The organism is Rhodopirellula halodulae, assembly GCF_020966775.1.
Classification (GTDB): Bacteria; Planctomycetota; Planctomycetia; order Pirellulales; family Pirellulaceae; genus Rhodopirellula; species Rhodopirellula halodulae.
Genome location: NZ_JAJKFV010000001.1, coordinates 1 through 57,671 on the forward strand (window position 1 = coordinate 1; position 57,671 = coordinate 57,671).

Annotated in this window: 41 protein-coding genes and 1 tRNA gene (1 of these 42 running past the window's edge); 18 read left to right on the forward strand and 24 right to left on the reverse strand. The window is 56.5% G+C overall.

The window, feature by feature from the left end; all coding sequences use genetic code 11:
- The first annotated feature begins 367 nt into the window (after positions 1-367).
- Entirely contained in the window at positions 368-973 is a 606-nt protein-coding gene (locus tag LOC70_RS00005) for a hypothetical protein (protein WP_230251174.1), read from the forward strand.
- A 1,050-nt stretch (positions 974-2,023) separates the two neighbouring features.
- Here the strand turns inward: LOC70_RS00005 and LOC70_RS00010 are convergent.
- Both LOC70_RS00010 and LOC70_RS00015 read right to left on the reverse strand, forming a co-directional pair.
- Entirely contained in the window at positions 2,024-3,364 is a 1,341-nt protein-coding gene (locus tag LOC70_RS00010) for an ATPase, T2SS/T4P/T4SS family (RefSeq protein ID WP_230251175.1), read from the reverse strand.
- Positions 3,365-4,567, reverse strand: coding sequence for a type IV pilus twitching motility protein PilT (locus tag LOC70_RS00015; RefSeq protein WP_230251176.1), 1,203 nt, complete (start codon positions 4,565-4,567; stop codon positions 3,365-3,367).
- A gap of 384 nt (positions 4,568-4,951) precedes the next feature.
- Between LOC70_RS00015 and LOC70_RS00020 the strand changes: the two genes are divergently transcribed.
- A complete protein-coding gene (locus tag LOC70_RS00020) occupies positions 4,952-6,208 on the forward strand; it encodes a thymidine phosphorylase (RefSeq protein ID WP_230251177.1) in 1,257 nt (418 codons plus the stop codon).
- 21 nt (positions 6,209-6,229) lie between these two features.
- Here the strand turns inward: LOC70_RS00020 and LOC70_RS00025 are convergent, their stop codons facing one another.
- Together LOC70_RS00025 and LOC70_RS00030 are read right to left on the reverse strand one after the other, a co-directional pair.
- Positions 6,230-7,534: a tetratricopeptide repeat protein gene (locus tag LOC70_RS00025; RefSeq protein WP_230251178.1), complete on the reverse strand. Its 1,305-nt coding sequence runs from the start codon at positions 7,532-7,534 to the stop codon at positions 6,230-6,232.
- A complete protein-coding gene (locus LOC70_RS00030; RefSeq protein ID WP_230251179.1) occupies positions 7,531-9,201 on the reverse strand; it encodes an FG-GAP repeat domain-containing protein in 1,671 nt (556 codons plus the stop codon). The genes LOC70_RS00025 and LOC70_RS00030 overlap by 4 nt, the downstream gene beginning before the upstream one ends.
- A gap of 246 nt (positions 9,202-9,447) precedes the next feature.
- Here LOC70_RS00030 and LOC70_RS00035 point away from each other — a divergent pair, with 246 nt between their 5' ends.
- The 4 genes from LOC70_RS00035 (at position 9,448) to LOC70_RS00050 (ending at position 14,901) form a co-directional block, all read left to right on the forward strand.
- Entirely contained in the window at positions 9,448-11,031 is a 1,584-nt protein-coding gene (locus LOC70_RS00035) for a sulfatase family protein (protein ID WP_230251180.1), read from the forward strand.
- Positions 11,032-11,111: 80 nt separating this feature from the next.
- Positions 11,112-11,645, forward strand: a complete 534-nt coding sequence (locus LOC70_RS00040; RefSeq protein WP_230251181.1) for a cysteine hydrolase family protein — start codon at positions 11,112-11,114, stop codon at positions 11,643-11,645.
- Between the two features lie 43 nt (positions 11,646-11,688).
- Positions 11,689-13,413: a DUF1559 domain-containing protein gene (locus LOC70_RS00045; protein ID WP_230251182.1), complete on the forward strand. Its 1,725-nt coding sequence runs from the start codon at positions 11,689-11,691 to the stop codon at positions 13,411-13,413.
- Positions 13,414-13,476: 63 nt separating this feature from the next.
- The gene (locus LOC70_RS00050; RefSeq protein ID WP_230251183.1) at positions 13,477-14,901 is read left to right on the forward strand and encodes a DUF1559 domain-containing protein; all 1,425 of its coding nucleotides are present in this window, start codon (positions 13,477-13,479) and stop codon (positions 14,899-14,901) included.
- A gap of 61 nt (positions 14,902-14,962) precedes the next feature.
- Here the strand turns inward: LOC70_RS00050 and LOC70_RS00055 are convergent, their stop codons facing one another.
- Positions 14,963-15,949: a DnaJ C-terminal domain-containing protein gene (locus tag LOC70_RS00055; RefSeq protein ID WP_230251185.1), complete on the reverse strand. Its 987-nt coding sequence runs from the start codon at positions 15,947-15,949 to the stop codon at positions 14,963-14,965.
- 130 nt (positions 15,950-16,079) lie between these two features.
- On the opposite strand from LOC70_RS00055, the gene LOC70_RS00060 reads away from it, so the two are divergent.
- From LOC70_RS00060 to LOC70_RS00070, 3 genes are all read left to right on the forward strand, one after another.
- On the forward strand, positions 16,080-17,717 hold the full coding sequence (locus LOC70_RS00060; RefSeq protein ID WP_230251187.1) for a hypothetical protein: 1,638 nt from the start codon (positions 16,080-16,082) through the stop codon (positions 17,715-17,717).
- 120 nt (positions 17,718-17,837) lie between these two features.
- Entirely contained in the window at positions 17,838-18,761 is a 924-nt protein-coding gene (locus tag LOC70_RS00065; protein WP_230251189.1) for an alpha/beta fold hydrolase, read from the forward strand.
- Positions 18,762-18,780: 19 nt separating this feature from the next.
- Entirely contained in the window at positions 18,781-19,671 is an 891-nt protein-coding gene (locus tag LOC70_RS00070) for a triphosphoribosyl-dephospho-CoA synthase (protein ID WP_230251191.1), read from the forward strand.
- Between the two features lie 64 nt (positions 19,672-19,735).
- Here the strand turns inward: LOC70_RS00070 and LOC70_RS00075 are convergent, their stop codons facing one another.
- On the reverse strand, positions 19,736-21,286 hold the full coding sequence (locus LOC70_RS00075) for a PDZ domain-containing protein (RefSeq protein ID WP_230251193.1): 1,551 nt from the start codon (positions 21,284-21,286) through the stop codon (positions 19,736-19,738).
- Positions 21,287-21,380: 94 nt separating this feature from the next.
- Here LOC70_RS00075 and LOC70_RS00080 point away from each other — a divergent pair, with 94 nt between their 5' ends.
- From LOC70_RS00080 to surE, 4 genes are all read left to right on the forward strand, one after another.
- Positions 21,381-22,610, forward strand: coding sequence for a GNAT family N-acetyltransferase (locus LOC70_RS00080; RefSeq protein WP_230251195.1), 1,230 nt, complete (start codon positions 21,381-21,383; stop codon positions 22,608-22,610).
- A 118-nt stretch (positions 22,611-22,728) separates the two neighbouring features.
- On the forward strand, positions 22,729-23,742 hold the full coding sequence (locus LOC70_RS00085) for a mechanosensitive ion channel family protein (protein WP_230251197.1): 1,014 nt from the start codon (positions 22,729-22,731) through the stop codon (positions 23,740-23,742).
- Between the two features lie 77 nt (positions 23,743-23,819).
- Entirely contained in the window at positions 23,820-24,617 is a 798-nt protein-coding gene (locus tag LOC70_RS00090) for a hypothetical protein (protein WP_230251199.1), read from the forward strand.
- A gap of 76 nt (positions 24,618-24,693) precedes the next feature.
- The gene (surE, locus tag LOC70_RS00095; protein ID WP_230251201.1) at positions 24,694-25,551 is read left to right on the forward strand and encodes a 5'/3'-nucleotidase SurE; all 858 of its coding nucleotides are present in this window, start codon (positions 24,694-24,696) and stop codon (positions 25,549-25,551) included.
- A gap of 375 nt (positions 25,552-25,926) precedes the next feature.
- Here surE and LOC70_RS00100 read toward each other — a convergent pair whose 3' ends face one another.
- The 8 genes from LOC70_RS00100 to LOC70_RS00135 all read right to left on the reverse strand — a co-directional run bounded on the left by LOC70_RS00100 (position 25,927) and on the right by LOC70_RS00135 (position 36,596).
- The gene (locus LOC70_RS00100) at positions 25,927-26,172 is read right to left on the reverse strand and encodes a carbon storage regulator (protein WP_230251204.1); all 246 of its coding nucleotides are present in this window, start codon (positions 26,170-26,172) and stop codon (positions 25,927-25,929) included.
- Between the two features lie 443 nt (positions 26,173-26,615).
- Positions 26,616-27,686, reverse strand: a complete 1,071-nt coding sequence (mtnA, locus tag LOC70_RS00105; RefSeq protein WP_230251205.1) for an S-methyl-5-thioribose-1-phosphate isomerase — start codon at positions 27,684-27,686, stop codon at positions 26,616-26,618.
- 30 nt (positions 27,687-27,716) lie between these two features.
- Positions 27,717-29,276 (reverse strand): Gfo/Idh/MocA family protein, encoded by a 1,560-nt coding sequence (locus LOC70_RS00110; RefSeq protein ID WP_230251207.1) that lies wholly within the window; start codon positions 29,274-29,276, stop codon positions 27,717-27,719.
- Positions 29,277-29,485: 209 nt separating this feature from the next.
- Positions 29,486-30,346 carry a phosphatidylinositol-specific phospholipase C/glycerophosphodiester phosphodiesterase family protein gene (locus LOC70_RS00115; protein ID WP_230251209.1) on the reverse strand — a complete coding sequence of 287 codons (861 nt, stop codon included), beginning with the start codon at positions 30,344-30,346 and terminating at the stop codon, positions 29,486-29,488.
- Between the two features lie 102 nt (positions 30,347-30,448).
- On the reverse strand, positions 30,449-31,618 hold the full coding sequence (locus LOC70_RS00120; protein WP_230251211.1) for a zinc-dependent alcohol dehydrogenase: 1,170 nt from the start codon (positions 31,616-31,618) through the stop codon (positions 30,449-30,451).
- Between the two features lie 230 nt (positions 31,619-31,848).
- Positions 31,849-32,235 (reverse strand): hypothetical protein, encoded by a 387-nt coding sequence (locus LOC70_RS00125; protein WP_315857178.1) that lies wholly within the window; start codon positions 32,233-32,235, stop codon positions 31,849-31,851.
- A gap of 55 nt (positions 32,236-32,290) precedes the next feature.
- Positions 32,291-33,121 carry a manganese catalase family protein gene (locus LOC70_RS00130; RefSeq protein ID WP_230251215.1) on the reverse strand — a complete coding sequence of 277 codons (831 nt, stop codon included), beginning with the start codon at positions 33,119-33,121 and terminating at the stop codon, positions 32,291-32,293.
- A 139-nt stretch (positions 33,122-33,260) separates the two neighbouring features.
- Positions 33,261-36,596: a mechanosensitive ion channel domain-containing protein gene (locus LOC70_RS00135; RefSeq protein WP_230251217.1), complete on the reverse strand. Its 3,336-nt coding sequence runs from the start codon at positions 36,594-36,596 to the stop codon at positions 33,261-33,263.
- 309 nt (positions 36,597-36,905) lie between these two features.
- On the opposite strand from LOC70_RS00135, the gene LOC70_RS00140 reads away from it, so the two are divergent.
- Both LOC70_RS00140 and ligA read left to right on the forward strand, forming a co-directional pair.
- Positions 36,906-37,157 (forward strand): hypothetical protein, encoded by a 252-nt coding sequence (locus tag LOC70_RS00140; protein ID WP_230251219.1) that lies wholly within the window; start codon positions 36,906-36,908, stop codon positions 37,155-37,157.
- 258 nt (positions 37,158-37,415) lie between these two features.
- The gene (gene ligA, locus LOC70_RS00145) at positions 37,416-39,515 is read left to right on the forward strand and encodes an NAD-dependent DNA ligase LigA (protein WP_390888970.1); all 2,100 of its coding nucleotides are present in this window, start codon (positions 37,416-37,418) and stop codon (positions 39,513-39,515) included.
- On the opposite strand, the gene LOC70_RS00150 is transcribed toward ligA, so the two are convergent.
- The 7 genes from LOC70_RS00150 to LOC70_RS00180 form a co-directional block, all read right to left on the reverse strand.
- Positions 39,516-41,285 carry a hypothetical protein gene (locus LOC70_RS00150; RefSeq protein WP_315857180.1) on the reverse strand — a complete coding sequence of 590 codons (1,770 nt, stop codon included), beginning with the start codon at positions 41,283-41,285 and terminating at the stop codon, positions 39,516-39,518. It lies immediately after the preceding gene.
- Positions 41,286-41,410: 125 nt separating this feature from the next.
- Positions 41,411-43,810 carry an ABC transporter substrate-binding protein gene (locus tag LOC70_RS00155; protein WP_390888971.1) on the reverse strand — a complete coding sequence of 800 codons (2,400 nt, stop codon included), beginning with the start codon at positions 43,808-43,810 and terminating at the stop codon, positions 41,411-41,413.
- A 3-nt stretch (positions 43,811-43,813) separates the two neighbouring features.
- The gene (locus LOC70_RS00160) at positions 43,814-47,179 is read right to left on the reverse strand and encodes an outer membrane protein assembly factor BamB family protein (protein ID WP_230251226.1); all 3,366 of its coding nucleotides are present in this window, start codon (positions 47,177-47,179) and stop codon (positions 43,814-43,816) included.
- Between the two features lie 201 nt (positions 47,180-47,380).
- Positions 47,381-48,145, reverse strand: a complete 765-nt coding sequence (locus tag LOC70_RS00165) for an ExbD/TolR family protein (RefSeq protein WP_230251319.1) — start codon at positions 48,143-48,145, stop codon at positions 47,381-47,383.
- Positions 48,146-48,216: 71 nt separating this feature from the next.
- Complete coding sequence (locus tag LOC70_RS00170) at positions 48,217-48,702, reverse strand: ExbD/TolR family protein (protein ID WP_230251228.1); 486 nt, start codon at positions 48,700-48,702, stop codon at positions 48,217-48,219.
- A 2-nt stretch (positions 48,703-48,704) separates the two neighbouring features.
- Positions 48,705-49,412: a MotA/TolQ/ExbB proton channel family protein gene (locus LOC70_RS00175; protein ID WP_306796893.1), complete on the reverse strand. Its 708-nt coding sequence runs from the start codon at positions 49,410-49,412 to the stop codon at positions 48,705-48,707.
- 244 nt (positions 49,413-49,656) lie between these two features.
- Positions 49,657-50,646 (reverse strand): hypothetical protein, encoded by a 990-nt coding sequence (locus tag LOC70_RS00180; RefSeq protein WP_230251231.1) that lies wholly within the window; start codon positions 50,644-50,646, stop codon positions 49,657-49,659.
- 173 nt (positions 50,647-50,819) lie between these two features.
- On the opposite strand from LOC70_RS00180, the gene LOC70_RS00185 reads away from it, so the two are divergent.
- Positions 50,820-50,892: transfer RNA gene (locus LOC70_RS00185), tRNA-Phe, on the forward strand.
- 256 nt (positions 50,893-51,148) lie between these two features.
- On the opposite strand, the gene LOC70_RS00190 is transcribed toward LOC70_RS00185, so the two are convergent.
- Positions 51,149-52,879 carry an alanine/glycine:cation symporter family protein gene (locus LOC70_RS00190; protein WP_230251233.1) on the reverse strand — a complete coding sequence of 577 codons (1,731 nt, stop codon included), beginning with the start codon at positions 52,877-52,879 and terminating at the stop codon, positions 51,149-51,151.
- 153 nt (positions 52,880-53,032) lie between these two features.
- Between LOC70_RS00190 and LOC70_RS00195 the strand changes: the two genes are divergently transcribed.
- Entirely contained in the window at positions 53,033-54,322 is a 1,290-nt protein-coding gene (locus tag LOC70_RS00195) for a nucleotide pyrophosphatase/phosphodiesterase family protein (RefSeq protein WP_230251235.1), read from the forward strand.
- A 33-nt stretch (positions 54,323-54,355) separates the two neighbouring features.
- Here LOC70_RS00195 and dusB read toward each other — a convergent pair whose 3' ends face one another.
- The gene (dusB, locus tag LOC70_RS00200; protein ID WP_230251236.1) at positions 54,356-55,435 is read right to left on the reverse strand and encodes a tRNA dihydrouridine synthase DusB; all 1,080 of its coding nucleotides are present in this window, start codon (positions 55,433-55,435) and stop codon (positions 54,356-54,358) included.
- A 78-nt stretch (positions 55,436-55,513) separates the two neighbouring features.
- On the opposite strand from dusB, the gene LOC70_RS00205 reads away from it, so the two are divergent.
- On the forward strand, positions 55,514-56,845 hold the full coding sequence (locus tag LOC70_RS00205; protein WP_230251239.1) for a glycosyltransferase family 4 protein: 1,332 nt from the start codon (positions 55,514-55,516) through the stop codon (positions 56,843-56,845).
- A gap of 61 nt (positions 56,846-56,906) precedes the next feature.
- Here the strand turns inward: LOC70_RS00205 and LOC70_RS00210 are convergent, their stop codons facing one another.
- Positions 56,907-57,671 carry the 3' end of a hypothetical protein gene (locus tag LOC70_RS00210; RefSeq protein WP_230251241.1) on the reverse strand. 912 nt of this gene lie beyond the right edge of the window, so the window shows 765 of its 1,677 coding nt (coding positions 913-1,677); its start codon lies beyond the right edge, outside the window; its stop codon occupies positions 56,907-56,909.

The following is a 57,671-nucleotide window of genomic DNA, read 5'->3' on the forward strand; positions in this document are numbered from 1 at the left end:
GCAACTTAGGCAGGTAAGACAGGAGCCGTATACGGACCCGTACGTACGGTTCTGTGAGAGGGCTGAGTCAGCGGTCGCTCCGCTGGCTCACCCTACTCGATTTTGCGCCGAGTTGGCCTGTTGAATCGTTGCGGCCCAATTTGGCTACTCTCATCGGATCTGGTTGGCACGGTTTGGCTCCGCCGACACGCAACGTTGCCGCAGCAACGCTCAGCAGGTAGCATTTTCAACACGGGAGCGAGTTGAGTGATATTGGTCAGGCACCTCAAGTCACGTGCCCCGTATCATGCAATTTCCCGAATACGACCCTACTGAGTAGGGGCGAATCTAGTGTGTATCCTACACAGTCTTTGCCCACTCGATACAAATGACACAGAGCTCCGCTGAATTTGGAACGATTGTCGACGAGCTCGGTCGTAGGAGGCTTGCAGACTGCATTGTCTGTGCAATTGAAGATCGCTTCGGGTATGACTACGTCACCAAAGATGAACGGTCGATCCCTCGACCGTTTCGCTTAGCACACATAGTTTTCCAGACAACGGGTTTTCTTGGCGGGGATGGCTTGCACGGTCTGCTTAGCCTGCCGTGCAAGACAACATATCCAAACTATCTTCGAGAGCTGGGATTCGAAGACCTGGCTCGTAAGTTGCGTCGCTATGTTCGCTGGAATTTTCTTTTCGGACAGAAAAGGATTAGGGATTTAGAAAAGGAACTGTTCCGAAACAGCAATAGAATTGCCGAATCAGTCGGAGACTTCATTGCTAACAACGCAACAGACTTTGAATCGTTGCTTCCAGAGGCTCGACAAACATTGGCTTATCTGGAGCATTTCGATCCTGCCGGTTATGAGAGAAAACTGAGCGAACCTGATCCAACCACTGAGTTGATGAAAGCTATTACAGCTGGTCTTAGGTCTGGTCAGCTGACTATCGAAGATGTGAGGAGAATATCGTCCGACCAATGTGGCGGATAACCATGACATGCACGTGCGGACTGGAAATGGTTTGAAGACAAGCGGGTGTGAATCCCGCCTGGGTAAGTGTTAGCCACATGCCTAGTATCGAGTTTTGCAGGCGACGTATAGACACCATGAGCTGAAGTCGTCACTTGAAGAGGATAATCGGATGGTGCCACCCACCAAACCTTGACTGTCGTTCGGCTCGACAAGACCTGGAGGGCTGCCTTATCAATGGCCGGGGTCAGGCCCTGGAATGATGAACCTCCCAGACCGTCTCCCCCGACGGCCCCGTCCGGGGCGGCCTGCTGGGGTCCTGCTTCGGTCTCGGGGCTTCCGCCCCGAGCTACGGACGATTGCCCCGTCCGGGGCGAAGGTGGGGAACGCGGTGAAGCTGGTTCCTTTTCCAATGCGGCTCTATCTCGTGGGCGGCAGTTTGCAACCAAGACCTCGGGTTGAAACACGAGGCTGGCAATTGACATTGCTCCTCGGTTGTTGGCTTCCGCCCCAAGGATAACCGGATGGTGCCACCCACCAAACCTTGACTATCGTTCGGCTTGATAGGACCTGAAGGGCTGGCTCGACCATGGCCGGAGGTGTCAGGCCCTGGAACGATGGACCTCCCAAACCGTCTCCACGACGGCCACGTCCGGGGCGGCCTGCTGGGTTGGGTTGTTTCATCAGTCTCGGGGCTTCCGCCCCGAGCTACGGACGATTGCCCCGGCCGGGGCGAAAACCGAGACCTTGGGTTGAAACCCGAGGCTGGCAATTGTCTCCGCTCCGCGGTTGTTGGCTCCCACTCCAAAACCCACTACCAGTCGCGGAGCGACGACAGTTGTTTGCCGTCTCGTCGCCGGGCGCTTCCCCATTTCAATTGCCGGTGCGATGGTTATCAAAGCCGAGCGATCACACCTGTTTACCTAGCCCGGTGGCGCTCCGATCGGTCCGCTCTCATGCCCTGACCGGTCGATAGAACAATCGATTCTGTCACCCCTTCGGGCCTCATTGAGTGCGAAGAAGGGCGGAGCTGCTTGTGTTTATGTGGGGCGCCGTGTCCGGAATGGAGGACTAGCGTTTCGCGAAGGCACGTTTGAGTTCGTCGAGGCTGGTCAGGCCGCGGGCGACCGTGAGGACGGCTTCGGATTGGACCGGACGGAAACCTTCGGACTTGGCAATCGCGGTCAATTGGCCGGCGTCCTGAGTCTTCTTCAAGGCTTCGCGGAACTGCGGTCTGGGCGTCAACATTTCGTAAATCCCGATGCGGCCGTGGTACCCGCGTGAGTTGCAAACGGGACAAGGCTCGATCGGGGCGGGGCGTCCGTTCTCGTCGACTTGCTGTTCAATCGGCGGCGGAATGAAAGGCTTGTAAAGCAACGGCACTCGTCCCGCGGGAATGCCCAACTGAGCAAGCAACTTCGGTGGCGGTTCGAAGCCGACTTTGCAGTTGTCGCACAGTCGCCGGACCAAGCGTTGGTGAATGACACAGCCAAGCTTTTCAGCGATCATGCTGCGACATTCGGGATAGCGTCCAACGAAGGCGACCAGAGCCGCGATGGCCCCGTCCGCCGCGATGCGGTGGATGACTTGTCGGTCTGCCGCGATCACCTGTTCCATGGCAACCTTGAGCGATTCCGGTTGCGGTGGATTCGGGAACATCAACACGTCCGGTTCTCGAAGAACCATTCGGTTGACCATGTCCAACTCGGTTTTGCCGGTGTCTCCGCCGAAGAAGTTGGGCGAGATGTTGATGATCTCGGGTTCCGGCGATTCTTCGGGTTCGAACGATTGGAAATCGCGAATCAGGCGGTCAGCGGCGCTGATGGCCACGTTCCAAAAGGTCGACACGCCTTCGCTCTTTTTCGCGGCGATCAAGACGACATTTCCCGAGCCATTCAGGTTCTCTTTGAACTGCTCGATCATCTTGTCTCGCATGCCGAGGTCGCCCAACTTTTTGAAGGGCATCTCTTCGGCTTCGAGACGGCAGATCACGCGTTCGCCCGTGGGGACGCCTTGTGACTGCATGTTGAATTGGTATTTGTCTTTGACCAGTTTGACCTGCATGCCGCCTTTTTGGCTGCCGCGTCGGTCGGCGGGATTCATCAGGCACAGTTGTTTCAGCGCGTACAGCATCGCGTCGCCGCTTTCGCGATCCAGCGGTGGCAACTGTTCCCACGCCCCGTCGATCTGATAGCGAATCGCGCAGGCCGATTTCGAAAAATCAAACAGGATGTGAGTCGCACGCGAACTGATCGCGTGGCTCAATTGCCCGCCGGCGATCGCGTAGCCGGCACCTTGCCGAGTGCTGATCAGCAGGGCTTGTTGATCATTCTTGTCTTTGACTCGCGGGACGAATTCGACCGGGGCGACGGTTTGCCAAAGTTGTACTTCTTCGTTGCTTTGCTTTGCCACTTACAGAATCCCTGGTGCTTTCACATCGATGCCTTTGAGCGCCATCTTGAGCGCGTCTTTGTTTGGTGCCACGGCGAACGCGGTGGGGCGATCGATCAACTCGTCGTCGATCAATTGCTTGAGACTCATGGTGAAGTCTTGCATGCCGTCTTCGGAGCCAATTCGGATCGCGTCGGGCAGTTTGTTGTCGTGTCCCTCGAGAACCAATTTTCGAATCATCGGTGAGAACGTCATGACTTCACAGGTGGGGACCCGCGAGACGCCTGGCTTGATGCTCTTGAGCAGTTTCTGAGCCACGATGCCTTTCATGTTGAACGCGATGGCACTGCGAATGGCACCGTGCATTTCTTCGGGGAACAAGTCCAGAATACGACCGATGCAGGTGGAGGCGCTCGCGGCGTGGATCGTTCCGAACACCAGGTGACCTGTTTCGGCCGCGTGGATCGCCGTCATGAAGGTCTCTTCGTCCCGAAGCTCACCGACCAGGATGATGTCGGGGTCTTCCCGCACCGCGTGTTTCATTCCGACGGAGAAGTCGACCACGTCTTGGCCGATTTCCCGTTGGTTGATCAGTGATTTGTCTTCCGTGAAGATGAATTCGATCGGGTCTTCGAGTGTCAGAATGTGTTTGCGATAGATGCTGTTGATGTAGTTCAGCATCGAGCCGATCGTTGTACTTTTTCCGGAACCCGTGACCCCGGCCAGCAGCACCATGCCCTGTTCGTAATGGCAAAGTTGCTCGATCGAATCGGGCAGGAAGAGACCGCGAAAATCCGGGATGAAGTTGCTGATCCGGCGGGCGACCAAACCGATGTTGCCCAGCGATTTCAGCATGTTGATCCGGAAACGCCAGCGAACGCCGTCGACTTCGCACTGGTACGAAAAGTCAGCCCCGCCTTCTTCTTCAAAGATGATTAGGTTGCGGTCGTCCATCATCGGCAGCAGCAGACGAACCATTTCCTCGGCTTCGATGGGACCGCGGTTCAGTGGCTTCAGCTCACCGCCGACACGAACCATGGGAGGCTGGCCGACTTTCATGTGAAGGTCGGAACCCTCCAGTTTGACCAGAGCGCGGAAGATCTTGTCGACTTCCAGTTCCTTCTTTTCCTGAAGCAAACTGCTCTTCAAACGCGATGCCACCGCGTCCGGTGACATGTCGCGTGGTGGGCCTGCGGGAACGGTTTTCGCTGCGCCGTGTGCCATACGTTTTGCTCTCGCCAGACCGGGCTAGCCTCGCCCGAAATGCGAAATCTCCTGTGAAGCGGAGGAAGAGGAAAAGAATGTTCAGGTTGAAACCGGCTCCTAGCTTAGTCGATCTCGCCCAATTGTCGAAAGACAAGCCCAATGTTTGTAGGATGTCGGACCCGGCGGTTTGCCGACAGAAGGCGGCATCGACCGCGGGTTCGGGGGAACTGGCCCACCACTGGGTCGGCCCCGCCTTCGCTTTGGTCTGAATTACGTTGGCCAGCGGCTCGTTTCGACCATCCCGTGACATGGCCGGACGACCAAAGATCGGGGTGGGGACAAGCATTTTTCCGTGCAGGTGTCGTTTTCTTTTCTTCTCGCTTTCTACTTCAGGCCGCTGGCATGCTGACCGCAAATTTGATTCGGACCAAGCGGGACGGCGGGGTCTTGAGCGAGGAGCAGTGGCGGTTCCTGATCGAGGGTTTCTGCAGCGGCGAGGTCGCGGATTACCAGATGTCGGCGATGGCGATGGCGGTCTTTTTCAAAGGCCTGACGCGGACTGAAACGGCGGATTTGACTCGGTGCATGGTCGACAGCGGTGAACGTCTGCCTCGCGTGACCGACCGTCCTCGCGTGGACAAACACAGCACCGGAGGTTTGGGTGACAAGGTGTCGCTGATTCTGGCTTCGTTGCTGGCATGTTGCGGCGTCGATGTTCCGATGATTAGCGGTCGAGGCTTGGGCCGAACCGGCGGGACCCTGGACAAATTGGAGGCGATCCCGGGTTACCAGACACAAATCACCACCGATCAGTCCAGCCGCGTGCTGCGGGAGGTGGGATGCTTCATCGTGGGAGCAACGGAGACCATCGCTCCGGCCGATCGACGCCTGTACGGATTGCGGGACGTCACGGGGACCGTCGAATCCGTCGGTCTGATCACGGCCAGTATTCTGAGCAAGAAGTTGGCGGCGAGTTTGGACGCTTTGGTCATGGACGTGAAAGTCGGTTCAGCGGGCTTCATGCCGAATCTTGAATCGGCGACGGAGTTGGCGGAGTCATTGAAAGAAGTGGGCGCGGAGGCTGGTTTGCCAACGATCCCCGTTTTAACGGACATGGATCAACCCCTGGGGCGAGCCATTGGGAATGCCATCGAGGTCAACGAGTCGTTGGACGTGTTGGCAGGAGGTGGACCAAAAGAGGTGCGTGACCTGACTCTGCGTTTATCCGCTGAAGTGTTGGTCGAAACACGAATGGCGACGGACATCGCAAACGCGGAAGCAACGCTCGCCGACGCGCTCGATTCCGGGGGCGCGAAAGAGCGGTTTGAGAAGATGGTTCACGAACAAGGCGGCACCCTGTCCGGGCATTTGCCACTCGGGAAACAAAAAGACTATGTTGCGGATCAAGACGGATGGGTGCAGTCAATCGATTGCCCCGCCATCGGAGACGCGATCATCACGATGGGAGGCGGTCGTCGGACCGTTGCCGATGTCGTGGATCCATGTGTGGGGATTGATCTGCACGTTCGAATTGGGGACCGGGTCGAGCGGGGGCAACCGTTGTGGACGGTTTACGAGTCACAGACAAAATGCCCGCCGATTGATCCGGTCGTGTTGTCGGAAACGGAAGTCAGCCCACGTCCGTTGATCCTGGAATGAGTGTTCCATTGACCGGTTGATTCACTGGCGATAACGAGCGGCTTGTTCCCAGTTGCCTGAGTTCTCGTAGAAGATTTGGTAACCGCGGCGAATGCGTGGTGACTGTGGTTGCAACGAGGCCGCCAAATCGATCCAGGGTTTGGCGTCGTCCCATTTGTACTTCAGATAGGCTTCCGCCAACTGCATGTAGAACTCAGGGTTGGGCGGTTGGCCGGCGCGTTGGCGTTCGGCTTCGATCAACTGGTTCAATTGCCGTCTGGCATTTAGATATTGCCCGATCCATCCATCGGCAAGCTCAAAGTTGCCACGCAAAGCCTCGGCGGTGGCCATTAAATAGTTCAGCGAGATGTCATCGGGGAACTGATCCAAGATCGGACGCAGTGCGGAGATGATCTCGTCGCCTTTCCCATTCAAGGCATACATGTTGGCCAGCGAGTAGCGAATGGCGAAATCATTTGGGTACAGTGCCAGCAGTTCTTGAAACTGGGTTTCGGCATCCTCGATGCGGTTTTGCTCCTGCAAAATCAACGCCCGAATGAAACGAGACGCGTGCAATTGTTCACCATTGATCGACACGCGATCTCCGTCGGGCACGGACGATTCCAGCGAATGGATCACCGATTCGAAACCCGCCAGTGCCGCATCAAAATTCCTCATGGCGTATTGATGTTGTGCCAATTGAAACCGGGCGCCCACGTGACGGGGGTTCTTTTGAACCGCTTGCCTCAGCAAGTCACCCGCCCGTTGAAGATCTTCGTCCTCTTGTGCAATCAATGCCGCCGTGACATCAGCCGCGGCATCCTGCGGGTATTGCTCACGCCAAACCTTGAGGACCTTTTCTGCGGTATCCAGTTCGCCACGAACGAGATGTCCCATTGAAACGGCAGCGAAATCATCGGAGGTGAAGTTTCCTGATCGGAATTGTTGGGCTCGTTGATCGAGACGACCGCTTTGCCATTGCAGCCGCGCTTTCGCCGCGGCGGTCGTGGATGAGTCCGCACCGAAGTTTTCAGCGACGACGATGGCTGACAAGGCTTCCTCGTCGTAACCTTGCTGGCCCAGAATTTCCGCTTTGCCCAACATGACGTCGTCGGTTGACGCCCACCATTTCTCGGCGGCTTCGATGGACTGTGTAGCAGCGGCGAAGTTCGTGTTGCGAAGCTGAGTTTCGTACCGCTGCCAGTGAACACGCTGTGGGACAGTGCCCAGCAATAACAAGCCACCCGCCAACGCAAGCAACACCCAAGTGATCGGGCGTCGTAACCAAGATGGTCTATTGGGAGTGGTTGGTTCCTGGCGTTGCCGCTTGCGTTTCTTGACGCTCATGGGGCCAGTTCCTCGGACTCTTCGTCGAGGTTCAGCCACAGCACCATGGGGTCGACGGCATCGAACGCCATCACGGACTGGGGCACTAGTAAATCATCACGCCCGTCCTCGTTCCAATCGATGACCTCGAGGGTTGCAGCTTGGCAGCGATTCATTTCCATCGTGTGTCGTTGGAAGTCAAAGTTTGATTCACCGCTTTGGCGACCCAAGTTTTCGAACCAGACCAATCCGTCAAACGAGTCAGCCGGATAGCGAGCGATCTCCTTTTTGCTCAGCCAAGCAGTCGCGGCAATGTCCAAATCGCCATCGCCGTCGAAGTCGCCGGTTGCCGCGTGATAACAACCGGGCATGTTGCCGATCGAGTGACGTTGAAAGGGTTCGACATGGTTTTGTTGAAGCTTGTCGTTGCCTGGATTTTCGATCCACCAAATGCCATGGAACGGTTTGGCAAGTGAGTCGTCGAAGGTGTCGCCGTTGGTTGCCAAGACGTCCAGGTCGCCGTCTTGGTCCAAGTCGACAATTTCCATGCTGCTGGAACCGTAGGCAGGATTGTCGGCTTGATGCAAAACGATGGTTTCATAGGTCCCGTCTCCAACGTTGCGATGCCACTGAATCGCTTCGTAGTGCTGAGTCAAAAGGGTCAGGAAGTCTTCTTTTCCGTCGCCATCAAAATCCAACACCTCAATCGAGATGATGCCGGGGCGCTCGTCCAGCATTTCCCACTCGAAAGCGGGAACGCCGGTTTCGGGCTGAATGCCTTGGTTCAATCCCAGATGCAAGCCTCCTTCGAAATGCAGGCCGAAGTCTCCCACCAAGATGTCTTGATCACCATCGCCGTCGTAGTCGATCGGTCGAACATCCGCGACTCGCGACATGGCGAGCTTCAAGGGGATGCGGTCAAAGCGAACGGTTTCGCCTGAGTCTTTCTGTGACCGAGGACGCAACCACCAAACGTTGCCCTCATGTTCCGTTTGTGGATTGTGGGTTCCCAAATCGGCAACCAAATAATCGGTCGTGCCGTCGCCATCCAAGTCGGATGTTGCGATGTGAGAAGCATGTGCAACCGGAGCCATCAATTGAACTTGTATGTCCGTGGATTGAGTCGCTTGATCGCCCGAACTGCCCTTCGGTGTTGTTTGCGTCGGTGAAAAGGTCGCGACCGTTCCGGTCCACATATCGGTCAGTGCGACCACCGGTTTGCCGTTTGCATCGGGAAGACGAACCAAGCTGGAGACTGCGCTGATGGCGGGACGTTGGGGCCATTCCAGGACGCTGCGTTGAAAGCGTGTGTCTTGCGATCGCTTGGGGACCCGGATGTCGTATTCCTTGGGCGATGGATCCCGATAGTAGGCGAGTGTGGCTTCGCGGTCGGGCACGATCAGATCGTCTCGCAATGATTCTCGGTAGAGCCGAAAACCCTGGTCGACTTCTTCTTCCCAGCGGTCCCATTCAAAGATGCCTGGATCGGGGGAAGCATGGCAGTCGCCGCAGAAAGCTCGAATGGATTCTTCGTCCTTCGGCGGTGCTGCTGAAGTGGTCCTTACCAAACGATCGATGAGTTGCGGATCGACTGGAGCGGACGCGTCACAACCAAGAAAAGGCAAGATGCCGCCTAACAGCAACGAATAGCAACTCGCTGTCGAAGCGGACTTTGGTCTGAGGAGCATTCGGTCGAGGGAGGTCAGTGTCAAATGATGACGGGTCTGTTCTCGAAAATAGGGCGAGTCACAGAACGCGAATGAATATCAAAGCATTCATCTTAGCGATCGCTTTGCTTGCTCGGATGTGGATTGTTGAACGTATTGGAGGAACTGTTTTGGCGGGGAGTTCCGTGATCAGCTAGATTGGGGAAAGCGGCCCATGACGAGGCCGGCTTGCTTTTCGGTTTGTTGGGGATGACGGACGATAGAAAAATGAAGCGTGCTTTCAGATTTCACTTCACCCGATCGCTCCAAAATGCGTCGCGGCAAGACGCGGCGGGAGTTGAAAGTCGAATCATTTTCGGTGAATGGATTCGCGGGGTGATCTGCGTCACGCTGAGTGTGGTTCTTGGTGGTTTCGCGTTGGCGACGGAGACGACTCCGCGAAATGTGTTGATCATTCAAACTGACGAACACAATTTTCGAACGCTGGGCTGCTACCGACAAACGCTTTCGCCGGAATTGGCCGCCGTGTGGGGGAAAGAGGCGATTGTCGAAACACCTCACATTGATTCCATCGCCGCGCGGGGTGCGATCTGCACGTCGTTCTATGCAACCTCGCCCGTTTGTACGCCGTCCCGAGCGGCTTTCTTCACCGGACGTTATCCGCAGAACACTGGGGCCTATCAAAACGATCGCCCATTGAGCAGCGACATGGTGACGTTCGCGGAAGTGTTGCGGCGGAACGGCTACGCCACCGGGTACGCAGGGAAGTGGCATTTGGATGGAAGTGGCAAGCCACAGTGGGAACCCAAGCGAAAGTTCGGGTTCTCTGACAATCGGTTCATGTTCAATCGAGGCCACTGGAAGAAGTTTGGCTTCGATACCGGCCAACCAATCATTGCTGCGACCAACAAGAAGGGAGCACCAAGCTACAGCTTGGACGACGCCGATGAGACTTCCTTCAGCACCGATTGGTTGTGCGATCGAGCGATGGACTTCATTCGAGAACACGCCGGGCAACCGTTTTGTTACCACCTGTCGTTGCCGGATCCGCACGGACCCAACACGGTGCGGGCGCCTTACGACACCCTGTATGAAGACATGGCCATTCGACCGCCATTGACTTTTCAAATGGATGCAGACCAACCGGGGTGGCTGCCGGCCAACGGTCGCAACACCAGCTCGAAATTCAACGCTCGGTTGATGACGTTGTACTTTGGCATGGTCCGCTGCATCGATGACAACGTTGGGCAAATCTTGGCTTTGCTCGACGAGTTGCAGTTGACCGATCAGACCATCGTCGTCTTCACCGCCGATCATGGTGACCTTTGTTACGAACACGGTCGATTGAACAAAGGCAATCCGTACGAGGGAAGTGCGAAGGTGCCAATGATCGTCGCGGGCGAAGGCGTGGTCACCAAAGGTTTGCAAATCGATGAGACGCTTGGCACCGTCGACTTTGCACCCACCTTGCTCGGCTTGCTGGGCCACCGTGTTCCCGATTCGATGCAGGGTTTGGACGCATCGAAGTGGTTTCAGCGTGTGAGTGGTGATCCAAACTCGACGGTCGAGGAACAAGTGACCTTTTTGCGGGCAGCGTCGAACAAGCCAACTTGGGTCGCCGCGGTAACGGATCGATACAAGCTGATTGTTTCGGCCGATGATTCACCTTGGTTGTTTGATTTGGAGACGGACCCGCATGAAATGTTCAACCACTTTGCGAAACCTGAAAACCGAAGCGTGAACGCGCGGTTGGCAGCGGCCCTGTTGCGATATGGCGACCAGATGAAAGATCCTCAGTTGACCGAAGGAAAGCTAAGGAGTGAGTTGCAATCAATGCTGACCAATCGATGAGACGTTGATAGCAGAAACCAGGTGACAGAATCGTCTTGTTCACCATTTGCCTAATTGTGAGAACCTCAATGAAACGTGCCTTGTTAGTTGTTGATGTCCAGATGGAATACTTTGATGGAGCGTTGCCGATCCGGCACCCCGTTGGTCATCTGGAATCCATTTTGGAGGTGATGGATCGGGCGCAAGAGGCCAAAGTGCCGACGGTGGTGATTCGGCACCATCAGCCCGATCCCGACTCGCCGGTCTTCCGCAAAGACAGCGACATGTGGCAATTGCATTCCGAAGTGGAATCGCGACCGCGAGATGTGTTGATCGACAAAACCTTGCCGGGGTCGTTCACCAATACGGATCTCGACAAGTTTCTCAAGGACAACGAAGTCGACACCGTGACGATCGCGGGTTACATGACTCAGGTGTGTTGTGACACGACCGCACGGCAAGCCATGCATCGCGGTTATCAGGTTGAATTCCTGAATGACGCGACTGGCACCTTGGATGTGTCCAACAAAGCCGGATCCGTCACGGCCGAACAGTTGCACGAATCGATTCTGGTGGCTCAGCAGATGTTCATCAGCGATGTCATCGATCGCAAAGAGTGGTACCAGCGTTTGTAGCGTCTTTCGAGTTTGCTTCTCCTTTCCCCACAGGAATGAAGTCATGAGTTCACAACGTCCGACGAGTTGGATGGATGGGATCACGTTGTATGTCGCATGCATCGTCGGTCTGTCGTTGCTCGCGACAGCTCTGCCGCGATGGCGCCAGTCCGCTCGGTCGGCGGCTTGCGAGATGAATCTCAAACAGCTCGGCTTGGCATTCCACAATTACCATTCCGCCTATCGACAATTGCCGATGGGCAGTGGTGGGACGTCACCAGGAAGCGTCGATGAGCCTTTGCTGGGAAACGCGAATCGACTGAGCCCGTGGGTTGGCATCTCGCCATTCATGGAGCAGCAGGCTTTGTGGGAACAGATTTCCAACCCGATGAGCGTGGCGAACAAACGGTTTCCGGCGATGGGGCCGGTGCCGTGGTACGACTTCGAGTCTTACCCGCCATGGAAGAAACGCCCTCAGGCGTTGGCTTGCCCGGCGGATTCCACCACCAAGAAGTTTCCAACCGCATCCAGCTACGTTGTGAATTACGGTGACGCGGTGATGAACGTGGGGGCTTCGCCTTTGCGGGAGATGCCGCCATACGGAAAAACGCCCGCGGCACTGCGCGGGATGTTTGGCCGTGAGATGGCGTTTCGTTTTCGAGATGTGTTGGATGGATTGTCCAACACACTGATGGTCAGCGAAGCAAAGATCGGCGGAGTCCAAGTCGCGAAAAACGTCTCGGGAATGATTGAGCGACCGACTGTTTGCATCGACGCACAAGGGAAAGCGGACACGGAGTATTGGCCGGAGGGACGAACGGCCTGTTGGGCCGATGGCTCGCTGTTGTCCACGGGAGTGCAAACGATCCTGCCGCCTAACTCGCCATCGGCGACATCTGAAAAAGGAGAGCTGGAAGGCGTTTTGTCCGCATCAAGTCATCACGGGGAAGGTGCTCATGTCTTGATCGCGGATGGTTCGGTGCGTTTTGCAAGTCAGTCGATTGATGTGGGGGACCAGGATTCTCCGACGGTTGCCCAAGGGCATTTGGATGGCGGCAAAACGTTGCCACCTGGCAGCAGAAGTCCCTTCGGTGTCTGGGGAGCCTTGGGAACGCGAGCCGCCAAGGACCGGTTCGACGTTGCTGCTTTGTCCGATCCGGTCAGAACTTATCAAGAATTGGAGCTGGCTGAGTTTGCCGCCTACGAATTGGAAACGTGGCATGCGGCCAAAGGCACCGGGAAATTGCAGGCGAGGCAGATTGATTTGTCGGACAAAGGCGTGCTGACACTGATGTCGGAAAGCGGAGACATCCGTCGTCTCGGTTTGTCGCGGTTCGCCAGTCAAGACGCCTACCGAGCAGTCGAAACTCATCGCAAGCGTATTCAAGATCAATCCAAGTTGCTGCTGGAGCATTTGGCAACACAATTGGATCTGTTGGAAGACAAACAGTTCGAGACCTTTGTCCGCGAGTGGATGGTGGTCAATTCGGACGACGAATCAAAATCGAATGTCGCCATGATGGCGGGGCTATTGAAACAACAACGAGGGGCAATGATCACGAAGTACGATCAACTTCTCGAATTGTTTCACCAGATGGATGAGATGACTCGGGCCAAGTTGCAGGAAAATTTGACAACAGGCAAAGGTCTCGCTCGCAATTTCCAAATGCAATTTGTGCAAGGCAAGTGGAAGGTCGTCGCTGAAGGGCGATTCAATCGTGCGATTGGTCGACCTCAGGAAATCAGGGGGGCGTTCGAGGCTGCAGCGGATCCTTTTGGGGGGCGTTAAATGATTGGCTGACTTTGATGTTCCGAGAATCGATTTGATTGTTCTTTTGTTTGGAGATCCCCGATGAAGTCGAAGCTGGCTCTCATTGATCTGGTCACCGTTGGTGTGGTGGCTTCGGTAGCATTCGTTTTGTTGTTGCCGGGAGTATTGCGTCATCGTGCTGCGGCTCGAAACACGCAGTGTCTCAACAACATCAAAATGTTGGGCTTGGCAATGCACAACTATCATGCCGCGTTCAAGCAGTTGCCACCGGGATTGGGCGGGACGGTAGGTGGCGAAGAAGATGAGTGCAATCAGGGGCGGCTTGGGCCAATCGTCGCTCTCACTCCGTTCTTGGAACAACAGGCTCTCTGGGAGCAAATCGCCAATCCGCATGTGTCCAGAAAGACGGCCAAGTTGTTTCCGGCGATGGGGCCTGTGCCGTGGCATGACCCCACGGAGTACACGCCTTGGGCTTCCACGTTCCCCACACTGCGTTGTCCCGCTGATTCAAAAGCGAAACCGGAACAACCCAAAGCGGAGCCGATCGTTGTGAACACATTGGCCATGCCAGAGGTGCCAGCGGAGGCAATGATTTCGTCCGCGCTCTGCAATTATGTGGTCAGCTACGGCGATGGAACGTCTTTGATGGGCGACAGGATTGATATGCAAAACGCTCAATCGGCGAGACGTGCCCAAGCGGGAATGCGAGGGGCTTTTTCGGGCAACAGGACTATGAAATTTCGTGACTTCCTCGATGGGTTGTCCTATACGATTGCGATGTCCGAAACGATCACTCCAGGCGAGAACGATGCAAAAGAGTCCCACATCGCGCAGGGGATCAAAGGACTGAGTCTGAATCCGTCGCTGTGCTTGAAAGCCCACGAAGGTGAGCATGCGGATTGGTGGGACACACGCCGTGGATCTCGTTGGGCGGATGGCGCGTTGGCGATCAGTGGCTTTCAAACCGTGTTGCCGCCTAACTCGCCGACTTGTTTGTCAGATTTGGGAATGAAAGATCCGATTGCATCGGCATCCAGTCGCCATGCGGATGGTGTTCACGCGTTGATGAGCGATGGACGTTCCATCTTTGTGAGTGACAGCATCGATGCCGGCGATATCACTCAGCCCGGAGTTGCCTTGGGTGAAGGATATACTCGTCCCGGATCACAAAGCCCCTATGGAATCTGGGGAGCGATGGGATCTCGAGCCGCCATGGAAAGGTTGCCACGCCCAATCACCAGTCTGCCTGAGATCGAAGAAGAGGTCACGAATCAAGCTGGTGGAGCCCAGGGTGGCAAATCCACCGACATTTGGACGACGTGGACCGACCGCGACGGCGAGCATCGGTTGAAAGCGAAGCTCAACCGAATCATCGATCGCGAAACGGTGGAGCTCGAAGACCGGCAAGGTATCTTGCACCGCGTTCCTCTGAACACGTTGTCCGACAAAAACATCATCCGGGCGGTCATGTTGCACGAGACGCAGTTGGAATCCGATTCGCGTTGAAAGCGACTCGGTGTTCGTCATCCAACGTTGAACTCCGTTGTGAACCCAAGGCCACGCGGAATCAGAACTTCAGCGATTCGCGTGGTTGCATAGGATTGGCCTCGTTGAATTGCTCGATCAGCTTCTTGGATTCGTCGTCAATCGATTCCGGGAGCTGAATTTGCAACTCGACAATCAAGTCGCCATCGGCGCCTTTGGGATTGCGGACGCCTTGTCCTTTCAATCGCAATCGTTTGCCGCTGGAGCTTCCGGCTGGGACTGACAACGTGATCGTTCCGGCGGGTGTTGGGACATCAACCTTGGCACCCAGCACGGCTTCCGCCAGCGTGATCGGCAGCTTCAATTCCAAGTGGTTACCGTTGCGTTTATAGAACGGGTGTTTGTCGACTTGGATGATCAGGATCAAATCGCCAGCGCCGCCGGGACCGGGATGTCCTTGGTCTCGCAAACGAATTTTGCTGCCCGAATCGACTCCGGGCGGAATGCTGACGGACAGTTTTTCTTGCTTGCCGCCTCGCGCCAGGTAGAACTCGACCTTGTCGCCAAGCACGGCAGTGCGGAAGGTCACGGATAGTTCATGGCGAATGTTTTGGCCACGTTGAGGTGGCGCGGTGCGTTGTCTGCCGCCGCCGAATGGACTGCCGTGCCCGCCGGCTCGGCCACCACCGCCAAGAATTTGCTCAAAGAAATCGTTGAAGCCGTTTTCAAACCCGGCTCCTCCGCCACCGCCGCCGCGTCCCGCTGCACCGAAGATTTGCTCCAGGTCCAATCCGTCGAACGATGGACCCGCGCCGCCTCCGGCGTTGGGATTCCAGCCGCCGCGAATTTTTTCGAAATCGGATCCGTAGCGGTCGTATGCGGCTCGCTTCTCTTCGTCGCTGAGAACTTCGTACGCTTCTTGCACGCGTTTGAATTTCTCCTGTGCGTCCGGGTTATCCGGATTCATGTCCGGATGGTATTTCCGGGCCAATTTGCGATAGGCTTTGGTCAGTTCACTCTTTTCGGCGTCCCTAGAAACGCCGAGTGTTTGATACAGATCTTCAGCCACAGTGTGTCAGTGTTCTTGAAAGGGTCGATGTCATTTTGACAGGAAGTTCGTTTTGTTGAATCACCATAGCAAACACCGAACCACAGACCGATGGGGGAGCGTTTGGAACGCTATTTCCCCGTTTTTTGCGGTGTTTTTTGTGCTTGCCGGTTCGGGGAATGGTCTGCGTGCGGATGGCGATCTGACGCTGCACGTCGTCGACGAGGCCAGCGGAGACCCAACGATCGCACGCATGGAGCTGACCCGACAATTGCCGGTCACCACCCGTCGAACGGCCCGCCCGAAATCCGTTTCGGCTCGCCCACGTCGCGCGGTTTCCTCCGGTCCCGGATTTGTGATCGACGAATCGGCACAGATGTCATTGGAGGACGGCGCGTACCAGTTCAAAGTGACACGTGGTCCGGAATCTCGTGTGCTACGCGGCAACTTTCTTGTCGAACGCAACAGTGCCGATGAACATCAACTCGCGCTGCCAAGAATGATTGACATGCGGCAGCACGGCTGGACCAGTGGCGATTGTTTGGTCCCGCGATCAAGCGAAAGTCTGCCGATGCGGATGACGGCCGAAGATCTGCATGTGGCTCGCGTGATCGGCATGACCGATGAGTCCGGACGCGGCAAAGAGAAACCCATTCCCGGTCGCCGAGCGAGTGAGTTCTTCGCCGAGGATGGTCAGTTTCAAACGCCGGATGGTTGGCCGACATCGCCAATTTGGACGGATGCCGAGTCACGCTGCGTTGGCGGCTTGGTGTTTTACGGTCAACATACGGAGCTGAATGAAGTCATCGGATCGGAAGTCGGTTCCACTGATGAGTTGGCTTCGTTAAGGGCGTTGGCAAAGCTTCCCGCCGACACATCGATTCGCGTCGCGATTGAGAATCCTTTTGGTTGGTTGCTGCCGATTTGGTTGGCCAGTGAAAGAATCGATGGCATGTTTGTCTTGGGCGATTGGCTGCAGCTCGATCAACCCATTCATCGCATCAAAGACGGACGCGTGGTTGCTTCGCTTGATCGCAAAGACGCCACCCAACTTGGGCGAGAGGTGGAGCAGATCCATTGGCAGTTGATGGAAGCTGGGTTTCGATTGGCTCCTTTGGCTGGTTCGGGCGATGATCCTGGGAACTCGCCGGTGGGTTACAACCGGTTGTATGTCGCGGGGCGGTCGTCCGCTTCTTCGTTTGATACCGTGGAGGCCGCGGTGCCGGTCACCAGCGATGAACAATGGTGGCAGGCCGCTTGGTCGGGTTGCAGCATCGCCACCAACGGTCCTTTGATGCGGACCAATCTGAACGGGTTTTTGCCTGGGCGTGAGTTCACATTCTCGACGAGCGATCCACTGGCGGATCCGGAAGCAAACGTCATCGCGGAGTTGACCGCGGAAGTCGTGCTTACGGTTCGCGACCCGGTGGAGTACTTGGAAGTCATCCACAACGGGCGGTTGCACTACGGCGCGAAGCTGGACGAATTCGCGAAAGCCGGCGGGCGCATTCCACCTTTGAAGATCAAGGGTTCCGGATGGGCCACGGTCCGAGTGGTGACGCTGTACGAAGATCACTTTCGGGCCGTGCTTTCGTCGCCTTGGTATTTTCAGGTGGACGGATTGCCGCGAATCACGGATCGCAGTGTGGCGTTTTTTCAAGAATGGCTCGGTGACACGGAACAACGACTACGGCAATTGCCACCAGAGCAACTGAAAGCGGTGGCGCCGTTCGTGCGAGTCGCTCGAAAGTTCTGGGCGGATCGTGCGGAATTGGCAGCGGCTCCGTAGCACTCGTTGACGGGCTTTCGTGAGTCGCGTGAACGAGACGCCCTGTTGCTCGCGGGTGCCGGTCGGCTTTTGGGTTGCCGCCTCTCGTCAAAACGGGCTGGATCGTCGAAACTGCCGGGTATGAAGAACCTAGCTAGCGATCTGTTTCCCCACCCGTCGTCGGAAATTTCCATCGGCGGTCATCTGCTGCGCTACGTGGACACTGACTCGGAAAAAGCAGCCGCTGGGGACGACACGTCGGGACTGACCTTTCTGTGTGTGCATGGAAATCCAACCTGGAGTTTCTATTACCGACGCGTCATCGAACGCTTTGGCCAGCGAGACCGGGTGATCGCGGTCGATCACATTGGTTGCGGTCGCAGCGAGAAGCCGCCGGCGGATCAGTTCGCCTACACGATGGCGGCGCACCGAGACAATCTGATCCACTTGATCGATACGCTGGATCTGAAGAACGTGATCCTGATTGCGCACGATTGGGGTGGCGCGATCGGATTGGCGGCAATGCACGCTCGTCAGGAACGTTTGGCGGGCATTGGTTTGTTGAACACCGCCGCATTTCCCCCGCCATACATGCCTCAGCGAATCGCGGCTTGCCGGATGCCATTGTTGGGGACGCCTGCCGTTCGTGGTTTGAACCTGTTTGCACGCGCCGCGGTGACGATGGCCATGTCGCGAACGAAGATGAAACCTGAAGTCGCCGCCGGTTTGCTGGCACCCTATGACAGTTGGGACAACCGAGTTGCGATCGATCGATTTGTTCGTGACATTCCATTGGAAGAGTCGCACCCGACGATGTCGACACTGCGTGAACTCGAAGCCGGTTTGCCTGACCTTGGAGCGGTTCCGATCGCTCTGATTTGGGGAATGAAGGATTGGTGTTTCCGGCCGGAGTGCTTGCGTCGTTTTGAGTCTGTTTGGCCCGAGGCCGAAGTCACTGAACTGGCAACGACGGGGCACTATGTGATCGAAGATTCACCCGAAGAAACGTTGCAGGCGATCGGCCGATTGCGAGATTGGGTTCAGGAGCATCTACGTGGCGGTTGATCCTTGGCAATGGGTTGCGATGACTTTGCGCGGCCCGGCCGATGCGATCCAGTACGCTTGCGTTTTGGAAGCGACCGCACCGAAAGCTGGCAACGTTCATCCGGTGGCTCGGTTTGATGATCTTTGCTTTGCGGACTTTGTTACCGCTGCCGAACTCGCGTCCAACGAGCTGACTCGTCCAGCAACGGGCTTGGGCGACCGGATTTATGAGTTGGTGCTGCAGACGCGACGCAAGACGCGGACGAATGTGAACCTTGGGATCGCGTTGCTGTTGGGGCCGATTGTTTTTGTGGAAGAAAAGTTTCGCCAGTCCAAGGAAGATTGGACATTGGATCGGTGGAGCGACGCGGTGCGATCGGTCTTGGAGACACTGCCGAAGCGCCAAAGTCAGCGCATAGCAGAAGCCATCGCGACATCGATGGCCGGTGGAATGGACGGCGACTATCAACCAAGTGATTCGTCGCTGGACGTGGAAAGTTCCGCCGCGGAAGAGTACGACATCATGGCGGGGATGCGAGAGGCAAAGGATCGGGATTTGATCGCGGCCGAATATGCGGGCGGCTTTCGGTCCTTTTTTGAAGAAGTCGTTCCCACCATGCAGTCGTGTGTCAACGAAACCGGAGATCTGCTGTCTGGGATCGCGTGGACGCACTTGCGATTGTTGGCGTCTCGCGGTGACACGCTGATCGCGAGAAAGAATGGCGCCCAGGCGGAACAGATCATTCGGGAACAAGCCCGGCAATGTTGCATCGACTTTGAGAAGGATCGCAACGTGTTGCACATTGCCAAATTCGATCGGATGCTCCGCGAGGAAGGACATCGACGAAACCCAGGCACCACCGCAGATTTCGTCGCCGCGGCGTTGTACGTTTGTCTGCGGATGCACGAGCTACCGGACGTGACTGCATAGGGCGCAACTGAACCGGGTGTTGACTAACACCACCGAATGATCGCGGACATGGCGTGAGCCGCACTCAGTCTTTCGCTTGCAGTTGCTCTTTCAACCGTTCGATTTCTCGTTGCAGTTCTTCCACCGTGGGCTGCTTGGCTTCTTTTTGGGGAGCCGGCAAGGTCGGAGTGGATGGTGGCAAAGCTTCAATGCTGGGGCGACCGTCATTTGGCAATTCCAGCGGGTCTGGCAGAACGTCATTGCTCGCCGCTGGTGCTGGCAGTTGATTCATGGGAGCAGGCAGGTCGGCACCGGAATCAGTGGCATCCGGTTTGGGCGCTGGTAGGACTTCGTTGTTGGAAGTGGAAGGTGCCGCCGCGTTGCCGCCGAGCATCTTACCGAACATGGACCCCATTCCGCCCAAGAACCCGCCGGAGTTTGACTCGGCGGCGTCGGGTTCCGCCGACGTTGCCGCGGATTGTTCGGACTGGGAACGCGCGATTGCGGAGCGAGTGGGCGTTCCGTTGGGCCCGCCCATTTCGATTTGGCGTTCCACCATGGCTTCGTCACGAATCAAACCAACGGAGATCTCATCACCGGGTTGCAGGATCGACACTTCGCGAAGCAGGTCGTCCGTGCCGCGAATCAATCGGCCTGATGCCGAGACGATACGGTCACCCTCTTTCAAACCAGAAACCTGTCCGGCGGAACCATCGGGGACCGTGACGACGAGCACGCCGCGCTGAGGTGTGGCATCTCGGACCTCAATCCCGAGCGAACCACGTGCGCGTGCGAGCGTCGGAGTTGAACCGGAGGAGTCAACGGGTGGGGCAACAGACGGTGAGGGTGCAGGCAACTCGGTGGTGGAACCAACGGAGTTGCGAGGTTGCTCGCGTTGAGGTGCGTCGAATCGCTCCAGCACGCTGCGGCCCGATGCGTTGTCACCAACCGGCGGTTTCGCGGCAACTTGTGTGGCAGCAACCAAAGGCATTCGACCAGAGTAGAGACGACCTTCACGAAATAGCTGCAGCGGAATCGTTGAACCAGCAGTGCCAGGAACGTTTTCCAACGCCACGATGGCTTCGTTCAAGGTTCGAGTTGGCGAGTTCCCAATCGACACCAACACGTCTCCGCGTCGCAGACCGGCCTCGTCGGCTCGCGATTCAGGGGAGAAGCCCACGACTTCCAAACCTCGGTAGCCTCCGACCGTGGTGGGAACGACTTGCAAACCAAGTTGAATGGTTCGCGACGTCAACAGACGAGGTGACTCAGCCGAACGAGGTGATTGCGATGGAATGGCAGGGCTGTTTTGCGCTTCACGGTTCTGATTGGGATTGCTGTTCCGCGTCCGATCGTTGCTTCGGTTGTTGTCCGCGGCCGCGTTTCGTGCGGCCCGTCGTGGCAAAGGCGTTGCCAGGATCCGGGACCGTTCGGAATTGGGGCGGTTGGCGTCCGAAGGATTCTGATAGGGTGGTTGTTGAAAAGGAGATGGGGGTGGAGTCTGCATTCGATTTCGCAGACGTTCCAACAAACGTTGAGCCGACGCATCCGACGCGTCCATCGCCTGGATGCACGAAACCATCGTCAGGCAAGCGGCCCAGCGAATCCAGTTCGAGCGTCGATGTGAGCGAAGCATGATTTTCCCAGTTTGAGTCTTGAGCTTTCGTCGGGGCCCGCACCCAATGGGGGGCGAAGTCGAAGCGGGGTGCGGTCAGTCGATCATAGAGAGAATGATGGGAAACGCCAACCAATTCGGTCTCCAGAACAATCCGCCTGCGGACGCCGATCGGGCGATCCGAGACAAGAGTGAATCCCTGCCGCTTTTCCGGCCACTGGAGTTGGCCGAATTGCCCGCTGTGTTGCCATCGGCTTTGGAATTCGTGCCGCCTTCCCGCGCGGTGTTGGTGACGGACCAGATCCGGTCGGCCATTTCGCGACAAGCGGCTGAGGATCTCGTGTTGCTGGTCAGCGAGCGTTGCGAGGCGCTGGCGATCGTGTTGATCGGTGAGCAAACCGACATGGCCACGGTGCTGCACGCGGGGCCGGTGAGGCCCACCGCATCCCCGTCGCTGTTTTCGGTTCAGGCAGACAAAGCCGAGCTGCCTGAGGCTGAGCTGGGCAAAGCTGAATCGGCCAAGGCACAGCGGGGAGGAAAGCTGACAGTCGGGAAGCAGCCGGCGGAATCCCGATTCTCAAATTCACGCTTGGCCCGGGGGCTCGGCCGGACACTTGGTCAAATCTGTGCAGATCGAGGCATCGAATTCCTGCAATGGGCGACGTCTTGGCCGGAAGAATCATCCGCCGGCGACTCGCTTGACAAGGGCTGGCCCGGGGTGTGGCCGGAGGAGATGGGATTCACCAAAGCCGGCGATCTCGAATACTTGGCAATGGATTTTGATACGTCCTGTGATGCGATGACTCCTCCTGAAGGCGTGCCGCGAAAACAACTGGAGGTGCGACAGGTCAACGTGGAGGATTCGATGGAGATGGCGGAGCTGTCCGACTTGGTCCAAGCGACCTATCGCGGTTCGATGGATTGTCCCGCGTTGGAGCAGTTTCGAACCGCTGCCCAAATCATTGATGGCTATCAATCCGTTCCAACCTATGCACCCGATTTGTGGATGACGTTTCACGAGACTTCCGCAAACCGAACTTCTGCAAACCGAGACAAAGACTCGTTCCCGATCGGATGTTTGTTGATGGCACGGCATTTAGGTGACACGCCATCGGATCCATCGGTGTTGGAATTGGTTTACATGGGTGTGGTGCCGGAGGCGCGTGGACGGGGTTTTTCAGCGGATCTATTGGCGGTTGCACAGCAGTGTTGTCGCCGAGAATCCGCCTCGCGGTTGATCTTGGCCGTGGACAAAAACAACGGGCCCGCCCGCGATGCCTATTTCCGTTTGCCCATGAAGTTGGTGTTGCGTGAAACGGTCTGGGTGAGAAATACAACCCGCTGAAGAACTGAAACACTTGTGCATCGGTCTTGAGCCACCTCGGCGAAATGAAGTATCGACGTTCAACAGAATGTTGCCTTCCTCCGTCCCCCGTGCGCTCCGTCCGAACGAGTGATCCAAGATGACTGAATCCAACCCAACCAGTTCCGCCGCGAGTCTCGAACTTACCTCGACCCCCGAGCCCACCGGCAAACCAACTTTCGCGGATGCCACGTCGGACTTGGTCAATCAAATGACCGAAGGCAACTTCGATGGCGTCACTCAATACGCCACCACACATTTGGCACCCGCGCTGATGTCAGCGGGTGTCGGGTTGTTTGTCATTTTTATCGGATACTTGGTTGCCAAGTACTTGATGCGGGTGATCAGTCGTCCGGTTTGTCGACGCGTCGATGAGACTCTCGGCAAGTTCGTTGGCAAGATGGTGTTCTATTCCATCATGTCAGCAGTCGTCGGTGCGGTGCTTACCAAATTGGGTGCACCGCTTGGCGGATTGGCAGCGATGTTGGCCGCGGCCGGCTTTGCCGTTGGTTTGGCATTCCAAGGAACGCTCAGCAACTTTGCTTCAGGCGTGTTGATGTTGGTGTTTCGGCCGTTCAAAGTCGGCGATGTGGTCACTGCGGCGGGCGTGACCGGAAAAGTGGATGAGATCGACTTGTTCACCACCACGTTGGACACTCCTGATAACCGACGCATCATCGTGCCGAACAGCTCCATCGCGGGCGGAACGATCGAAAACATCAGTCACCACAAACACCGTCGCGTTGAGGTTTTGGTCGGAGTGGACTACTCCGCGGATCTACAAGCCACCCGCGAAGCATTGCAAACCGCACTGAATCAATTGGCAGCCAACATCATTCCCGGCGACAATCGCGGCAGTGCCGTTGTTTTGGCCGGTTTGGGTGACAGCGCCGTGAATTGGAAAGTCCGTATGTGGGTGGCTGGTTCGCAATTTTGGCCCATGACCGAAGCCCTCACCGCCGAAGTGAAAAACCAGTTGGATGCCGCAAATATTGGAATTCCATTCCCTCAAATGGACATTCACGTTCATCAATTTGCGGACGCGGTGGCACAAACGGAACGTGCCAATCGAACACGTCCCACCCGACGTGCCTCGGAACGAATGGCAGGCTGATCGCCGGCTGTTGAAAAGGGCATTTGACTGGGCTGCTTGATCCGCAGCCTGGTAGCCCGAGCCCATCGAACTGAAGTATGCTGAGGCCACCGGAAACTGACGGTGGCTTTTTCTTTGGGTCTCTCTTCAACACACCATCCATCGGTACGACCATGTGGCATACCAGCCAAGGCGATCGCACGCTCGAAGGTGCCGAAGCGGAATTGATGCAGCGATTGGTGGAATCGTTGCTGGAAGATCTTCTGTTGCAGTTTGATGAAGATTGGCAACCCACCGAGGATTGGTCATGCGACACCGGCGTTGAGCTGTTTGACAATTTGCACAGCGAACAACAGATTGCGTTGCTGCACGACGTCGCTCAACACTTGCTCGAGCCAACGCCCGAAGGCATGCCGCTCAGCGCCATTGCGGAAGCGACCGTGGCCGCGTTGTTTGCTGAACTGCATCATCATGTTGAGATCGAATTGGACCTGGCGATGGATGCGGACAACGTCCATTGGAGACGTTTGATTCGCAACGCGGCGCTCCAGTGCTTGCAGCGAGACGATTTACTCGGTCTGGATTCCTCCGTCGACGATGTGATTCGTGCGGAGGATGTCAGTTCCACCGACTTCCGTGTTCCGGAAGTTCAGTCCATCGACTGCATCGCGTGGGGAGACGTGATCGAAACGTTGGCGGATCAAATTCTGTGGGACCGCGACTTTGAAATGGCGTCCTTGTTTTTGGACGAAGACCCACGCCGATCCGCGACTCGCCGTGAAGTGATGGGGATCGATGCGAATTATTTCGTGCAGATCGCTCCCGACCCGCGACCTCATGAGATGTCATCGTTGGTGTCCGAAACTCAAGCTTTAATTCGACGTCGACCAAGATGAAACCACTCGCATTGACGAAGCAAATGGCCGCCTGTTGGGGATTGGCCGCGATGCACCGGATGGATCAACGGTGACCGTGACTCAACACAGCATTCTGTTGACCAACGATGATGGTATTGATGCACCTGGTTTGAGAGCCATGCACGCATCGCTGCTGCACTGGATTCAGTCGCTCGGACGTGAACAACAATTTCGACTGGTTGTCGTCGCGCCTGACCGGGGCCGGAGCGAATGTGGGCACAGTGTGACGACGGGCCGCGATCTTCGGGTGACGCAGCGGGAACCGGATTGGTACGCCGTGGACGGTACGCCCGTTGACTGTGTGCGTTCTGCGATGACCGTGTTGTGTCCCGACGCGAAGCTGGTGTTTTCTGGAATCAATGCCGGAGCCAACGTCGGAGTCGACTTGTTGGTCAGCGGAACATTCGCGGCGGCGAGGGAGGCATCGTTGCACGGGCTGCCCAGCATGGCCGTGTCTCATTACCGGCGTCCGGAAGTTCCCAAGACTTGGGATCACACGGCGAGGTGGCTCGCACCCGTGTTGGACTTATTTGCCGACGAAGTGATCGAGGGCGGCAAACGTCAGCTCACAAATGATGCTTGGAATGCGACCGGAGTCGATGCGAACGGACCGGGGCCTTTGTGGAACGTGAACCTACCCGCGGTGGATCCGGCGACGGAGATGCCGACGGTGGCGCAGTGTGAAGTGGAGCGTTTGCCAATGCTCCGCGCAGGCGTGTTCCGCGACAGGGAAGGAGGCGATTCAGAGTCTCAAACTGCGACGGAAGATTCCGAAGGAAATTCGCGAATCGAGAACGTGCCGCTGCAAATCCAGTCTGACTTTCACGGGCGGCCGCGAAATCAGGGGACGGACGTAGAGCGTTGCTTCTCCGGACACCTGACGATCAGTCGTCTGAATCCGTATCCAACTTGAATGTCTCGTCCGAGATGCTGGCATGTGACGTCAGCCAACCGGGGCAGAGCAAACGCTCGTGCCACCAAATTATCGCACCGGAATGCTGACCGGCTGCCAATCCAACTGTGGCGAGGAGGCTCACAGAAGCTTCGCCGGTATGGGACCAGACATCTCCAACAGGTGAACAGGTTTCCCAGATCAGTTTTGCCGAGATCCGTCTTTTCCGGCCGAGAGCCAAATGTGACTTGGTCGAACGGGCAGGTTCTCAGATAGAAAACGTGGTTTCACCGATGAGTCCGCGACAAATGCCGCATCAAGATCGGTGACGGGAATCACACACGTTCGGGTGTTCTGTTCAGGTGTCTTCGACGCCCCGGTGCGAGATTCGCGAAATCAGCGTTCTGCTTGACCAGCAACGGCAATGTCATGATCCAACATCGCGGAATTCGGTGCACCCGCTTTGTGCTTGCTGGCTGGTCCGACCGTGTCCCGTTGATCCAACTCGCCACGAACGATCGAAACTTCACGAGGAGCTTCAATTCCGATCGCAACTCGGTTGCCGGCGATGCGATTGACGGTGATCACCACGTTGTCACCGATGACCAACTTTTCGCCTTCTTTTCGACTGAGAACCAACATTTCTGAATCCTTTCCCTGGGGGGTGCTTTTGCGTTCTGAAAATCGTTTCAAGTGTTGGTTGAACCGAATCCGTCTCGTTTCACTAACCGCTACAAACAGCGGCCGATGGAAACAGAGGGGAATTCAATTTCACTTTGCAACAATCTGCAATTCGAAGGACTGCTCCTTCGATAGCGAACTTTAGTGAGCAACAAATGCGCCGTAAGGTTCGCCTAAACCTCCTTCTCCTAACTTTTCTTTTGAGTGTGCTCAAAAATTGCATTCTAGCGAGCAATGCACTGTTCTTGCAAATCAAAACGATCTCAAGTCAGGATCAAGCGGATGGCAGATTTTTCCAATGTCATCACTTGAACTTCATTTCAAAACGAGAGGCCGTCTCACCCTGAGACGACGCTGTCTCTCGTCCACACCTGTAGTATCAGCACGGGGCGTGACACGTTTGGTCACGCTCGCAAGTGCGAGAGCACTTTTTCGGTATTGGGTGCGGAAATCACGCCTTTTTCGGTCACCAGAGCGGTTACCAATTCGGCGGGCGTGACGTCGAAAGCCGGGTTCACGACCGGGACGCCTTCAGGAGTTTGACGTGGAGCGTTCGTCCCGCAGGGGTAGGACACCTCGTCCGCACTGCGCTGTTCGATCGGGATTCCGTCGCCAGAATCCAGTTCCGCGTCGAAGGTGTTGGTGGGGGCGGCCACGTAAAACGGAATCTTGTGATAACGAGCCAAAACGGCCAAGGGATACGTTCCAATTTTGTTCGCCACGTCGCCATTGGCCGCAATTCGATCAGCGCCAACGATCACCGCGTCCACTTTTCCCTCACGCATCAGGCTGCCGGCCATGGAATCCGTGCAAACGGTGACGGGGATGCCAGCTTGATGCAGCTCCCATGCAGTCAGGCGGGCACCCTGCAGCAGCGGCCGGGTTTCGTCCGCGAAAACTTCGAGTGTTTGTCCGGCTTCGTGAAGGTGATACATCGGCGCCAGTGCCGTGCCCCACATGGAAGTTGCCAAGGATCCTGCGTTGCAGTGAGTCATCACCCGGCGGCAGCTCGCCAGCAATGGAGCCCCGTTGGCTCCGATGGACCGGCACATTTGTCGATCTTCGTCGTGGACCCGAATGGCTTCTGTGACGAGTTGGTCACGGAGATCTGTGACGGAACCGACCGATTGGTCCACCAACGCTCGCATCCGGTCCAACGCCCAAAACAGATTGACCGCGGTTGGACGGCTGGTGGCGAGGTGATCAATGGATTGGCGGTACCTATTCTTGGCTTCCGTCAAATCCGCGGATGGTGACAGGTCCACCGGTGTCAGTGTCACCCCGTAGGCCGCGGCGATGCCGATCGCGGGAGCACCGCGAACGACCAATCGCCGAATGGCATCGTGCGTTTGGTCGATGTCCGTGCAGACCAACCGCGTGAGGGTTCCTGGCAACTTGGTTTGATCCAGCAGATCGAGTTCTGCGGGCCGCCCGTCGCGGGCGGCGTGATATCGAATCGTTTCGGCGTCGTTCACATCAGGGACCGTTGCAGGAGGTGGTGCGGATCAGACGTCGGCCGCGTCCGGAACCACGAACCCATCCCGGTACTCTCGGGTTTCCATCGCTTTCGCGTCGTCATTGTTGAGGAACGTTTCCGCTTCTGGATCGAACTTCAACATTGGACCGAGCGACAGTTGTTCCTTTTCAGGATCCACGTTGTTGTCACGCAGGTGTTGCAGGGTTCGATCCAGCGTGGCTTGATCGTCATCCAACGACTGAATGCTGGAAAGTGATTCCGAGATGCTCTTGGGATCGACCTTGTTTTCTTGACCGACGTAGTACGAAATGTTGCCCAAGTGAGCGATTGCCGCGGAGAGGTGTCCGCAACGCGCGTCCGCATGGAGCGTTGAAGCGTCGCGAGACTGTACCGCATCGAGGAAGTTCGAGAAGTGGTCGTCGCCAACGTTGGATTTGGCGGTGAACTCCTTCACCAACTTGCGATCTTTATCAAACACAGCACAGCGGCTGTAGCTTGGACCCTGCACGAGATAGCCGTCTTCGCCGTAGAAAATGACGCCGATTTTGTTGCCCTTGGTGTAACCGAACAGCTCGTTGATTTCTTCATCGGCGGAATTGTCGACGCTCAAGCCACGGGTTTCGAAAACGATGGTCTTGTCACCGTAGTCGTAAATGGAAACTTGCGTGTTGGCGGTGTCGCCCGCGTCGACATAGTTGGGATCTTTGCGTTCGGCTTTGTAGCCCAAACGTCCGGCGTAGGTCAGCACGGCGTTGGGATGACGTTCCAGTCCCAATCCCCAGCGTGCGATGTCGGTTTGGTGAGGACCTTGGTTGCCGGAGTCGCCGTTGCCGTAGTGACGTTGCCAGTGCCAGTCATAGTGGAAACGTTGACGTGTCAGTTTGGGATCGGTGTAGGTGGCTGGCCCGCTCCACAAGTTGAAATCGACGTCTGAGGGAATGTCGTAATCACCCAGCGGTCCGATTGACTTGCGACGCTTGTAGCACAAGCCGCGAGCCAGCTTGACTTCGCCGATGCCGCCATCGGCCAGGAACTGCATGCCTTCGCGAACGCCGCCGCTGCTTCGGCACTGTGTTCCGGTTTGGAACATGCGATTGTACTTCGCCGCTGCCGCAACGAGGGCGCGGCCTTCGTGAATATTGTGGCTGATCGGTTTTTCGATGTAGACGTCCTTGCCCGCCTGCATGGCCTCCACACCCATCAATGCATGCCAATGGTTGGGGGTCGCACTGGTCAGGATTTGCACATCGTCCATGTCGAGGGCTTCACGAAAATCTTTCACGACCACAGGACGGCGACCTTGAAGATCCGCGACCTTGTCAGCTCGGCTGTTGCCGACTTTCTCGTCGATGTCGACCAAGACTCGAATTTCGGTTCGCGAATCTTTGTCGAAACCGCGAATGTGCTCCCCACCACGGCTGTTCACGCCGCAGATCGCCACGCCCAATTTCTCATTGGCCGAGCTTTCTTGGGCGGAGACGCGGGAACTGGTGTGGACGCCAAACGCAGCTCCCACGGCGAGGCCCGTCGCGGTGAACTGACGACGGCTGATTTGGGAGGGTGTGGATCGGGTGGGTTTCGAATTCATGGTGGGCCTGTGGAGGAAGGAAGGTGGGACAATGGGAGACATGCACATTATGCACGCTCCTTGCGGCGTAATCATCCTCCTTCCACCTTGGATGTTACAGGTCGCTCAAAATCGCATCGGAGCCATGGAATCTCGCTGGTCAGACCGTTTGCGATGACACCGAAAAGAATTCTCAAGTTCGGCCACGCCATTTTGGAAGGCCGAACGCGTCATTTCGATTCGAAGTAGCGATGAAGGCCTTCCAGGTCGTCTGTGTTGATCAAGTCGACCCCCGCCTCGTCCAACACTTTCCAAGCGTGTCGGTGATCGGGCGTGGCCCAGAATCTTACTCTTTGCTGATTCGCATGAGCCGTCCGCAAGATCCGGCTCAGCTTATTGCGGTCATCTTCTGGCAGCTCGCCTTCGCCCCGCCATTGGAAGTTCCTGCCCCAATGGTCGCTGATCAGCGGCATGAAGTCGGATGTTGCGTCGCTTTCCAAGTCGGACAGGCGGCCATCCACGCCGGCGAATCGCGGCAAGTGCGATCGGACCAATTCCATCGGCCGATTGCCACTGATGATCGCTTGGACGTTCCGTTGATGAAATCCTTGCGAATCAACATGCGTGAACAGATCGTCGTACTCGGATAACAATTGGTTCAACGCAAGGTACGTTGTCGCCCCGTCGGACTTCAAATCAATCAGCAATGTGAAGGCCGGTTGGTTGGAGGCCGCGGCGGATGTCTGCCGCGAAAAAAACTCACGAAGCGGATCGAGATACAAACGTTGCAACGTTCGTTCGGGCGAGAGATCGACGGGATCGTGAGCCACCAACAGCGCACCGTTTACCAAGAAGACATCGGCTTCAACACTGCGGAACCCATTGTCGATCGCATCCAACAACGGACGATCGTGCTCATAGTCATTGTGAGCGTGGGCCTTGGGGTGAACGATCGACTCCTGGCCCATCGACTCCTGGCCCACGGTTCGTTGGGACGGCAGAAACATAGCTAGCACAACGGCCATAAACGTGAACGCCACGTGGCAATGACCTATGCAAGCGGAAGGCAAGCGATACGGAGCGTTATTCACGATGGCAATTGGGTTGACGATTGAAAACGGATCAAACAACCCGTGAATTCTACTCTCTATTCGAACCGGACAAGATAGGGCCAGACAAGATAGTGGCAGCGGTCAAGGTTTCAAAACCACTTTGATACAACCATCTTCTTTGTCCCGAAACTTCCTATAGGCATCGGGCGCATTGTCCAGGGGTTCGACGTGAGTGATCACGAAGGACGGATCGATCTCGCCTCCCGTGATTTTCTCCATCAGTGGTGTGAGGTAACGCTGCATATGTGTTTGACCCAATCGAATCTGCAAGCCTTTGTTCATGGCCGTTCCCCACTGCAAATTGACGCTGCTGAAGTAGACACCGGGAACCGAGACTTTGCCTGCTTTTCGACAGCACTTGAAGATTTCATTGAGGACGTGCGGTCGATCTGAGCCCAAGTGCATGGCTGTTTTCGCATCGTCGAGAACCGATTGCAGTTGGCCAGCGGCATGATTTTCCGCGCCCACCGCGTCGATGCAGCAATCTGGACCGCGTCCCTTGGTCATCTCCTGCAGCGTTTCGTAGACGTCGACTTTTTCGTAGTCGATCACTTCTGCTTTGGAAATGCTACGAGCCATCTCGAGTCGTTCAGCGACGCAGTCAATTGCAATGACCCGTTTGGCCCCCAACATCCACGCACTTTGAATTGCGAATTGTCCCACGGGGCCACAGCCCCAAACCGCCACCGTATCGGTTGGTTGAATGTCACAGTTCTCTGCGGCCATGTAGCCAGTTGGGAAAATGTCCGACAGAAAGACAACTTGTTCATCAGGGATGCCATCCGGGACGACGATCGGCCCCACATTGGCGTATGGCACGCGAAGGTACTCCGCTTGCCCGCCAGCGTAGCCACCAAGCATATGTGTGTATCCAAACAAACCTGCCGGTGAGTGACCCATGATTTTTTGGGCTTGTTCAGCGTTGCGATTGGATTCATCACAAAGTGAGTACAAGCTGTTTTGACAGAAATAGCAGGCACCGCATGAAATGGTGAACGGTACCACCACGCGATCTCCATTTTTTAGATTGGTGACCGCTGAGCCGACCTCGACGACTTCACCCATCGGTTCATGGCCGATGATATCGCCGGCCTCCATCGCCGGTGCAGCACCCGCCATCAGGTGCAGGTCCGATCCACAGATACCGGATGCCGTGATTTTGATAATCGCATCGCGTGGGTCCAGAATTTTGGGGTCATCGACGTTGTCCACGCGGATGTCATTGCGACCGTGCCAGCAAACGGCTTTCATTGATTCAACTCCGAGTTATTTGAAGTTCCCAAGATGGCGGTTCCATCGCACGATTACCAAGCGGGATGTGCAACACTTCGTTTCATTCGAAGTCCTCTGATTTGCGTTGCTGCAAAGCAAGTCCTGCGCCGAATCACCCGATCGAAAGACCTAACGCAGGAACAGAGAAAAGTCCGCCTCAATGAAACTTCATTGAGGCGGACTGCGCATGCACCAGAGTGAAGACGTGATTAGGCGGAGTTGCCGACATGCAGCAGGCTCAACTGAACTTCTCGACTCGGTTGCCCAAGAAAGTTGATTGTGATCTCAGCGCCAAGTTGTCCCCGTTGTTCGGCAGGAGCCGCATACACGGACACGATCGCCGGGTTGCTGGAATTCTGCGACGTCAACGTGCAAAAGACATGTCCTGATCGGACTTGGGTTGGCACAAATTTCCGCAACTGGTTTTCAGTTGGACGATCGGCCGTCGGATCCGGTGCCAAAGTGAGTTCCGAACAGAACACATCCGTGACGGTTTTGCTCTGATCGGAGGCGTTTGCTTGCCGATTGGCAAGCATGCCGGCTAATCCGCCGACGCCACCGGTGATGATTGTTCCGACCGCCTCTCGACGTTTGATGTTTCGATTCATGGACCATCCTTTGGGAGAGTGAAATGCAACGATAGATTTGTGACTACTTTGTCATCTGACCTTTTTGTGCCGCGGTTTTGGGTGAAGCGGCACCCAGCTTTGGTTTGTCACCCAATGGTCGCATTCGGACCACAGAGTTGGATCCTTTTCCGTCAAACGATTTGCCTTTGGTCCATTCGCCGCTTGGAGTTTCGAAGTCATCACCAATGCCAAAGGACATGAAAGCGTAGGCGTAGTCGCTGTTTTCGTTCTCTTGAGGGAATGAATTCGGGATTGGATGATTCTCAGGGCCGCCCAGCTCTTCCCAAGCAGCGAGCCACTGGTTTTGATGCATCGTGTCGCGAGCGATCATGTAGCTCAACATGTCTTTCATGCCAGGATCGTCGGTCATTTTCCAAAGCTGGACTGCAAGCATCCGACCGGTCGATTCTGCGGTTGCATTGGCCAACATGTCTGCCGCCACATTGCCGCTGGCGTAGACGTGGCTGCAGTTGAAAGGCACGCCTTCGCTGTCGACGGGCATGGCAGCCATGCAAGTTCCGATTGCGTGCTGAATGTTCATGCCACCCATCGCGGCCATGACGACGGGGTCTTTTGCGGCTTCTTCCTGTTCTAAAGGAGCGCCTTCCAGATTCAACGCAACCGCGGTCGCCAACATCTCAATGTGGGCCATCTCTTCTGTGCCCGTTTCCAACAGCATGTCACGATATTTCGCGGGTCCACGAGCGCCCCATGCTTGAAAAAGGTATTGCAAACAAACACGTACCTCGCCCTGAATGCCACCAATTGCTTGCTGCAAAGCCTTGGCAAAGATGGGGCTCGGTTTTTCGACGCGAACGGGATACTGGAGTTTGCCACCGTCGTGATAAAACATGAATGACCTTTCGAGTTAGATGGAAGAAGAAGTTCTTCAACGTGCGCAGCGACCAAAGCAAGTCACACGCCACCTAAATCGGGTCAAGAATTCCCGTTGGAGGTTTTCCTAAATTGTGAGTTGATCCCCTCAGCGTTCGTTATGCCCGTCGTTTTCGTTTGCGGATGGCGTCGGACAGTCGGGGTTGGCCGAAGTCGTCGTCGAAGAAGTCGTCGGTATCGTCTGATCGCGTCAGGATGTCTCGCATCTCCGGTTGCGACGGTTGGTTCGGGGCCAGCAAGTTGCGATCGGAAAGCGTTCGACGTGCCAGCTTCAATAGCTGGTCGCGATAGCGTTCGGCATGGGTTCCTTGTTCGATCCAAACTCGAATTTCGATTCGTTGTGATCGCTGGCCAACGCAGACCAGGGTGGCGTGTGGGGCCGGAGTGAGAAGGACTTCCGGTTGCTGGACCATCAATTCCTGCAACGTGCGACATAGGTCCGCGGGGCGTTCGTCTCGCGTGGCCGCAACCTCCATGGGAACCACCGTCAATCGGCCGGCGCCCATCCAATTGACCACATCGTCGTTGACGAAATTCTTGTTGGGAACAATGACTTCACGTCCTTCATCGTCTGACAACACGGTGGTGCGAAGACGTTGAGCCGCGACACGGCCGGTGAAGTTTCCAACCGTGATCAGGTCGCCTAAACGTGCCGGCTTTTCAAACAAGACGATGAAACCTCCAAAGAGATTCCGCACCATGTCTTGCAATCCAAATCCGAGACCGATGGTCAATCCAACGGCCAACCACTGAATCGTTTGCCAGCGGACACCCAACCATTTGCAGGCGACCAAGCAGCCGACACCAAACAGCAGGAATCGACCCAGTACCAGAGTGAAGTGTTCCATTCCCTCATCAAAGGAAACACGCTGCAGCACCAAAGCGTCGAACAACGCGGGAAGTAATTTTGCGAGCTGGAACGCGACAAACAATGTGCCAGCGGCGAGCAGGAGATGCACCGCTGTGATCGGTTTGGGATTTGTGACGGTTTGCATCACCGTTTGTCCCGCCGCATGGATGACTTCTTCTTGAGCGGTGTCCTGAACGGTCCACAGCACCGGGTTGCCCATGCGGACATCGGGGAAGACATCGATCCACATCCATCCCAAGCACACGACGGCGCCCAGCACCAAAGCACACTGGCAAAGGAACGCCAAGTGATGTTTCAGTTCCAAGAAGTGCTCGCCAAGTGCACCCGCCACGCGTCCGGATTCCTCCGATGGGCCGTCGTCCTCCGAGGCCCGCAGTGAACGGTCGCCGGTCAGCAGATCCCAAGCTTCGGCCGACGCGTACTGGATCCCCGCCCATACGATTGCCGCGGACATCAACGCCACGGCGGTGAGCATTGCACGCTGAAGAATCTCATGCGTGGTGACACTGTACCCGAGGACTGACAAAACGATCATCAGCAAGGGAAAGCCGATCGCAGCCAGGTACATCAGCAATCGTCCGCGATGAATCACACTGCCACAATAATTCTCGATCAGTGGTTCGAGGAAACCACCGACGGGACGAAACGCCAAGTGCATGGTCCAACCAACCAACAGCATCGAGAAAATAAATCCCACTCGAGCCACCGAGCCTCGCCACATCCCGTGATCCACCTGGCTCATGACGGTGATGGCGTAGGCCGCAATGACCAATCCCATTCCGATGATGGTCAAGTATTTCATGGCTCGCGGACGGCGTGGCATTTCAAGATCAACATGTTGGTCCAGGTAGCCGTTGGCACGCAGCCATTGGCGTGGGACCTCGACCAACCAAGCCACCAGGCTGCCGGCGTAGAATGCTTTGGAAGCATGCAAGGTGGCTTCGGAAACCACGCCCGTTCCCAACCAACGACCGACCCAAAACAGGACGGCGGGAATCCCCGTCGCGACCAAGACGGTGAGAACGCCGGCAAACAGTTTGCGTTTCTGTGGCGAAGCCTTCCGCATGCGTTTGCGAGTGCCGATGGAAATCAAGCTGGCTTTGCCGAGCCATCTCAATACCAAGACCACGATGATACCGACCAACAGGCCAATCGCACCGATGGGGTTGGTGCTGATCTTCTTCTCAAACGTGGGGCCAAAGTCAGCACTGCGGTTGGCATCAAACAAAGCGGCCATGCCGCCTTTTAGATTCTGAGCGTCACGCAGTCCGAGCGGATCATCGCTGCGGATCCACATGACATGCCGATCGATCAGGACTCGGTAGTCCAGTGCCAAGGATTGGGACGCAGATGTGATGGAGTCCAGTTCGCTGATCTTTTGTTGCAGGTCTTGATAGCCGGTTTGCAGCGAGAGAATCCAAGCGTGGCGTTGTCGCAAGAGTTCTTCGACCTGATGCCGCAGTGGATCGCTATAACGATTGGCGTCGTAGCCAGCATCAGATAGAAGTTGGCTGGCTTGTTTTTGTGGTTCCGATCCATCGAGTCGAATCAGGTCCAGTTCCAATTGCTGTTGTCTCGAATTCGACAAAGCTTCGCTGGTCATGGACGTTTGGCTATTCTGAATTTGCCACTGGTCCAGTTGATCCTTCTTGTGTCGTAGCAAGATCCCGATCGTCGGTGTCAAACCGTGACGCTGAAGCTTTTCATCGACGTCTTCGAAATCGCTGCGGGTGGCGTCCAATTGACCTTTGGACAACTGTGTCTGCGCGGCAATGCGATTGTAGGTTTCCGCCAGTTCGATCCACTGGTCCACCAACTGAGCGTTGCGATCAGCGAGGTCAGCCGCGATTGGATCAGCGGTCTGTGCCTGGGATCGAAATCCCATGGCGATTTGCTGTGCCGATCGCACATGGACGCTTGCGTAGGGCGATTGTCGCCAGTCTTCGGGCTGGATGGTTTGGCGGGGCAGCAATGGATAGCTGGCAGTGCTGGCCTGAGTGTTGTCGTTGGGATCGGACGACAGCGAGCGGTTCGAAAAGGAGGTCGAGGTGCTCGCGGAAGCGGGCCAGGATCGTGTCGACGACGACTCATTGATCGAGCCCGATGTGGACTCCGATGGTATGTTGCCGCGTGGCCGAGAAGTGTACATGCCCACTTCGGATGATGGTGAGTTCGGACGCGAACGCACGACGGTTTGTGTTTCGACATGATTGCGAGTCTCAGCACGCTCGCGTACCGGCCGCTCTGAGATGATCTCCGATGTGAACGATGGTGGCGTCAATCGTCCCGTGTTGTGAATGGTTTCGGTGGGCGTCGGCCACGAATGGACCACCGTTCCATCAACGGCGTAGGTGGTGTGCGAAGACGACGATGTGAACGGAGGTGGCTTGGGCGTGGTCCACACCAATTCTTGCCCGTCGCTCACTGCGTTCCAAAGCAGCAAAACTCCGCTGAGTACGAATGCCGTTAGGACAGGAGCACCACGGAACCAACCGGAGACGTTCTGCGATGGGTGGCGAGTCGATGTCGGTGGCGAACTGCTGATCGGGACCGGGTGGCTCATGGGGACCACTGTGTGCAAACAAGATGGCAGCGGATCCGCTGGCGAAAAATGGCCGCCGACGGAGAAAGGATGCTGTTCCCATACGGAAATTGCCGACTCAACGCCACATCGATCGTGTTTCACGCTTGTATTTCGGTAAAGCAGGCGATTTGGGAAGAAATCTGACGCTGCGATCGTGACACCCGATCAGCGGATCCGAAGCGGTCTACTTGTGTTCAGATATGATTAAGATAGGGTTGGCAACGAACGGCGACCGCCCATTTTTGTCGGGATGCGCCCAGTCTCTCTTTCAGGAAGAATTCGATGTTGATGAAGCTCACTCGATCGTTGCTCGCTCTCACCTTCGTTGCTGCGTTGGCTGGATGTGAAAAAGGTTCGGATACCGCCGCTGAAATCGCTGACCAAGCCAAAGCTGGCGTGGATTCAGCAGCCGGTGCCGCCAAAGATGCCACCACGGAAATGGTGCCGGAAGCTGCCAAAGACACCGTCGACGGAGCGATCGACCAAGGTGGCGACAAGGCAAAAGCGAAAATCGACGAAGCGGCTGGCACTGCTGAGTGACACGCAGAACTGATTTCGGTTCAGTCGAGTAACCAAACACGGAGTCAAACTGATGGCGGCGAAAGCTGCTCCAGTGAGACTCCGTTTTTTCATGCGTTGAACTCACGCCAGCTTCGGATCGTCCATTCGCAATGAATCGCAGGTGAGGATCGTCGGTTTGCCGATGGGGTCTGGAACGGTGGTCTGGCAACCGGACAATGGGAGCCAGTCTCCAAGCAGCGAGACGTATGTGCCTCTCTCATTTCCCAGGATCGTTTCGTGGCTTCGGAATCCATTGCTCGCCGCGTGCAACAGCTTGTCGACGAAATCAATCACCACAATCGTCGTTACTACGACGACGCGGCACCCGAAATCACGGACCTCGAATACGACAAGTTGCTCGCTGAGCTGACCAAGCTCGAAGAACAGCATCCGGAATTGCGACAAGCGGATTCGCCAACGCAGCGTGTCGGCGGCGATGTGGTCGATGAGTTGGTTCAGGTCCCACACCGCGTTCCAATGTTGTCGATCGACAACACCTACAGCCGCGAAGAATTGGCCAACGCGATGCAGCGGATTGAAAAGTCGCTGGAGGGCGAATCGGTCGCGTGGACCATGGAATACAAAATTGATGGCGTGGCCGGTTCCATTCGTTATGAGAATGGCGAAATGGTCTTGGCTTTGACCCGAGGTAACGGCCAAGTCGGAGACGACATCACTCACAATGTACGGACGATTCGGGAACTGCCTCAATCGATTGGAAAGGCCGCGAAGTCGAACCGGGATATCGCGGGAGGAAAGGTTCCCGAGGTCTTGGAGGTTCGCGGCGAGCTGTACATGACCGATGCGGACTTGGCGGACTTGAACGTGCGACAAACAGAAGCTGGCCAAGAACCATTCAAGAACACTCGCAATGTGACGGCGGGAACGATCCGATTGCTGGATTCCAATGTTGCCGCTTCACGAAACATCCGTTTCTTTTGTCACGGCAGTGGTGAGCTGGTTGGCATGAACGCGACGGATCACATGACGTTCTTGAAGCACGTCGAAGCGTTGGGCATTCCGATCGCACCCGACGTGGTGCGTTTCGAAAACAAAGAGCAGGCGTTGAAGGCGATCGCGCAGTTGGAACTTGAAATGCCTGATTTGCCATTCGAGATTGATGGCATCGTGTTCAAGGTGGACTCGTTTGAACAGCGTGAGACGTTGGGTGTCCGAAGCAAGAGTCCGCGGTGGGTGATTGCTTATAAGTTCGAACGCTATGAAGCGACAACGACGCTGGAGAAAATTGACGTCCAGGTCGGAAAGACCGGAGCCATCACGCCGGTGGCTTACCTGACACCAGTGGACATCGCTGACACGACGGTCTCACGCGCATCCCTGCACAACGCTGATGAGATCGAACGATTGGATGTCCGGGTGGGCGATACCGTTGTCGTTGAAAAGGCGGGCAAGATCATTCCGAAAGTGGTTCGTGTCGAGAAACATGCCCGCACCAAACCGCTGCCAAAATTTGAATTCCCCACACGCTGTCCTCAGTGCCAAGAGCCGCTGACCCGCGATGAAGGCGGTGTCTACATTCGATGCACCAATCCGGCCTGCCCGGCGCAGTTGCGACAACGTTTGATCTATTTCGGCAGTCGAACGGGGATGGACATCGATGGTTTAGGCGACGAGGTGGTTGATTTGTTGCTGCAGAAAAACCTGGTGTCCAGCTACGCCGATCTGTATCGCTTGGACGTGAACACGTTAGCTGAATTGACATGGCCGCGACTGCGGAAGGGCAAAGGCGATGAAATGATCGAAGTTCAATTCGGTCAAAAGAACGCTGAGAACTTGGTGGCGGGAATCGAGGAAAGTCGCGAGCGTGGGTTGGCTCGTGTGTTGTCGTCGATCAGCATTCGACACGTTGGCCCTCGGGTGGCCAAATTGATCACGGCGAAGTTTTGGAACCTGGAATTGTTGCGAGCGGCGAAGGCAGAGGACCTAGCAGCGATTCATGAAATCGGCGATCGCATCGCGGAGAGTTTGGTTGAGTTCGTGCAAAGCGATTCCGGTGCGAAGTCACTCGCGGATTTAGAAGCCGTTGGCGTGAAGTTGTCAGAACCGGAACCCGTTGAAGCGCTGGAAGACACCGAGGCATTGCCGCTGTCGGGCAAAAACATCGTCGCCACGGGAACGTTGCAGCACTACACACGCGATGAGATCAAGGCTCGCATTGAAGAACTCGGCGGCCGTGCGGCCAGCAGCGTGAGCAAGAAAACGGACTTCGTGATCGCTGGTGAAAAAGCGGGAAGCAAACTGACCAAGGCCGAGTCGCTGGGCGTGGAAGTGCTCAGCGAAGAGGAGTTCCGCTCACGCTACGAAACGGATGCCTGATCAGGCACCTTCGGTGTTGTCCGTTGGAGGAGGCAACTTGCCACCATTCTCCTTGGCCTGAATCAAAGCGGCTTCGAGGTCACGGATCAACTTCGGGTTGATGTGTTTGGTCAGCAATTCTCGCGTAACACTGAACATCTCATCGACTTTGCGTTGTTGGTTCGCATTGCGCCCGATGGCTTTGATGAATTCCGTCTGTCGTTTGCCCATGTCATTGGCCAGACGTTCGTTGGTGGGTTGGTTTCGAAGCACCTCCAACAATTCTTCCGCGGAATCCAACTCGCCGCGTTCCAGACGCATCATGATCCGTGCTTTGAATAACTCACGGATGGCCAAAAGGTCGATGATCGAGTTTTGCACACCACGAATGTAGGACTCGGCTTGCAAACGCATGTCGTCACCACCGAGGTCGGCCACCGTTTTCTCATAGTGCCCCGGAACCATCGGCAGACGAGCCAGGACGGCGCCGCCGTTTTTGACGTACAGCAGTCGCATGGGTTGTTCTTCCGTGGGTTCGATGTTCAACCGACCATTCCAATCGGTACGCCCCACAAAGGTCATGCTTTTTCCCTCGAGTTCTTTTTCATAGATCTCGTAGCCAATCAGTGGTTGATTGGGATCACCCTTGGCATGCAATCGCAACATGGTTTCATCGTTGCGCGGCCGGATCTTGAGGCCGACTCGATGGGTTCGATTGTTCTTGCGTCCTTGAAGCCCGCCCGCGCGGCCCGCATAGAAATCCATGTTGACGCGGCGTCCGTCCACTTCCTTCGTCAGCAGATAGGCCCAGTCGAGTGGTCCGATCGAAATTGGGCGGCCATTGCGATCGTCTTTGCGGACCATTGGAATCAGCACGTCGCCGACGCGAATCAGGATGGGGGAGTCTTTGTCGGTGACCAAACCTGACGCGCGGACCAAACCCACAGCATTGTTCTTTCCCGCGTCGTCCACACGAGCGACGGGAGCGAAGACGTCTCGCACGGTCGATCCGATGACTTCCGCGAGCAGATTGAATCCCGCGGCATCTGCTCGGGATGTGTCGCCAAAGAAACGCATCAAAGTGTCGAACTCAACACTCTCGACTTGCATCGGCGTTGTGGCTGTTCGGACTCGCACGATGAAAATTTTGTCGTAGGCGTCAGCGGCTTCGGTGATCTGACCTGACAAAGAGGGAACAATGATTTTTGCGTCCGGCTCCTCGAGGGTTTCCGCCATGCCACGCGACACCAAAATTGCCTCGGTCGACTGGTCCGCCCAGGCTTCTTTCAGCGTCACCGCATCGCCTTCGACGGCGGTCAACTTGTTCAGCCAAGCATTCTTCGGGGAAGAGGCGTCGCCCTCGGTTCTCTCGCGGACCTCTTCGATTCGACCGGCTGTGGTCAGCACGGATGAGCAATAGCGTGCGACGTCGGCTGCAAAACGAATGCGAATCGAATCATCGTGGCTCTTCTTCAGTGCGATCACGGGGTCCGACGCCGCCAACATGGCAAAGTCGACCGCCGAGAGATCTCGAAGGGCCATGGTTCGCACCGATGTGGGAGCGTCGGCGATGGTCGTTCGCCAAGCCGAGCGAAAGTCTCGGTCCAGCACCTTCATCAGTTCGTCTCGCACCAGATCCGCGTTGACCTTGGGCGAGTCTGATGCGATCCAAATCAACGTCTTGTAGGGATCGAAATCGAAAGGCGGCGGTTCGACCGTTTCCGCCTCTGCCGCAACGTCAACAGCGGGTTCCGCGGCACCGGGGTCTTGAGCGAAGACGGGCGCGGTCATGCCGATCAGCAGCAGGCCGATGGTGCAAAATCGGCGGAGCGAAATCGTTGGGTTGAGTTTGCTAATAGATGAGGTCGCTTTGTCGCTCGAAAGCAATGGTTCAGCGGAGATTGAGAGTGGGGACTTCATTGGCTCAGCCTCCATTTTTCAGCGTTTTGATATAGCGACACGATGTCCGAACCCACGCCCAGCAGATCTCGGCTGTAGGCGTACGAGTCCACCAATTGCCACAGCGGAAGCACCGGAAGTTCGTGGTGAGCGATGGCATGCAGATCCAACAGTCGGTCGCGAGCATCACGCCAGTTTTTAGATTCTTCCAAACGACGCAGTCCGAGGCCGATCAGCTGATCGGTGCTGCCAGCCATGCCCTCCGGACCCAGCACACGTCGTGCATCGATGATGGGTTCCCAAACAGCCGCAGAAACGTAAGCGATGTCGGCGGCCCCTTCGTCGGGAAAGGCTCGTCCAACCGGCAGTTCCACCAATTCGATTTCCAGTCCGAGCAATTGCCACTGACTACGAATGGCCTCGCATGCGATTCGTGAAAGGTTCTCGGGTGGATACGCCAACCGAATGGGTTTGAGTTCCGGCACCTCTTCTTTTTTACGCGACGCTTCGGACTCCATCTGTTTCTGCGCCATCGTCATCAGCAACTTGGCCAGACGAGGCTCATAGTTCCGCGGGGCGATCGATTGATCATAGGCATAACCCAGTGGATCGTTGTCTTCCAAGCCTGCGGGGAAGGGGCCGGACAAGACTCGGCATCCGGGGACTTCCAAGCTTTCCAACAACTCCCCGTTCAGAATGTCTTCGCGATTCGTGCCGTAGACCAACGCGCGGCGGAACGTTTTGTCCGCCAAGTAAACGTGATCACTGCAGGGCACCAGCATGTGCACGCTGGGCAACGGATAGTTGACGACGCGAACGTCGCGATTCCTGGACAGACGCACTGCGTCGGCGGGAAACAGTTGGTCCAAGACATCGACTTCGCCTTGCAGCAATTTGCTGACACCATCAGCGGCCGATTCCGTTCGGATCTCGACGATTTCGCGTGGTTGCAGATCCGTTCGTGGTTTGCCCTTGAGGACATAGCGGACCACGTCACCCTCGACCACGTCGCGGCGGTAGTCACCGGTGGGTGATCCGGGTTCGCCACCGAACCATTCCCCGTCCACCGTGACCTGGATCAACGCCGACGGCAGCACATTGGGGCGACGCAGGATGCAATCGATTCGTTTGGGGCCGTCGAGCCCGATGGCTTGGACCGCCGCCGCCCACGGTGAGAAATAGTTGGGCGATTGAGGCTGCACACGATCGGCCAGAACATCCGCCAAGTAGAACCCGTCCACTTGATTCAGCGGCGGTTGCAACCGTTCGGGTTCCAGAAACATCGAGAACCGTTGACGATCAGGACTTTGTTCGGTGTCACCGAAAATGAACTCGTATTCGCCGCCTTCGGGGCCGGCACCCTGCATTTCAAATAGCACGCGATACAGCAATCGACCGGCACGACGTGCGGCCCAGTTGTCCAATCGAGTTGGATCCAACACCGTCGCGGTTTGAAGCACGCCAACGTTGACCAGCGGGTAGATTTGATCGACCTTGCGAACCAGTTCCGTACCGCCCTCAATGTCAGGTTTTAGGAAAATGCTCTCGCGAGAATACTTGCGAGCTTCTCGGTAATTCTTCTTCTCCAAAGCCGCCAACGCGAGGTCGCGTTTCTCTTCGGCCATGGCCAGGAATTCAGCATTCCACTTGCTAATCGAGGAGAGGTTCTGACCGCGGTATTCTTTCTCCAAACGGGCCAGCAATTGTTGCCCGAGCTCAAAGTTGCCGGCGGTGACCAATTGATCCATTAGCTGATCGGTAAGCGCGCCGATGGCTTTCAAAACCACCTGCGTCCGATACTCCGGTGCATAGCGGCGCAATTCCTCCAGCATCGCCAGCGACGCTCCGAATTCACGATTCTTCGCACGACGTCCCGCGTCACGCCACAGGAACTCGGTTCGCAATTGACGCAATCCGGGACGCGATGGGTAATCGCGAATCAGTACTGACAGAAACGGGTAGGCACCGACGAAGTCGCCTTCCTTGATACGTTCCGCCGTTTCGCGTTCCAGACGCTTTTCCCAGAAATCAATGTTCTCGATGTCTTTCCATTTGGCGATGAACTCTTGCTGCTCAATGCCAACAATGCTGAACTTCAACGTGCCCTTGGGAACGGGGTTCGGCATCTCTCGGTTGGGCAGTTCCATCAACCGAGTCTTGACCCAACCGCCACCCGATTCCTGGGTGAAGAAGATCAAATCGTGAGGTTCGTCCTGCAGCAGTTCCAAACCAGGGGATTCCGGGCGTCCTGAATCCGCATAGTTCAGCAATTGTGCGGACGCGGTCGGCATCATCGCGATCAGAACGACGAACAACGCCGATGCTTTCGCGGCAATCGTGGTGAGGACCAATCGGCTCACGTTTGGAAACCGTTGTGGATGCAAGGAAGTCTGGGAGTTCGAGAAAAGCAAACGCATGGATCAGGCGTCACCGGGAATGTTCGTGATGTAGACAACGCCTTCGGTACCGGGCACCAATAACTTGTTGCCAACCGGCAGTGGGCTGGCCGAAAGTGGTTGACCGAGTCGCGTCGTGCCGACTTCTTCGCCCGTGGCGGGATCGATCGAAGTCAGCCAGCCATCGCGGCCTGTCAAAACCCAGCGGCCACCGATCGAGACGACTTCGTCAACTGGTTTACCAGCTTCCGGCAAGGCTGTTTGGAACAGAGCTTCGCCGGTTGCCGAGAAAGCCCGGAGCACTTGGTCATCTGTGATCACCAATGCCACTTGGCCCGTTGCTTCTGACTCGGCTGTAACGGGACCCCAAACGATGCGGCCTTCCAGCACCTTTTTGAAGGATTGCTCCAAGCCGGTTTGGTCATGTCCGACCAAGAAGTCCGATGCGGGGCCGCTTGCCCCAGCGATGAAACTGGAATCGACCGCAGCGGCAGATCCCAAGAAGGGTGCCTCCAAGTCCACGCTGGATAATTCGCGAATTTGTTCGCCGACGCGAAGGCGGTAGAGCTTTTTGCGGCTGTCAGCGATCAACACTTGATCGGGGTCGGCGGTGCTCTTGACCGGATTGGTCCACTGAACCGTGGCGGTTGGATCACTGGCGGGTTGGAACGGGGCACCAATCACGCGACCGGTTTGCCAGTCCATCAACACGGCCCGCCCGGTGTCCAGCGGCAAGAACAAACCACCGCCACTGAAGGTCGCCACGCCAACGGGTTTGGGGCCTGTCAGTTGGAACGTCACCTTGCGAAGCTTTTCGCTGCGACGTGTGGGATCGTAGATCAACGCTTCGCCTTTTTGAGCTTGGTTGAGCAACACCCGTCGCGTGTCGTCCACTTCGATCGGGTTTTGGAAACTCATGGAGATCCCATTGGCACCTGGGTTCTCGATGGGACCTTGAGTGGATCCGCTCGCCAGTGATTCCGATGTCAGTTCAAACAAGGCTCCTTGGCTGGTCACAGCGTGAAAGCCACTTTCCGGAGCCGGCGTGATCATCGCGATGGGCGTGCCCACGTCCGTCCGCCAAAGTTCACGTCCGGTTTTGGGTTCCGCTGCGGTCACGCGAATGGCCGAGGTGCCCTTCAAAATTCGAGCGTGAACCAGGACATCGTCCAGCGACAACGGTTGGCCGATGAACGTGTCGCCTTCGTTCTTGCCCCAGTCATAGACGACTCGTCCCGTGTTGATTTGCAACTCGTAGCGACCGATGCGAGTGCCCGTGATCCACATTTGACTGCGGCCAACGGCCATGCGAGTCAGCGTGGGTTTGTCGTACGCCGCAACTTGTTGTGCGATCAACGAAACCTGTTCGTTTTCCGAGGTGGGTTCGATGTCGTACACGGCGACTTGCCCGCGGTCGGTCAAAACAATCAAGCGACGGTTTTGAATGATTGGCGGAACAACCACGTTGCCGGACAAGCGGAAAGGCGGTTGTGCCGGAGTGACTTTCTCACCCTTTTCGTCCACTTTCAAAACATGAACTTGAGCGTAGTCGCTGCCCGCGTTTTCGATCACGAACAGGTGACCCAAAAGCGAAACAGGAGCGACCGCGATGGTGCCTTCTTCGTGACCGAGGTAGAGACTCTCGATGCACTTTCCGTCGCGAGCGTTCAGCACGTACAGATTGCTGTGACCGCCGGGGATGTAAATGCGATTGAGCGTGTCATCCAAGCCCGCGGGGGTCGACAACTCCTGCGAGAGATCCGTCGACCATTTCACGTCGCCGGAATCCGAATCCATGGACACCAGGGTGCCGGAATGCAGAGTGACCAGCACCGAATCGCGACCGGCGACGGGTTCGGCAAAGCTTTCGCCGATGGCGGCTCGCCACTCGACTTCGCCGTCTTCCCCGCGACAACGGCGGATCTCATCGTTGGCCATGTCAGACAGCAACACCGCCATGCCGTCGTCCAAACGCAGTGGCGTGTAGTCTTCGCCCTGGCCCGTGTAGTCACGCCACAACAAACGGCCGTCGTCCACCGCGAATGCGAGGACCGATCCACCGGCACGCAGGAAGTAAACCTCTTCCCCGACGCCCGGGACCGAGTCGCCTTGGCGGGTGGTCAAAACGATCGAGCGAAGGGCTCCGTCGTCAGCCGGTTCGGTCGAGATCTTGGGTGTCTTGGCCGAGGGGCGAACCAACGTTTGTTGAATGTCGCTGGCTTGTTCGATCAAGGTCACCAATCGAGGATCGTTGACAAGTTCTGGGAAGTCACGCAGCAACGAAATCCGCTGGTCATACGCTTCCTTGGTGTTCTTGTTTTCCAAAGCCGTCTTCATCGCCGCTTCGGTCTCGTCCAAACGGACGTTGCGGTCGATCTCACGCCGAACGCGATTGCGGGCTTCGGTGATTTGCAGCAATCGACCTGACAGCGTGGTCTTCATTGTCGACAACATGTAATTGGGATTGTCGATCAATTCCTGTTGTTCATCCAGCCGTCCCAACAAACGACGTTTCTCTTCTGTTTCCTTGGCTTCTTGTGCTGCATTGGCGAGGTTCTCCGCCACATCGACGAGCAGTCCCGCCAAATTGCCGCGCTCATCATTCATCGCTTCCTCGTCGATGATCGTCGGCAGCTTTTCCTTGGCCATTTCCAGCCCCGCGACGGGGTCGGTCATTTGTTCGGCACGGAACAATTCGCACATCGTGATGCGCGTGCGTGCCAGCGACGAGTACTGGCTGCTTTCGCCGAACTGATCCAGGTAAGCGATGTAGGCGTCCTGAGCCGGTTGATAGCTTTGACTGTCGTATTGCTTGTTCGCCAAGGCGATGAATTCATCGGCGTTGCCTTTGGACAAAACGAACCAAAGGATGCCACCGGCGATGACTAAGAAACCGATGATGCCCAAGTAGCCATAGATCTTGAACGAATCCCAAGTCGACTTGGTTTCGGGTTTCTTGATTCGTGCTGAAGATGGGCGTGGACGAGCCGGTGCGCCTCCCATCGAATCGTCGATGGACTCCGCTTCGGCGACCACGGCAACTGGCTCGGCTTCGATGGCTTCGACTTCGACAGGATCGTCGCCAAACGCGTCTTCCACCTCGACAACGGCTTCGGCGACTTCATCGTCATCGATCAATTGGGCGGTCAGGTCTTCATCGCCCTCGACAACCTCCGCCGCTTCGGATTCATAGGTTTCACTTCGTAGCTCACCGATCAGTTTGGTGGCTTGAAAGCGGGTCAGTTGGCCGTTGTCGACCAACAGTTTGGCGACCGCTTCCGGCGTGACACGTGAACCACCTTGTGACAGTTGCTCCCGCAATGCCTCGATGATCTCTTGGTCCAAAAGACCGCGTCGTTCCAGTTGGTCGATCAGTTCGTTTGCAAGCATGTTGATGAGTTGAGATCCACCAGCAGTGGGCTGGCTGATTCGGTTGGTGGATAGAAGAGACGAGAGGCAAAAGAATCACAAACACTGAGGCGGGGAGAATTCAGCGTGCGATCAGAATTCGATGTGTGATCGAAGGGGCCTGACGCCAGCGGTCTCGAACGTGGAGACCAAGCGTCAGAAGAATCGGTGGCGAAGCGTGGATCAATCGAACCCATCCACTTCCGTGACCTGCAAGGCGGCGAACCCAGCGATGGTTCCCGCGTCCATGCCATCAACGAGGAATTGAAGTTTGGCGTTCTCATGCACCTTGATGTTCAGCTGCATGCCATCTCGGTTGTCGCCAACCGCTTCTTTCAACGCCGTGATCAGATTTTGCTTGCCGGGTGTTTCGCGTTCCCATTCTGTGGCAAGCACCAGGAAACCACCGTTCTCGTCGATTTCGAGTTCGATGGGGTCCTTTTCATCCTCGGGTTCGGGGTCTGTGTTACTACTCGGCAATTCTGATTGCTGACGAGGCATCTGGATGGATTTCTGCAACGAGAAACTGGCAGTGACCATGAAGAAGATCAGCAGCAGAAACGTCACGTCGACCATCGGTGTCATGTCCAATTCGCCGTCATCGCGTTTCTTGCGAGGCGGCATCTCGTCGTCGTCATCGTCGAGATCCAAAGCGGTGGGGGCGACCGCGGTAGCAGTCGGCGTCACATCGCCACCCACGGCTGCTTGAGCTTCGATTTGGGCGCCAGCGGCACCGACGATGCCGACTCCCATTGCGGAGGCCCCGACCAGCTCAGCGGTTGATGCTTCCTGCGGTTCGGGTTCAACCACGGCATCTAAAACTGGTTCGGCTTCCACTTCAATCGCTTCGGGTTCGACCGGTTCAGGCTCCGCCACCGCGAGAGGAATCGTGATCGGTGAATCGCAACCGGGGCAACGAATTTTCCGTCCACCCAGACGTTCGTTCACTCGACGTGATTCGCCGCAGGAAGGGCATTCAAATTGGATTGACATGGTTCTTCACTCAAAACCGAGACGAGTTACTGTTCTTTGACAGCGATGTAAGTGAATTCCAAATCTTGGAACGCATCGCCAACAATTTTTTGAACCCGGGTGACCTCCGACACCTTCACTTCGGCGTCGCCGAGCAGCATCACTTGGTTCTTGTTGGTTCCGATGGATTTCTCCAGCTCGCCGGTGAGGTACTCGACGATTTCGCTGGTGGCCGTTTCTTCGTCTTTGCTGAATTCAGTGCCGTCGTACCGACGCAAGATCGCGGGGGAATCGCCGCCGGCGGGTTCGATGAAGATCACCGCGGAATCCTTGGCCGAGATGGCCAAGCCGTTGGTGGCTTCGGGGATCTTGCCCGTTTGAGTCGGGTCCATCTTGGACGCCACCACAAAGAAGATCAGCAAGAGGAACGTGATGTCGATCATCGGTGTGATGTCCATCTCCTCCTCGGGCCGCTTCTTTCGCGGCAAGGCGGGTTCGTCATCGTCTTCGTCGTCAATGAATCCTTGACTCATGATCAAACTCCGGCGGTGACGGCTTCAGCGGTCGCTGGGGCAGCGGTTTGGGCTGGCGCGGTGCCTTGTGTTTTTGCCAAACCCGTTTTGAAAGCATCGAAGAAGCGTTGCAGACCCGAGCCAACCAAGTCTTCCATTTTCGCGATGCGGATCATCACGTTGGCAACCAACAGCATCAAAGGAATCGCGATGGCCAAACCGCTGGCCGTCGTGACCAGTGCGACCTGAATGTCACCTGCCAACGCGGATGGTTCGACTTGTTCGGCAGTGGCCAACGTCTTAAACGCACCCATCATCCCGAAAACCGTTCCGAACAGCCCGATCATGGGGGCACTTTTGATCACCGTGCTGACCCAGCTTAACCGGTATTCGATGTCGCTCATCACGTCCCGTTGGAATCGGTCCATCATGATTTGCTTGGCTCGTTTGAACCCTTCGGCTCGGTTCTCGACGGCCATGTCGATCATCTGCGGAATCGCTCGCGTGTCGCCGTCGCAGTATTCGTGAACCCCTTCGTAGTCACCGGCTCGAAGCATTTGTTCGACGTCGTCCATGAAGGCGTCTTGTTCTTCTTCGGTTTTAAACCGTTTCTGACCAACTCGGGTCCACACAATCACGATCTGATACAGGCCCCAAAGCGCGACGGCAGCCAACGCCGCATACGTCGAGTTGGAGATGATTTCGTACAGCGAAGTTTCGGCGAGCAACAACGTTTTTTCCTATGGTCAGTCTGAGAGAGTGGATTGGTTGTCAGAGTGAGACGATTGTTCGGTCGAGGTTGAAAGACGCGTTTGGAGAGGAGCGACGAGGAAGTCGAGTGGGCGGAGATCGGATCGTCCACGATCGATGGCGACGGCTGCTTCAGCGGATTCAGGTGCATCGCATGATAACTATCTGCGTAAAAGCCGCATCCGCATGCGTGTCCATTGTGGTCCGACTCACAAAAATTTCACGTCATTTGCCTTTGCGATATCGTTGTTCGACCACCTCGAATTGGTAGCCACTGCCGCTGGCGGTGCTCTGGAACACCGTTTTCGCGATGGACACCACGCTGGGATGCCCTTTTTCGCGAGCGTATTCGAGCTCGATGTGGGCGAGTTCGTTTTCGAGTTGTTCGGGTATGAATTTCAGCATTTGACGCCCGGTGACATTGATCCCGGCTTGAGTCAGCAGGGTTCGGTCAAACTGCATCAGTGGGCTGGGAGTGGTCCACATGAAGTACAGGCGTTTCTCGGATTCACTGTCGTTGGTGTGACGAGACTTGGGGCTACCCGCCAGGTTGTTGGCGTAGTCGACGCCCTGGACCGTTCCGCCGATGGCTCCCAGCTCGATGCCGTAGAAATCCAATTGGCTGGCGTAGGGTTTGATGCCTTTGGCCGAAAAGTTCAGCTGCCAACGTTCGAATCGCGGGATGATGTCTTCGCCTTCGCCTTCGGGACCCGGTGGACGACTGTCACCTTTGCCGGATCCGGCCGTGGTCGCGGTGGCGCTGGTGTTCATCGTGTCCAGGGCACCGGCCACGCTGCTGACCGCATCGGTGACGGCTTCGATGGTGTCCTGCAGGGTGGGTTCCATCAGCTCCTCGACTTCTTCCGCTCCCGGCGGTTCAAAGTCGCGTTCGAATCCCTCGGCGTTGTCAGCACGACCGGCCGCGTTTTCCTCGATCGGCGGGAAGGATTTGACTTTCTCTGGCATCCGCAGCGTCAACCAGACGATGAACAGCATCAACACAAAGGCGCCGATGAACAGGATCAACGCCATGAACAGCGAGGTGACGATGTCGAACTTGCTGGTCCGCAAACGCTCCCGCTCCGCCAACCGCTGCTGCTGAAGCTCGGTGAGCTCTTCGGAAGCTGCAGTTTTGTCGGATTGTTTTTCACTGACATTGCCAGCTGTTTCATCGATCTGTGGTTCGTCGATCACATCCAGATCGGAAGAAGCCATGGTCAACCTTGGAGCAATGGGCGAGGAAATCGCCGGGCGAGAAAAGTGTTTTGAAGAGGCCGATTGACGCCAGCACCCATCATAGCGTACTTTCCTTACTTGTCGCCGACGAACTTGTTTCTTTTGAAGCGAGCGATTGGCAACTATACTTGGCGAAATGCCGCAAATTCTTCGGTTAGATAGCTCAGTTGGTAGAGCACGGCCCTGAAAAGGCCGGTGTCGGCGGTTCGAGCCCGCCTCTAACCACTTTCTTCTTTTCATCGCCCGGTCTGTGGCCTCTCTTTCGGCGATGATTCGACCCCGGTCACGACTCGGTCGGTTTTGTATCGGTCGAGTCAGTATTGCGGGGCCTGCTGAGCTGGGTTCACTCCGGCAATGCTTTTCGCTTTGGCAATGTTCACTCCGGCAAACCGGCTCACCCATAGCTGTGATCCGCCCATATGCCGCCCCCGCTCGGGCAGCACTCGCTGAACAGTCTTTTGGCGGCTATCGCCAGTAACCGCTAGCTCTTGCCGCAGGCCTTCAGGTACGCCTGCAATTCCTCGCGGACCTTTGGAAACAGCAGGAACAGACCGATCATGTTGGGGAACACCATCGCGAAAATCATCGCGTCGGAGAACTCGATGACTGATCCGAGCGATGCCGCTGCACCGATCACAACCACGATGCAGAACAGCAGTTTGTAGCTCAGGTCAGCGGCTTGGCTGCGTCCGAACAGGTACTTCCAAGACTGCAGTCCGTAGTAAGACCACGAGATCATGGTCGAAAAAGCGAACAGGATGATCGCGATGGTCAGCAGGTAGCGGAACCCAGGAAGCACGCTATCAAAAGCGGCCGACGTCAGGTCGACGCCTCCCAGTCGAACGCCTTCCATCAGTACCGTGCCGGATTCGACTTGTCCCCATTCAAAGGCTCCGTCGGCGTTGAACAGCACGATCACAATCGCGGTCATCGTGCAGATCACAACGGTGTCGATGAAAGGTTCCAGCAGAGCAACGATGCCCTCGGATGCTGGATAGCGAGTCTTGACTGCCGAGTGAGCGATGGCGGCCGATCCGGCACCTGCTTCGTTGGAGAATGCCGCTCGGCGAAAACCTTGCACCATCACGCCAATCAAGCCGCCGATGCCGGCCTCCATCGTGAACGCACCTGAGATGACTTGTCCGATCGCCCACGGCACGCTTTGGATGTGCATCAAGATGATTCCCAACGCGGCGATGACGTACATCAGCGCCATCAGCGGAACGACTTTCTCGGTCACTTTCGCGATCCGCTTGATCCCGCCAATGATGACGATGGCCACCAAGGCCGCCATCACCAGGCCGATGATCGTTCCCGCGGCACCTGTGTCGGGCAAGCTGAGCAAGGACTTGATTTGCTGGGCGGCTTGGTTGGACTGGAAAGCATTGCCCCCGCCGAAGGAGCCGCCGATGCAAAAGATCGCAAACAACACGCCGAAGACTTTGCCGACCGGTGCCATGCCGCGTTCAGCCAAGCCTTTTTTGAGGTAGTACATCGGTCCGCCGTGCACGATCCCGTTCTCGTCGACGTCGCGGTACTTCACGCCCAGCGTGCACTCGACAAACTTGGTCGACATGCCGAGCAGACCGCAGACGATCATCCAGAAGGTTGCGCCGGGACCGCCGGTTGCGATGGCCACCGCCACGCCCGCGATGTTGCCCAGTCCAACCGTTCCGGAAACCGCGGTGGCGAGTGCTTGGAAGTGAGACACCTCGCCTTCTCCCTCGTCGCGGATGGTATCGACCAAGTCCCCATCGACCTCCATGACTTCGACACCCTTGGGGATGTCTTGCCCGGCCTTTTCAATGTCATCGTATTTGCCGCTAACGACTTCGATGGCCAAAGGAAACAGCCGAAGGTTGATGAACCCGAAGGCGAGCGTGAAGAACATCGCTCCACCGACGAGTAGCAGCAGTACAATTGGCAGTTCACCGGCGTAAGGCAGTTCGATGCCCCAAAAAACGAATCCGCCCCAGGTGTCGGCTACCGGACGAAACAAATCGTCGACTTGTTGATCGAATCCGATGGCCTCTGCAGTGGCCTCTTCGGTCGGATCCGCTGCCGTCGTCGCGGGTTCGGAAGTCTCGGTCACGATATCTTCCGAAGCCACTTCGTCTTGCCCGAATGCGGCACCTCCCCCCACAAATGCGATGGCGACCGACAGCGTCACGATTCTTAGCCAGCTAGAACGAGCGAGCTTTGACAACAACATGAAGACTCCTGTACGAAGGATGGTTGAGAACCAAAATGGTGGGGAGATGGGCCATAGGATAATGCATCCTTCGGTGATGCGTCGGGGGTTTGTCACCAGTGAACCGGCATGAATTCACCGAAAGCGGCTGAACTCGCAGAAAAGTAGGCTTACGTGACAAAACTTTGCATTCTGAACGTTGTTGGACTGACTCCAAAGCTGCTCCCGCACGCTCCGAATCTGTCTGCCTTGGGAAATCATCGGCCTTGGAGGAGTCCCGTGCCGGCGGTCACCTGTACCAGCCAAGCCACGATGTTGACCGGTATCTCACCCCGTGATCACGGCGTTGTTGGCAATGGTTGGCTGTACCGTGACACGCAAGAAGTCCGCTTTTGGCAGCAGTCACGAACATTGGTTCAGGGCGATGTGGTCTACGATCGCTATCAAACGGCCAAGATGTTTTGGTGGTTCAATCAAACCACTACCGCTGAGTTGGGGGCCACGCCTAAACCGCATTACGGTTGCGATGGCAGCAAAGAGTTTGACGTGCTGGATTGGACGGGGTGCCAGTTGACCGATCGGCTCGGCCCCTTTCCTTTCTTCGCGTTCTGGGGCCCAGCGGCTGGCATCGCATCGAGTCAATGGATCGCGGATGCGACGGCCATGGTGATGCGAGACAAGCAACCGCAGCTCACGCTTTGTTATTTGCCGCATTTGGATTACGACTACCAGCGTTTTTCGCACCAAGATCCAGCCCGCGTGGCCGAGGTGGACGCTGCCGCGGCCAAGGTCATCGCTGCCGCAGAAGAGATTGGTGCGAAGGTCGTCGTCGTCAGTGAATACGGATTGGTCCCGGTGGATACTCCGGTGGATATCAATCGCGTTCTCCGTCGTTCCGGCTGGTTGCAGGTTCGCAATGGTCCATTCGGTGAGATGTTGCTGCCCGGCGAAAGCCATGCGTTCGCGGTGGCGGATCACCAGTTGGCCCATGTTTATGTGCGTCAGTCGGAGTTGATAGCCGAGGTACGAAACACGCTGGAGCAAACACCAGGAATCGCGGCGGTGGTGGATCCCGGTGACATTCAGCTTGATCATCCTCGCAGCGGCGAGTTGATCGCATTGGCTGAGCCGAATGCGTGGTTCACGTACTACTACTGGCTCAGTGACGATCGTGCACCGGATTTTGCACGCACCGTCGATATCCACCGCAAGCCCGGCTATGACCCCTGTGAGTTGTTCATGACCAGCAAACTTCGCGCGGCAGCACGTCTGGCGCAGAAGAAAGCGGGGATGCGGTACAAGATGGACGTGATCCCGTTGGATTCCAACTTGGTTCGCGGTAGCCACGGGGTGTTGCCGGCGGATGACGAAGATGGACCGTTGATCTTGGGGCCGGGCGACTTGCCGGAGGACATGCAAGGTTTTCCGGCCTACGTTGAATCTATGTTGGGCAATCCCGGCTAACAGGGCTCCGGCCACACCGATCCGCTGGGGTGGTCAGCTCGCGGTGGCGGATTCGACTTCTTCTTTCGGATCACGAAGCGGGAAGTATTCCTCGACCACGGAGTGAAATTCTTCGAGCGTGGAAACTTTCGCGACGTGCGTTCGGAAGTAGCGGGCACCGTGTTTGCCTTGGGCGTAGCAGCAGGCGTACTTGCGCATCAGTACCGTGCCCTTTTCTTCGCCAAAGCGATCCACGACCAAGCCGTAGTGCTTGAGCATGACATCGCGTTGTTCCGCCAAGGTGGGTTCGGGGGGAACGGGGTCACCACGAAGTGCCGCGGCGGCTTGTGCGAAGAGCCACGGACGACCGAGGCAGGCGCGAGCGATCATCACGGCATCGACATCATATTGCTCAAACGCGGCAACCACTTTTTCGGCACTGTCGAGATCACCATTGCCGATCAGCGGGATGTTGCGGAGATGGGATTTGATTTCGCTGATGCGGTCCCAGTCCGCGTTGCCTCGAAACATGTCCGCGGCGGTTCGGCCGTGAACGGTGAGCGCGGCCGCACCGGCTTCTTCCACCACGTGGGCGATCTCGTTGCAATTGATATTGTCTCGATTGCACCCCAGCCGGATTTTTGCCGTTACGGGAGTGGGAGCACAGACTTCCACCAGCCGCGAAATGATGGCGTGCATGCGGTTGGGTTCGCGAAGCAGGTAACTGCCGCTGTGGGCCTTTTCGGTGACTTGCCGAACCGGGCATCCGAAGTTGATATCGACGACGCTGACGCGATATTCTTCCGCCAAACGCCTGCCCACCTTGGCCATGGTCTCGGGGTCGTTGTCCCAAATTTGAACCGCCAAAGGTCGTGGTTCTTCGGCCACCCCCCACAATCGGTCCGGGTGCTCGGCTTCGTTTTCGTCCAACCACACGAACCCGCGGGCGTTGACCATTTCGGTGGCCAGCAGCCCGGCGCCACCGAATTCACGTACAATGTGCCGGAACGCAGCATTGGTGAATCCCGCCATGGGTGCTTGCAAAATCGGCGGGTCAATGACCAAATCGCCAATCCGAAGCGGCGGAACCTTTCGCGAGATCTTGTGGGCGGTTGCGGAGGACTTGTCGTTCATTTCTGTCGCTGATCATGCAATGGTTCGTAACGTCTCACAGTCTATCGTCGACCAGTAAAATTGGCGAATCGCAGTTCCATGGTTTCCAGACCTCTTCGCGTCGGGTTGGTCGCGTGGCACGCGCTTCCGGCCATCGTGCCGACGGATGATTCCGGAGGCCTTGCTGGCGGACGCTCTCCAGGAAAGCCGAAGTACGGTGAATCGTTTGGAGGGTTGGAAACAGCAATCTGGACGTTGGCTCGGCACATGGCGAAGTTGCCTGGTATCGAGCCCGTTTGTTTTGTGGAGGCGACTGCTGCACGCAATGGCAGTCAGCCGTGGCCAAAGGAGGTGGACGGTGTCCGTTTGGCGATTCACGTCCAGCGTTTCAAAGCGATCCGACACGAAGTGGGGGAGTGCGTGGACTTCGGGGCTAAACGAATCAAGAGGTTTTCGCCGAAGCTTCTGTGGCAGCTCCCCCTTCTGATGGCGACGAGGCCGTTTCGCTCTCGCGATCCGGTCGATTCGTTGCCCGATCCACGACTTTTCGATCAAGCTGTCGATGCTTGGATCGCTTTTGGTGTGACGGCATCCAGCTCTCGCGTGGTTGCTACGGCGGACCGGGAACGCACGCCTTGTTTTGTGTGCATTCGGTCCAATGCGGGGCTTGAGGATGGTTTGTTGGGCGACGATGAATACAAGAATGAGTGCGGTGACACTGCGTCCGCTCGTCGGTACGCATTGTTGCAGGCTGATCACGTTGTCTGTCAAAGCCAATGGCAATTGGACCGTCTTCGCGAGGTGTTTCATCGTGATGGTTTACTTGCTCGCAATCCGATTGATTGCAGGGAGTGGCGTCCTCCTTGGAAGGTCGACGTGCCCGAGTCGTTAGCGGCCCCATTCGATGTGCTTTGGGTTGGGCGCTACGATGATTTTCACAAGCAACCAAAGCTTATGTTGGAGGCGGCGAAAAAGTTGCCTCATCGATCGATCAAGATGATCGTCAATCCGTTTGATCCACGAGTGGAGGCTGAGGTCCGGCAGTCGGTGCCGAGCAATGTGGAACTCATCGATCGAGTTCCCTTTGAGCAGATGCCAGCCGTATTTGGGGCCGCGCGGACGTTCGTTTCAACTGGCAGTCTTCGGCACGAGGGGTTCCCAAATGTGCTGCTACAAGCTGCCGCTTCTCACACTCCCATCGTATCGCTTTCCGATCACGACCAGTTTTTGCAGCGATCGGGCGCTGGCGTGACGAGCAGCGAATCGTTGGACGACTTGCCTCGCCTGATCGAGCAACAGATCACTGAGCCGACGGTGAGTTGGAGTCGCGTCGATGATTACCTGCAGCAGTTCCATCAGGCCGACGCGATCGCATCGCAGTTCGCCGTTTGGATTCAAACCGCGATCGAATCAAAACGCACGCCCGGTTAGAGCATGCAAGCCGTCGTCAGCTGGTTATTGCCAGTGACAAATCAATCATCCCGATCACAAATCAATCATCAACGAACAGGTGCTTGGGATTGACGGTGAGGTACCACTCTTTCCACGCTTTTTCGGCTTGGCGGAGTTCCACGTCCGTCGGTTTGTTTGGCATCCCAAATCCTTCAAACTTCCGGCTGATGAACCGAAGTCCATCGCGCGCGTAGCGTTGAACGGACGTATCCGGATCGCTCAATGCGAAGATCAATGCCGGAACCACTCGCATTTCATCGCTTTTGCCAAGGAGGCGGGCCGCCACGCGTCGAGCTTGATAGGACTGGCTGCCGCGGACCAGTCGTTCCAGTCGATCCAGCTGAGCTCGTCGCTCTTTCGGATCGGTCGCCAGTTGCATGTCTTCGGGAAGGGATTTGCCCTCGAGTGCCGAGTTGCCATCGTCCTCCAACGCCGACAACAAGTCGACCACCGATTGTCCAACCGGTTCACCTTTGATCTGTGCTCCTTCGCGACGAATTTTTGTTGTGTCTTTGGGAAGGCCTTGCCCGCCGGCGAGGCTTCCGGTGCTCGCTGCAGCGATCGATCTTTGGGTGCTTCGAATGAGGAATAGGATTGCGAAGCAAGTTCCAGCCACTGGTCCGGAATGGTCTGCGTCTTCCACTCCCCAGCCGCCTGTCTTGGGATCTTGGTAGCCCATCAGAGCTTCGACACCCTGGTTGTACCAGGAAGGGCTTTCGTCGGGTTTGTTTCCCAACGCGATCTCCTTGAAGCTTTCGTAACGCTCTTGGGTGTAGAGCTGATAGTAGTAGTAGTCTTTCGCTTT

What these genes read in the sequence shown, in the direction of transcription:
- LOC70_RS00005 (WP_230251174.1), top strand. Translation starts at nt 368, where the DNA reads ATGACACAGAGCTCCGCTGAATTTGGAACGATTGTCGACGAGCTCGGT.
- LOC70_RS00015 (WP_230251176.1), bottom strand. Translation starts at nt 4,567, where the DNA reads ATGGCACACGGCGCAGCGAAAACCGTTCCCGCAGGCCCACCACGCGAC.
- LOC70_RS00020 (WP_230251177.1), top strand. Translation starts at nt 4,952, where the DNA reads ATGCTGACCGCAAATTTGATTCGGACCAAGCGGGACGGCGGGGTCTTG.
- LOC70_RS00025 (WP_230251178.1), bottom strand. Translation starts at nt 7,534, where the DNA reads ATGAGCGTCAAGAAACGCAAGCGGCAACGCCAGGAACCAACCACTCCC.
- LOC70_RS00030 (WP_230251179.1), bottom strand. Translation starts at nt 9,201, where the DNA reads ATGCTCCTCAGACCAAAGTCCGCTTCGACAGCGAGTTGCTATTCGTTG.
- LOC70_RS00035 (WP_230251180.1), top strand. Translation starts at nt 9,448, where the DNA reads ATGAAGCGTGCTTTCAGATTTCACTTCACCCGATCGCTCCAAAATGCG.
- LOC70_RS00045 (WP_230251182.1), top strand. Translation starts at nt 11,689, where the DNA reads ATGAGTTCACAACGTCCGACGAGTTGGATGGATGGGATCACGTTGTAT.
- LOC70_RS00050 (WP_230251183.1), top strand. Translation starts at nt 13,477, where the DNA reads ATGAAGTCGAAGCTGGCTCTCATTGATCTGGTCACCGTTGGTGTGGTG.
- LOC70_RS00065 (WP_230251189.1), top strand. Translation starts at nt 17,838, where the DNA reads ATGAAGAACCTAGCTAGCGATCTGTTTCCCCACCCGTCGTCGGAAATT.
- LOC70_RS00070 (WP_230251191.1), top strand. Translation starts at nt 18,781, where the DNA reads ATGACTTTGCGCGGCCCGGCCGATGCGATCCAGTACGCTTGCGTTTTG.
- LOC70_RS00075 (WP_230251193.1), bottom strand. Translation starts at nt 21,286, where the DNA reads ATGCTTCGCTCACATCGACGCTCGAACTGGATTCGCTGGGCCGCTTGC.
- LOC70_RS00080 (WP_230251195.1), top strand. Translation starts at nt 21,381, where the DNA reads ATGATGGGAAACGCCAACCAATTCGGTCTCCAGAACAATCCGCCTGCG.
- LOC70_RS00085 (WP_230251197.1), top strand. Translation starts at nt 22,729, where the DNA reads ATGACTGAATCCAACCCAACCAGTTCCGCCGCGAGTCTCGAACTTACC.
- LOC70_RS00090 (WP_230251199.1), top strand. Translation starts at nt 23,820, where the DNA reads ATGCTGAGGCCACCGGAAACTGACGGTGGCTTTTTCTTTGGGTCTCTC.
- LOC70_RS00100 (WP_230251204.1), bottom strand. Translation starts at nt 26,172, where the DNA reads ATGTTGGTTCTCAGTCGAAAAGAAGGCGAAAAGTTGGTCATCGGTGAC.
- LOC70_RS00110 (WP_230251207.1), bottom strand. Translation starts at nt 29,276, where the DNA reads ATGAATTCGAAACCCACCCGATCCACACCCTCCCAAATCAGCCGTCGT.
- LOC70_RS00120 (WP_230251211.1), bottom strand. Translation starts at nt 31,618, where the DNA reads ATGAAAGCCGTTTGCTGGCACGGTCGCAATGACATCCGCGTGGACAAC.
- LOC70_RS00130 (WP_230251215.1), bottom strand. Translation starts at nt 33,121, where the DNA reads ATGTTTTATCACGACGGTGGCAAACTCCAGTATCCCGTTCGCGTCGAA.
- LOC70_RS00135 (WP_230251217.1), bottom strand. Translation starts at nt 36,596, where the DNA reads ATGAGCCACCCGGTCCCGATCAGCAGTTCGCCACCGACATCGACTCGC.
- LOC70_RS00140 (WP_230251219.1), top strand. Translation starts at nt 36,906, where the DNA reads ATGAAGCTCACTCGATCGTTGCTCGCTCTCACCTTCGTTGCTGCGTTG.
- LOC70_RS00150 (WP_315857180.1), bottom strand. Translation starts at nt 41,285, where the DNA reads ATGACCGCGCCCGTCTTCGCTCAAGACCCCGGTGCCGCGGAACCCGCT.
- LOC70_RS00155 (WP_390888971.1), bottom strand. Translation starts at nt 43,810, where the DNA reads ATGCGTTTGCTTTTCTCGAACTCCCAGACTTCCTTGCATCCACAACGG.
- LOC70_RS00160 (WP_230251226.1), bottom strand. Translation starts at nt 47,179, where the DNA reads ATGCTTGCAAACGAACTGATCGACCAACTGGAACGACGCGGTCTTTTG.
- LOC70_RS00170 (WP_230251228.1), bottom strand. Translation starts at nt 48,702, where the DNA reads ATGAGTCAAGGATTCATTGACGACGAAGACGATGACGAACCCGCCTTG.
- LOC70_RS00180 (WP_230251231.1), bottom strand. Translation starts at nt 50,646, where the DNA reads ATGGCTTCTTCCGATCTGGATGTGATCGACGAACCACAGATCGATGAA.
- LOC70_RS00190 (WP_230251233.1), bottom strand. Translation starts at nt 52,879, where the DNA reads ATGTTGTTGTCAAAGCTCGCTCGTTCTAGCTGGCTAAGAATCGTGACG.
- dusB (WP_230251236.1), bottom strand. Translation starts at nt 55,435, where the DNA reads ATGAACGACAAGTCCTCCGCAACCGCCCACAAGATCTCGCGAAAGGTT.
- LOC70_RS00205 (WP_230251239.1), top strand. Translation starts at nt 55,514, where the DNA reads ATGGTTTCCAGACCTCTTCGCGTCGGGTTGGTCGCGTGGCACGCGCTT.